We start from the raw sequence: 53,998 nt of genomic DNA on the forward strand, positions 1-53,998 counted from the left end.
CAATTAGAACTGATTCACGTGTTCATAAGACATACTTGACAAAAATAAAAGAAAATGCTCCTTGTAATGTGAAAATAATTGAAAAATTCTTTTCGAAAGAGGAGTTTCTTGAAATAATTGCAGATAGCGATATAGTTATTTTACCTTATTTAGATGTATCTCAAAGTGGCTCTGGAATTCTCCATTTATCATTAGGTCTTGGAAAGCCGATTATTGCCTCAAAAATTGGAGAATTCGTAGAATTATTAAGAGGAAACGCTTTATTGGTCGATCCTTACGATAAAATTGCATTAAGAAACGCTATTCTTAAAATGAAGAATAGCAAATTGAAGAAGTTTTATGAATCTCGTACAAAAGAATTAGCCTCTAAAACATCATGGAGCAACATTGCTAATGAACATCTCAAAATATATCGTAATCTGCTAAAAACATATCATCCTTCACACATAGCGATAGTTAGTACCTTTGGGGAACGTTGTGGCATAGGCGAATATGCATCATTCTTGGCAAACTCGTTAGAAAATCAACAACTGAAAGTTCTGCGGATTAAACTTAAGAAGAACTGGAGTTTTAGCATCGCTTTGGTGAAAATTATTGATCGGTACCATCCCCAACTTGTGCATATACAATTTGAATATGGTTTATTCAAATGTTTTCCATTTCTCCAGATAGGCACTTCTATTTTACTCTTCTATTTCCTCTCAAAATTATTTAACGTTAAAACAATAACAACAATGCACACTGTTTATAACCCTCATTATCTCTGGAACAAAAAATGGAAGAATATATTATCAAGGGTTGCAGGAACGTTTTTGCGAGTATTCCTTGTGAAATTAATAACCGTAATGTCAAATCGAATTATAGTACATACAAATGAATCTAAAAAGGCGCTTTCAAACGACAAGAAAACGTTTGTAGTGCGTCACGGCACATTGATTAAAAGGCGCAAATAAGGTAGAGCGAGAAATGGATGCTTCTATAGTTATTTCAACTTATGGGAGAGGACAAGACGTTGTAGATTGTATTAACAGCCTCCTTAATCTCAACAAACATAATTTTGAGATTATTGTTATTGAGTCATCCCCCAACGTGTTAACAGCGCTTGATTTAAAAAAAAGATATAAGGATAATTTATTAGTAAGAATAACTCATTCTAAAATTCCCATAGGTCTGTCCAGAGCCAGAAATCTCGGCGTTCTCCTTGCAAAGAATGATATTGTGGTTTTTATCGATGACGATTGTATAGCCTGTCCTAATTGGCTTCAAAATCTTTTAAATGTATTTAATACTAAAAAAACAGGCATTGTTGGGGGTCGATCAATCCCGCTTTTCTTAACTGAACGCGTTCCTCGATGGTTAGATGATCGATTGACTCCAGCAATAGGAATTTCACATTTTTCAAATAAAAGGCAAAAAGTTGAATATGTACTTGGCTGCAATTTTGCAGTCCGAAAGGAATTATTCAATGAAATGAATTTGTTTAGAGAAGATTTAGGTCGTAGAGGAAAACTTCTTCTATCAAATGAAGAGGTCGAGTTTTGTAAGAGAGTTAAGGAAGCAGGTTATCTTGTTATTTACACGCCCAAAGCTGTGGTGAGACATAAGGTATACCCTACAAGGTTGGACAGAAGTTACTTTTTCAAACGATTCTTCTATGGAGGTTTGAGTGAGGGGATAATGCATACTTTTGGCATTAGAAAATTGTTTTTCGTAGCGAAAGAATTGCTGAAAAACATAATATATTTCTTTAGAAATGCCAATATGTTTTCCTTGTGTTTAATTTTTGAAAAGTTAGGTCTATTTGTAAGCATTCTCTATATACCTAAAAGCGGAGAATCTTATTCAGTCTAATTTCATAATGAACTACAAAAAAGAAGTCATTGGAGTTCAATTGGGTAATGTCAATAAAAATAGATACAAGTAGAGAACTTGAGGAGATCCATCTTAGTCTAACTCGAATTCTCGACGAAAGGGATAGATTATTCCCAAAACACGATCCCCAAAATACAAAAGATGTGCGAAAGATCCTCAAGGCATATGCAAATGTTCTTAAAAGTATAGAAGTGCCAAACTGGGAGCCCGATAATAAACTTATAGACTCAGCGAAGAATTTGACCCAAAAATGTGTTTTCATCTGTGGTTTCATGAAAAGTGGAACAACATTACTTTTAGAACTCTTGGATAACCATCCTGAACTTATTGTCATGCCTGGTGACTCAAATCTGATAAATTGGATAAATAATACGCTGAATACACCTTTAGAGGAGCGTCTAACAAATTGGGATGTGCACTGGATCTCTCGCCTTATCAATCCCACAGGTCAAAAACCATTCTGGATAATGGGTGAAAAAGTTCATCCATATTTGGAATTTCTTTACTATCTAAATTATTGGCTTGAAGATTTACCTTCTTCTGACACTAGCCCTTTTATTGCAGTTGTCTTAGCTTTTTATTGTGCAAATCCACAGCGTGCAACCGATCCTAAGTTTTGGGTTGAAAAAAACCCTAGGAATGAATTGAAAGTTGATCAGATCTTAAACTATTTTCCTTCTGCACGTTTCATTCACATTATACGTGATCCTCGCTCGAATATGGCTTCCTTGAAGCGACGTTGCAAACTCCATAAATTGAATTGGGATGTAGAAGGTTATTCTTATGCAATCCAGAAATCAAATAAACTCGGATTTTTTTACCAAAAAAGACTTGGAAAAAGCAGGTATCATATTTTACGATATGAAGATTTAATAAAGAATCCAGAAATTGAGATGAAAACTATCGCTAATTTCTTAGGAATCAAAATTGACAACAATCTGCTTTACCCTACAGTGAATGGTCTTCCCGCCAAATCAAATACAATGTTCAAAGATAGACAGATCCAAGGCAAAATTTTTGCCAACTTAAGCGAGAAATGGCGAACTGAATTAGACCTTTCTGAGCAAAAGGAAATATATGCTATTTTATATCCTATAGCAAAACGTCTAGGTTATGATTGGAAACTTGGATCTATTAGTTGGGCTAATTATCTTTACTATTGCCAAGCTAGGATTAGATATCTTGCATCTCGAATGCTTAAATGATTTAGAAACTAAAAATAACGACTTTGGAAATATCTTGAATCACGATTGCTTTAGTTATCGCAAAAAAGCCAAACCAGATTTATAATTAACTTCATAGCCCTTTCCATGTTTCCTGATAAAAGCTTTTTTGGTCTATTAAGAAAATCATAACGGTCTTAATTTCAAAGCGATAGACATAAATTCATAACTTAATTGAATTTACCCCAAATATCAAAGTTCTTGTGGGCTGATTTTGGGCGAAAAAAAGATCGCAATATATGAACCCGATCGTACAGTAAAACAAGGTTATATTACACTCTGGAAAGAAAATTTCCAGGATTTAAAAGAAAACTTATGGCTAATCCGTCAATTTTTTTTCAGAGAATTTAAAGGGCAGTATAGTCAATCTCTATTGGGTATTATATGGGCTTTTATACTGCCTCTTGTAACACTAGCAATTTTTATTCTTCTAAGAAGTTCAGGGTTATTTAATGTTGGAGTTATAGAGGTGCCTTATGTAATCTATGCGCTCCTAGGATTATCTTTCTGGCAGTTATTTGTCACAGGGATTGTACAGAGTACAAATTCTTTGGTTAGTGCGGGATCTATGATTAAAAAGGTTAATTTTCCTCGGGAAACCTTGGTCTTTGCATCATTAGGAAATGCACTATTCTCATTTGCTCTTCAGATGGGCATTGTTTTTATCTTGTTTGGTATTTATGGATTTTTTCCTCACTGGAAATTTTTGCTGTTTCCATTAATGATAATCCCGATATTATTATTAACTTGTGGATTAGGCTTCATTTTTTCGTTAATAAATGGCATAATACGAGATTTAGGAAGAATTCTTGGCCTTGGATTAACTTTTTTGCTGTTTATCACTCCTATCGCGTATGAACTTCCTGAAATGGGATTTTTGGCAACATTGGCCCGCATCAATCCCTTGTATTATCTTTCCATAGCACCTAGGGATCTTGCACTAACAGGAACATTAAGCCATCCGCTGGGCTACTTTATTTCTTGTGGTCTTTCTATTTTCGTCTTTTTCTATTGCTGGATGACGTTTCATTTGACAGAAACCAGAATTCCAGAGAGGCTCTAGTAATATGTCTTTAAAAAATACAGATGTTAGGTCGTTAAACGATAACGAAGTCGTTATCAAAGTCGAAAACGTATCAAAAAAATTTTCTAAGTCACTTAGGCGATCTATGGTTTATGGCTTGAAAGATATCCTTAGAAATACTTTTAAAATGCACTCAAAATCTGACAGACTTAGAAAAAGTGAATTTTGGGCAGTAAAGGACATCTCATTTGAATTAAAAAAAAGCGAATGTCTTGGAATAGTTGGCCCTAATGGTTCTGGAAAGACAACACTATTGTCTATGTTAAATGGCATTTACATGCCAGATCAAGGTAAGATTACAGTAAAAGGAAAAGTAGGTGCATTAATAGCAGTTGGAGCTGGTTTTCATCCTATGTTATCAGGGCGGGAGAACATCTATATTAACGGTGCAGTATTAGGAATGGGCAAAGAAGAAATTAACAAGAAATTTGATTCTATAGTTGAATTTGCTGATATTGGTGATTTTCTCGATATGCCTGTGAAGCATTATAGTTCTGGCATGTATGTGAGACTTGGATTTGCGGTGGCAATTCATTGTGAGCCAGATATACTTCTAGTTGACGAAATCTTGTCAGTAGGAGATATCAAATTTAGAGATAAGTCACAACGAAAATTCATGGAATTGGTTGAAAATGGTACTTCAGTCGTTCTTGTTTCTCATAATCTTAATACCGTGAGACGAGTTTGTGATAAGGCACTTATGTTAAACAAAGGAGAAGTTATTGATTATGGAGAGGTTGAAGATGTTATCAATAATTATAGTCTGCTAATGAACAGAGAGGAACTAAAAACTCTCAAAGAAAAAAGTGATCTCATTCCCCTGCAAAGGAAAGGGGAAACAGGAAGGATAGAACTTTTTAATTGCAAAGTTTATGAAGAAGGAGGAAATCCGGAATTTAATGAGATCGAATTTGGAAAAAATATTATAATTGAGTTTGAGTATAAATGTTATGAGGAACTAAAAAATCCAGAATTTCGTGTAATTATCTCTTCTGCTTTTAATAGAAAATCGATTGCAAAGATAAGTTCTTATTCTACGTCCAATTTACCATCTTTCTTCAGTGATACCGGGAAAATTAGATTTACAATTACAAATAATAGACTGCATCACGGAGTTTATCTTATTAGTCTGGCAGTAGTGAGAGGCTCCTTTGGCCATTTATTTACTTTTAACAATTGTCAACAATTTCTCATTAAGAATCCGGATCCTAGAGTATATCGTGTAGAATATTCGAATTTATTATTTGTTCTTGATTTTACCGTGGATCATATTAGCGAATGAATCAATTTGATAGACATTAACACACTTGAAATCGTATCCGCAAATGTTCGATAGTGATTAGTATAAGCACATCTAAAATATCAAGTATTGGATAAAATTTATCTTCTGTTAATCTGTGAGCTTAGGACATTATTGGGGTAAATTAGATGTCAAATATGAAGGATCTCTTACCTAATGTAGTTGTATTAGGTGCCCAGAAATGTGGGACAACTTGGTTATCCAAAAATTTACAAAATCATCCAGACATTTTAATACCACGAAAAGAGATCCATTACTTCACTAGACATCATTTAAAAGGGATTGAGTGGTATTCGAATTATTACAAAGACGCCTATAATGGGCAGAAAATTCTAATGGACATAGCAACAAACTATCTTTATGATCATGATTATTTTAGACGATATATGCTTACTTATCACAGAAATATTGCAAAAGAGATTTACAATACACTAAATGAACCAAAATTGATATTAATGGTCAGAGATCCAATAGATCGAGCATTTTCGCAATATATCAACTTATTACAAGAATCAATTACTTATGGTGCGATATATAGTGGTAAAATTAAACCAATTGATTCTCCAAAAGCTAGAAAAATGGGGTTTAAATATCCTAAACACTGGCCGTTAGGTTTTAAATTACAAGACCGTGATGCTTTTTTTTATGTGCCAGATACGTTTGAGAAAGCAATAATTACTCATCCTTATCTAATTACGCGTGGCTTTTTTGCTACTTATGTGAAAAAATATTTAGAGTATTTTACGAAAGATCAATTTTTATTTTTAGAATTTGATATGCTAAAAAAGAATCCAAAAGGGCTTCTAAATTCTGTCTACGATTTTTTGGGAATAGATAGGTATTATAATGAGGAATTTCTATACAAGAGAATCAATCCAGCAAGTAAAAGAAAAATTGTTAGAAATTGGAGTTTAGAATCATATATAGTACGGATTCTGAGAGAAGAAACTATTCCAAGCACATTTAAAATCCCTTTAAAAATTCTATCGAAATTGAATTTGGCTTTAAGTAAGAAAGAAAAACCTAAACCAAAAAAAGAAACGATAAAAATACTGTCTAGATGGTTTAAGCCACATAATCTAGAATTGGAAAGAATTACTGGCCTAAATTTAAGTCATTGGAAATGAAAAGACCCAATTATTGTTTACTTCATCAGAAAGAAAAGTGAAGAAATGTTCAGTAGCATTCTGGTTATATAGGGCAAATCTTACAGATACTCGATCGAAAAGGAAAGATAATGAATGTTGCCAAATTTCTTAATCATAGGTGCACAGAGATCTGCTACCACTTTCGTACATAAATGTTTAGAAGATCATCCCGATATTTTTATGCCTCCAAAAGAAAAGGCCTTTTTCGAGAATCCATATTTCTTTCAAAAAGATTTTAATGAATTTGAAAAATTATTTGAAAACTTATCTCAAAAAGCAATTGGAATCAAACGTCCTAACTATTTAGGTAAAATAGAATGCCCAGAAAGAATCTATCGATATATTCCAAATGCTAAACTTATAGTGATACTTCGAAATCCTGTAGAGAGAGCGATATCCGCTTATTTTCACCAGATGAAATCAGGTTTTATTCCAATAAAGCCTCTGGAAAAAGGATTACTCAATGTAATTAACCGAAAATACTACAAATTGTATCCTAGATCCAAAGAAATTATTGAGTTCGGTTTTTATTATAAGCATTTGATGCATTACTTACATTATTTTAAAAAAGATCAATTATTAGTAATTATCTATCGTGATCTCAAGGCGAATCCACTTAAGACAATTCAACATATTTTCAGGTTTCTTAAAGTTGATGAGAATTTCATTCCAAAAACATTACAAAGCAAACAAAATCCAGGTGTGTACTCGCTCACAAGGCTCAGACTACTCAATATCCGTCATCGATTTGTTTCAATTTATAATGAAGACAAAACCGCAAGATATGGTAAGAAACAAAAAACAGTCTTAGATAGACTAATTGATAAACTAATTCTTTTAATTGATAGAAAATTACTCTTTCAAATTTGCAAAAACTCGAGGTTAGAGTTAAGTGCAAAACTTTCTAGAAGCCTATTCAAGATATATGAAGAAGATATCAATGGGCTGGAAGTTTTTTTAGGTAGAAAATTAACATATTGGAAGTCGTACTCGTTAATGCAAGATGTCAACAAGTGACACCTGTATTTTAACAGAATGAAGCAAAGGATTTTATTACATCTTTCAATTGTTATACCGAAGATATTTATGGTGATATAAGGGAACAACTTAGATGTTTAAAGGATTTCTATTTGTTATTTGCGAAATCTAAGTTATTGGAAGAGGAAAATGGAGATCAATAGATTTCTTTGTCAGATTAACAAGCATATTGTTAGAACACAAGTTAAGAACAAGAAGTCTAAAAAAATTACAATTGTATTAGACCGACTCACTTCATTTCCTTGGAAAGGCTTATACACTAAATTGAATCCGGAAAGAAAATTTATTATTAGAGTGGATGATTACCCTCGCTTAGATCACAAATTCGACAATTTTAAAAGATTTCATTTACTTACAAAGAAATATAAAATAGATTACTTGCTGTGTGTTACTCCATTTGAGAAGTTTTATGGTAGAGAAATTGACTTTCTCAATTCTGAATATTTTGATTTTTTATTAAAAGAACACATAGAATTCGGGTTACATGGGTTCACGCATCAGAGAAGAAAAGATAAGAGCGAATTATTACTAATGGGAATTCAGAAACTGAGAAAAAGAGTTTTAAAAATATTGAACATGTTTTCTGAATATTCTAATTTCAGAAAAGTATTCATTCCGCCCTTTAACCAGATAGATTATGATACATTTATTGAATTATCAAGACATTTTGAAATAGTGACTGGTGGTCCTGAGTCATTATATTTATTTGGCGCTTATCCACCAATGATACTAAATGGTTGCGCTTATATGCCCTCTTATTACGGTTTTTATGGTCGTTCAGAGCGAATCAATGAATTTCTAAAAAATAGGACATATTTCAATAATCTCATGCCCATCACGTTACATTGGGCATGGGAATGCAAAGATAATTACGAAAACTTGAATAATCTCCTAAAAAACTTTAGTAGGAAAACGAGAACTTGGAAAAACTTCATAGAAACTCTAACAGACCATAAACATCTTAAGAGGGCGTAGTCAAAAAATAGCGAAGATAATGCTATATATGAATACATCATTCTTGTCGTCGATTGAGATCATTATTAACAGCTAACTGCCGTTTATATTTATGACTAAGATTTACTTGAATCAAGACTAATTAGGTTAGAATGATGAAAGGGGAATATCTTATTGGACAAGATCTCTATTAAATCTCTATGCTGGCTGTATCAAATATACTATGGTGGTGTCGAGAATAGAGCTTACAATATGGCAGCCTTTCTATCACGATTTGCGAATGTAGAATTCCTTTTTGCAAGACCATTTATTTCCGATAATACTTTTCAGAGATTTTTTCCAAAAAAAGTTAAAATTAGAGTACATAAGATAGCTCCGTTTCTATTAAAATTTGCTGATATAGAATTTTTGTTTGCAAGACCAATTTATTCCAATACAAGTTATCAGAATAAAGCCAATCTCAGATACAGACCTATACAAATCTATTTTAATCCCTATAAGGTTTATAGAAAAGATTTCTGGGAAGACTTCTTTATAAAAAAGGCGACAATGTATCTAAATAGAGAAAAACAAAATATAGATCTAGTAATAGGACATGGTTTAAATGCAATCCCTGGCATTAACGTGGGGCTACCTACTGTAACTACAATGCATGGAGTAGATCGCTGGATATCAAATCCGCCAAAACTGAGAAAAATTCTTTTAAGAAAGTCGAATAAGATAATAGCGATAACAAAAAGGGTACAATCACAGTTGATAGAAAAAGGGGTGGATGAAAAAAAAATATCAGTCATTTATAATGGCGTTGACTTTAATGATATCGATAATACAAAACTTAAATCAAAAGATTTCTTGGAAAAATATGGTATAAATCCTGATAAAAGAATAATTCTTTCAGTCCATAATTTCAATAAAGTAAAAAACACGATGAGAATCATACAGTCTTTCATTAATATAAAAAGAGGTTATGATGACTATCAACTGGTATTTATTGGTGACGGCCCTGAAAAGCGGTATTACGTTAACTATATCAAGAGAAAAAAGATTAAAGATGTTTACTTCATAGGAAAACTTTTCAAAACAGATCTCTACCCCTTTTATAAGGTTGCCGATGTGTTCCTTATGCCGAGTTTAAGAGAAAGCTGGGGTATCGTTTTTTTTGAAGCAATGGCAGCAAAATGTGCAGTAATTCTTAGTAAAAATTGTGGTGTTACAGAAATCATAGAAAATAACAAAGATGGGATAATTGTCGATCCAAATAGCCAGCCAGAGATTGATAATGCATTAAAAACTCTGATAGATGATGATGAGTTTAAAAAACAGTTAGGAGAAAATGGATACAAACTTGCTCGGACATTGGACTGGGAGAATCAAGGAAAAATATTATGGAAGGAATTGCAAGAGTTTTTTAACTAATTCGAGAAAGTTCACAAACAAATCAATACTTAAATATTTGAAGGAATTGGAGATAGATTGAAGGCTTGTTTACAAAATGTAGAAGGTAATGGTGATATCCTATTCTCTCAATTATTGTCCCAACATTTAATCGAGCAAAGTATCTGAAGGCCACTCTTGAATCTTTACTTCAGCAAAAATATAAAGATTTCGAAGTTTTTATCGTCGACAACGGACCTTCAACAGACAAAACGAAGGAAATTGTAGAATACTCTGCTAAGAACGATAATCGTATTCACTATCTTTCAATAACTCAGAAAGGGTGTATTTTTGCACGAAATATGGGCATTGAAAATGCAAAAGGAGAAATATTTTTAACTCTTGACGATGACGTTGAATTCTTAGAGCCAGATACTCTACAAAAACTCGTAAATACTTTTAAGTCAGATAATAAGATCGGAATTGTGGGATCTATTGAACTCAGGGAACCCAACCAAAGAGTTCCAAAAGGTCCAGATCCGCTTCCTGCTGAGACCGGTCGGATTTCTCAAAATGGTGAGTTCAATACGGCCTTTGGATGGATTGAAGGTCATGGAATTACTGAAGTAGATCACGTAAGGAGTGCATTCATGGCTATTCGAATGGATCTATTTAAATTAGTTGGCAGCTTTGATGAAATATATGATGCAATGGGGCTGGGATTTCGTTACGAAACTGACATTTGCATGAAAATTAAGAAAATTGGGTTCAAAGTCGTCGTGAATCCTGAAATTAAGATATGGCACAAAGTAGCAAAGCGTTCTCACGGATTTGAGAGAGGAAAAGGCTTTAAATACTTTTATTACGCGAATAGAAATCATATTTTTTTCATGAGACGGTTTTTTTGGAAGAAAAACTCTTTTGAAAAACTTATAATGGATATTCTTAGAGGCACAAGGAGATGTCCAGGCATAAAACAAGGAATCATCAGAATGAGAAATGATTTCAATTTTATGTGGCCTATTTACATCCTTGCATCAATATCAGGGAAAATTCTAGGTTATTTGAGGTACTCAAAATATGGCTCTTAGAAAAATCTTGATTACTTGCGATAATTATTACCCCGTCCCAGGCGGAATTCAGCAATATGTCCGAGGACTCGGATTAGAATTAAGTAAACAGGGGTACAAAATTAATATCTTGACAAGTTCGGTTGAAGGTCAACGCAAAAGAGAAAAAATGCCAGAAGGACATGTCATTAGAACATCACTAATGAACAATGCGATATGGCATCCAGAAATTGTTTTATCAAAATGGAAACAACTTGCATCGCTAATTAGTTCAATTAAACCAGATATAGTACTTGCTAACAATCATGCATCAGTAGCAATTATCAAAGCGGCGAAATCTTTAGGAATTCCAGTTATCCATTGCTGTCGGGGGTGGGGGTTACTTTGTCCTTTAAAGGTTAGGTTGATTAAACCAGAAACTGATGAACTTTGTTTCAATGAACGATCATTTGAAAATTGTTCAGTATGTGCTAAGAGAAAAGGGAAGCTTTTTGAGTATAGTGATAAACTAGAACATTCAAAACAGGAGCTTTTCTATGGAAATCAGATTTCTTTGAAACGAAAATTGAAATTGTTATTAAATTGCGTTTCTCCTATTCCCATTCCTAAACTAAAAGCGATGCTTTCTTTAAAGGCGCTCAAATCCTTGATAGATCGCTATGACCAGTATCAATTAATTCTAGAATCTGCAGACAGAGTTATATCTCTTTCAAAAATGTATTGTTCCTTTTTTGATTCTAAAAAAGCAGAAGCAATACCTACAGGCATAGATGAAGAATTTTATCATCCAGTTGATGAAACTTCATTTCTAAATAAACTCAATATAATAGAACCATATGTTCTTGTTACGAGCCGTATTCATCATAATAAAGGTCAAAAATGGGCTGTTGAGGCGCTGAAATATCTATCTACTGATATAAAACTAGTCCTAGCTGGCAAACTTAAAAACAATATACACACCAGAGAGATTGTTGAAACAATAAAGCAGTTAGATCTTGAGGACCGGGTTGTTTTTACCGATTTTCTAATGCCGAAAGAGTTGAAACAATTATATTCAGGGGCTATCGCAACAATCGTTCCTTCAATATGGGCTGAGCCTTACGGACAAGTTACTATTGAAGCAATGGCTTGTGCTTGCCCAGTGATTATTACAGAGAATTCTGGTTCTGCTGAAGCCGTGGATGACGGAGTTGATGGTTATATAGTTCCACGAAAAGATTCAAAGGCAATTGCTTGTGCAATAAAGATGATACAGAAGAAACGTGATGAGTTCGGACAGAAAGCACGTGAAAAAATCCTGAAAAAATATGCTTGGCCAATTTTATCAAAAAAAATAATCGGGATTTTTCGCGAAGTATATTGAAAAGTGATCATGATAGCGAAGTATTTTCGTTTAAAAATTTTGAAGAGAAGGAAAGTAAGAATGAGCAAAATCATTAGGGTTTTTCTAAAAAGAATAGATCGGATTGTACAGACTTTTTGTTTAAAAAGACGCGAACTACATACGATCCTTTTCATAATTACTGTTAATTTCTTGTATTTCCTCATTGTGTTTTTAAGTTATTTCTTAATATTAGATGGGAGGTGGGCATTTTACGGAAACCCGCTTGCATGGCTTGCTGAATGGATTGATTATAATACAATTTTAAGAAAAGCAGTTTCAAATCAGTTTACTTCATTGAGGTTTCCTATCTTAGGTTCATTATATCTATATTTGGTTGGACGCGCTGCTCTTATCAGCAGCACCTTGGTTTCTTCAGTTCTTTTACGTCCAATTTTCTATTTATATATGGGTCTATTTAATGTACTTTTTGAGATTATTACCGTTATTTTAACAATGAGGCTTGTTTCTCGCTATTTTGGACAGATTTATGCCTCTAATATCACATTCATCTTCATTTTATTACCAATAGTATGGTGGACAACGATTTGTCGATGGGATCTGCTTCCCTTAGCTCTTACAGTTTGTACTATATATTTTGCAGTGGAAAATAAGGCTTGGTATGCGTGGTCCTCGCTTACTATTGCCGTTTTGGCGAAATTATATCCAATAATTTTCGCAATTCCCTTATTGTTTTATTACTTCGAAAAAAACGGTGCTAAAAAAACGTTAATTTATGTATCGAGCATGATCATCGTGACAGTGCTTATTTATATTCCATTTTACTTAATTTACGGATGGAATATTTTTAATGGAGTTTCTCAGAATATAATTGTAAATGCTTCTCGATCTTCAATTTGGTATTGGATTTCTATCTTATGCGGAGAAAAAGAAAAAGCTTTATTATTTTCAGTCTCAGGTTATATTCAAGCAGCGGTTATTTTCTCATATGTTCTTTTGGATTATTTTCATGAAAGAAATCAAGAGAACCCACTAACTGTAGATAAGGCCCTACTAAAAAGGTGCTCAATTGTTATTTTACTTTTTTTGGTGACCTTTAAGTTTAGTAAACCACAAGGCATAATGTATGGATTGCCATTAGTAATATTTTTCAGTAATAGCTTTAAAAAGTTCTTTTATTTTCTTATATGGCTTATAACTTTGCATGTAGTTGCGTATCCGAGAATTATGATTTACGCATATTTGAGGGTTAAACCTTCGCTTACAATATATATTCTTATTGGGATCGCATTCCTTACTCTTTATACAGCAGTTGTTGCTCTAATTCTTTTTAACAAAAATCTATTTGAAAATGACATTCAAATTTTGAGTGAAAGAGATTTCATAATAGAGTTACACAATTATGTAAAAAAGATTAAGAAATTTCTAATGAAATGAAGAAGAACCTAAAGGATGTTTATAATGAAGTTAGAGAAATACGATAGAAATATGCTTTTGGTCGTTATAATTAGCACGTTTATCAATTTTTTAGCCCATGTTTATGATTATGTCTTCTACAAAGGCAATTTCGTCGTTAATGGTTTTAGTGCTTATTATGATGTTCCCGAACATTTGCTTTATACGATGGAACTTCTAAGAAGTGAACATCCCTTTCCAAATCCAATGGCTGCTGGCTTCGCGATAAATTACCCGATAGGTCTTCCCCTTCTGATTGCAATTTTTGTAACAATAACTGGGGCTCCTGTTCTCCAGGTATTTAGAGTTTTTTCCATCATTTTAAATATTTTTATTGGATTAACAAGCTACATAATGGTCTCTTCACTTTTTAAAAACAAAAGAATAGGTTGCTATACTACATTTTTCATTCTCTTTTCAGGTGGATTTTTTTGGACCACCTATTTATTCCCGATCTTGAATTTAGGCCAAAGTGGATTTTTATACGAATTCCTGAGAGTGGAGTACAACTATTATACTTCTTTGATCAGTGTCAACCTTTTTAGACCTTTGTCAAGAACTTTCGGATTCGGACTATTTTGTTTTTATTTTTATTTTCTAAACATGTTTTTAAAATCAAAGAAAATTAAGTATATGCTTCTTAATGGGCTCCTATTAGGCATACTGCTTAATACATCGCCTGGCATGATAATTGAACTCTTTATTTTATCAATAATGGCTTTATTGTATTTTAAACCGCCTCTAAATAATAGCTTAAGATATTTTTTAACATTACTAATTTCATTATTCCTGTTTTCTATCCCATTATCTTTTGAACTTGTCGCCGGGGCTTTGACAGGTAAAACAATAGTAGGTGTTGGTAGGTATCTATCTCCCCTGTTCTATTTGCCATTTTTTGGGATCGCTTTTTTTTTAATGATCATTGGTGTGCTATTCTATCCAATGAAGGAAAAAAAGATCAGAGATTTTTTTCTTTTATGGCTAGCTATTGCGTTAATTCTCGCTAATATTCCCCTCATTGGGACAACATATCAGGCAGCCATAATTGCTTTATTACTAGCGAATACACATGTTTTTACATTATTACTAAATATTCCCGTCTATATATTTTCTAGTTTAGGTTTAGTCAAAATTCTTGATTTAAAACCAGTTAGATGGCCAATGAGATGGTTCAGCTTTAAACGTTACGGAATTCTTCTTGTAGTACTAACTTGTTGCTTTTCCACATTACTATTAATTTACATTAGAGGCTACAAAATACGCGCAGGAAGTATGGCAACCGAAGAAGAATATAATGCGCTAATGTGGGTGCGTAAGAATACCAAAAAAGATGACTTATTCTTGACATTCCATTATATAAATATGGAACAAACAGAAATTCGAGGAAAACTTGTCAGAGCTGGTAGAGGTCATTCATGGGTTACAATCATTGGCGAAAGGAGAGTTCTTTTGAATTTGAAGTCAGTATTTCTTTCAAGAGGAATTAATCGTAGTGAACTTGTTGTGATTGCATCTGACATTGATTTCATATATACCTCAACTAATGAACAAAAAACCATTCAATTGCTAGAATCATATTCTGTTTCATATATCTATGTAGGACCAGATGAACAGGAACAATATGAAGTTGCTATGAACAAGTTTGGAAATCAGAAATATTTTGATAATGTTTATCTGAATGATTTAGTTACGATTTACAAATTAAAAACCACTTGATTTAATGTAAAGACCCAAAACTGTGATATAGGCCTTTAAAATCTTGTTCTAGCAATAGAAGTCGTGATGAAGACAGCAGTTCATAAAGGAATCATGAAAATAGCCTTAAGTTTTGCTATACAGAATATAGAAATCTAATGATTTTTTTTACTACTATAAAAGTGTTCATTTTCTCACCAACTTGAAAATGACATCGCAATTTAAATGAATAGATTTCATGGCGTAATTATATAATTTTGTAAAGAGGATTAAATTCTTCATATTAAATAAGGAACTTGCTTCTTAACGTACCAATGTACCCATCCAAAGTGATTTAGTCGGTATTTTGGCATACAACAACCATCGCTGGAGCATAATTGCGCAAAAGTTTGGTTGGCAGGTGAAGGTAGTAACCACCAGGAAATAAAAACCTATAAATGCCACGCCACTTTTTAATCAAAAAATATTTTTCTGCCCAGTATAGCCAAAAGTTTCGTGATTTTTTGTGGACATGAGTTGGATCCTTGTCCATGATTTTAATCAATAGTCCTGTGGGACCGTCATAAACAGGAACTGAGAATATAAAGTGTCCAGAAGGACTCAAATTTGACTTCACAGCATTAATGACTTTGCTTAAATCCTCAATATGTTCAATTACATCAAATGCGGTAATTATATCAAAGGAATGATTAAACGGAATTTTTTCAATGTCAGATTGAACCAGATTGGAGGAGATTTCTGGATTTTTCTGCTTCGCCTGAGAAATTGCATAATTACTTGTATCAATGCCAAAGCATTTATAGTGTGGGTGTAGTTTGGAAAGAAAGTTACCTAATCCACACCCCACATCTAACACAAATTGATTTCGCGTAGTAACTTCTTCTACTAGTTTGCAATAAAAAGCCATTTTGGTGGGGGGATTTTGTAAATCATAATTTTTATATACACAATGAAAGTATTCGGCATCAAACCTATGGTTTTTCATATTCCCAACCTTCTTTTGATAAGCAAAACCATAGTGTTTTTGATAGTGGCAGGTATATTCATCTTGCTTTTGCCTTTCTTACTGTCATACCGTAAAATGAGTGGAACCTCTCCAAATGTAATATTGGTTTTCCTAAACTTTAAGAGGATGTCCACCATGCATTGAAATCCATCCTGATCAATGAAACTTTTCCCGTATCTGTTAATAGCGTTTTTAATGACTTTTGAACTATAAGCCCGATACCCGCATGTATAATCCCTGACACCATTGATAGGCATTATTAAGCGAAATAACCAAGACGCCCCAAAACTAAGAATCTTTCTGATTAGGGGAACTCCTATGGTTTTTGATCCGGGTTGAAAACGTGATGCAATCACTACGCAATATCCCTCTGAAATCATTCTAACCATTCTTATAATAACTTTTGGAGTGTGGGTATCATCGGCATCCATTGTGATAAGGATGTCCCTGTCAGAAGCCAATTTTGAGGCAGTATAAAGCCCATCACGAATTGTAGCGCCTAGTCCCATGTTTTTATCATGTTTTTCAAAGATTATCGGCATTTTTTTTGATCGAGAACTAACAATTTTCTCAGTAGAATCATTGCTTCCATCGTCTATCAAAATAATTTCATATGGGGTAAGAGAAAACTTATTCATTGTTTCTTCAATTCTGTCCAATAACCGTCCGATGTTTCCTTCTTCATTATAAGTAGGAAGTACTAAGAATACTTTTCTCTTCATTTACATAGCCCCAATTCAAGAGCATTATTGATTTTCTAGATTTGTTTAACTATATCATTTATTGAACCCTTCTCATAAACTCCTGGGACACCTCACCTTTTTACTGAACAATTATTGAAAGAAATACTTTTTGGCTATTGAGATAGGTCAACTTAATAATTCTCCATTTAGGTTTTTACGTCTCGATTTTATAGCAGTCTGTAAGCCTATTTAATTAGATCAGATTTTTCCATAAATTATTTATCTCCTCTTTGAAAAAATGGAGCCTTAATTAGAGAAGACAGATATGGACTATACAAAATATTCTTCGAAGTTTGTGGAACAATTTAAAACTTTTAAAACAATGGAAATCAATATACGTATTCAAGGATATTCTATCAAAATTCAAAAAAGAAAGTTGCTGCTCTTACAGACAAAAACGCTCCCTATCTTGTCTAGAATCGATCCTAATTTAAATTATCATTATACAAGTTTCTTGTTAGAGGAAATCAGATGAAATTAGAAAATGTTTATTTAAATGATTTAGTGAAAAGCTAAAGAATAAAATCTACATGATTTCATGTGAATACTCAAAACTATTGAAAAGACGTTATGAGATTTATTCGAAAAAAAAGATGTAAAGTTATAGACAGTGCAGATAGACACATTAAATGTAGCCAAAAATCCTATTAATCCAAACAGCAAAATCAGAGGATATTAGATATGCCTACTCGGAAAGTGTTTATTTTTTCGCCAATTCCTATCTTTCCGGCAATTGCGGCTAACCAAAAAGATATTTTGGGCCATGTCTTGTTATTCAAAGAACTAGGTTACGATATTACTCTTTTTTGCTACAATAGGGAACGATATCCGACTGATTTTGATCTGAATCGACAAAACGCTCTTAAATATGGCATAAAAATTGAATTCTTGAAAAGAAAGAGAGAACAAGACAATATTTATACCTATTGGTATCAGGTAGGACCTCTTGTTAATGTTCATGCAATTCGAACAATACAGTCTCACATTGAGAGCGAAAAACCTGATATACTTCTTTTTGAATATACTCGTTTTGCTTATTTATGTTCGTTATTGAAAAAAGGCGATGCTAAAATAATATTTAGAGTTCATAACTTCGAACTCTTTCATAATTATGATAAAGCGAAAATAAATATGGGAGATGGGTTATATAATTGGTTAAAAATGATAAAAAGGGACTGGCGCGTATGGCTAAGCATTTTATTCGGTGAAAGGCTTATGTTAAAGCTGTCTGACGAAATTCTTTGCATTTCTTGGGGGGATTTTGAACTTTATAAAAGAATATTCCTTACAAATAAGCCAATTTACTTCCCTCTATATCTCGGAGAGTTCACAAAAGTTGATGTGAAAGACAAGGAAACTCTTGATGTGATTTACATGGGGGGCAATTTCTCTAACAATGTGAATCGTAGTGGTGGCGACTATCTTGTAAAAAAAATAATTCCATTAGTCAATAAGAAACATCCAAAAAAGTTTAGATTCCATATAACAGGAAGAGGAGCAAGAGAAGTCTATGATATGAAACAAACAGAAAATCTTATTGTCCACGATTTTGTTGAAGACATAGAATCTTTGTACAATAAAATGGATATTGCTTGTATTCCCATAAAAGCAGGGAGGGGTTGCAAGATAAAAATGTTAGAGGCACTTAAGAAAGGTGTTCCTACAATTGGTTTCAGGAGAACTTTCTCAGGAATTCCATATATAGCAAATTCTTTCATATTTGCTGAAAATGCAAAAGATTACGTAAAAGCATTTGAAAAACTTCTTTCGGTATCTATTCGTCAAGAGCTATCTCGAAATTCACAAAGAGAAGTTGATATTCTCACGAACAAAGAACGTCTATTGTCTTGTTTACGAGATTTAGGATTTTGATTTATCCACAATATAAACTCCAAAGGAAATATTTAGTCTTATAAAGCATTCGACAAATGCAGAGTGACTAACAAATTAAGCCACATAATAGAATCATTAATATGAAGATCAACGTTACAGAAACAACAATTTCAGTTATCTGTAGAGATGCATATCCTTTTGTAAATTCAGGATCTCCAAAATTGTAATCTTTTCATTCAGATTGAAAAAACTAAAACTACAAAATGCTTTAATTAGTTAGCATATCCTGATGTGTTAGAAAACTTGAAAATCTATATATAATATGATTTTAGGAAATTTCTTGAGATATCTAAGATGCTGGACATATTAAACGAACTGAAAGAAAAACTTCTCTTTTTTTTGAATAAGATGAAGGGGAAAAACGGATTTTACAAATATTCGCTCTCTGGAGATTTATACGATGAAAACGTACATTGGGGGCTTGGAAACTCCGTTTTTGCTTTAAAGATATATTATATGATTGATGCACTCAAACAAATCGACATAGATGCGATTTATGACTTCATTGTTTCATTTCAAAAATCAAATGGTTACTTTTACGATGATTATCTACATAGAAGAACACTTTCATGGGGAAGGATTTTTCGCTCATTAAAAAAACTTCGCTTACGAAATTTACTCAGAGGAAATGAAAAAAGGGCTGAAACTAGACAATCCTTTTCCACACTTTTTATGATTAATAAAAAACCACCTATTCCTTTTCGGAATTTTCCAAAATCAAAGAAATCTATAGATAAATATCTCTCTTCCTTAAATTGGAATATGCCATGGAACGCAGGCAGTCATTTTAGTCATTTAGTTTTCTTTTTATTTAATATGAAGAAATTTTACCCGAACCTTTTTGATTATGATGTTGACAAACTGACCAATCATGTCCTAGAATGGTTAAATAGGCGGCTTCAAAGGAATGATGGAAGTTGGTATATAGGAAATACGACATTGAGCCAAAAGATTAATGGTGCTATGAAAATAATTACAGGATTAAATATAATGGGCGAGCCAATTAATAATCCAGAGAAACTCATAGATTTGGCTTTAAATGCGATAAACAATAGACAAGCATGCGATAATTTTAACATCGTCTATGTTCTGTATAACTGCGCAAAAACGCTCAATTTCTCCTATAGACAGCATGAAATTGAAGAATTTTTCAAGGAAAGGTTAGAAATCTACCGCCAGTATTATTATGAAGATATTGGTGGATTTTCTTTTTATCCAAATAGATCAGATAGTAGTTATTACGGAGTAAAAATAACAAAAGGATTTAATGAACCTGATATTCATGGAACTGTAATGTTTACATGGGGGATAGGTTTCATCTTAGAAGCTTTAGGCATAAATAAAGAAATAGGTCTGAAATCATTCGAACCATAAGATTTTTGTTTAAAAATAAGGAATGAATTCTTACTCGAATTAAAACTTTACAAATGAACCTGCTGGTTAAAGAAAGCATCCTGACCTGTAAGATATGAGCAATAGTTAACATGAGTGAAAGATATGTATAAAGTGTTTTTAACAGGCGGCGAACCAATTAATTGGGCAACTGATGATGACCTCAATCTCTTACGCAAATGTTTATCACCGTTCTGTGAATTTACCAATCTTCAAAATTGTGATGTTATTCATTCAGTGAACTGGTATTGGCTAAGAGATATTGATCCTAAATATCTTGCGGAGAAATATGTAATCGCACACATCCCGCATGACGTTAGACATATGCTAATGCGTTCAGAATATCATAGGATACTGCCGTTTGTGGACAAATGGATTGTGATGTCCAAAAGGGCTAAGAAAATGCTTAAAGGTATAGGTTGTGAGGCGAATTATGTACCATATACTGTTGACTTGGAGATATTTCACAAAATAAATGGACGAGACGAAAATTTAGATGAATTTCGAAGGAAATATAGTATACCTAATGATAAATATCTCATAGGGAGTTTCCAAAGGGATACTAAAGCTAAAGATCTTAAAACACCTAAATATATGAAAGGACCTGATGTTTTTTTTGAGATAATCAAAAAACTCTATCAACAGAAAACAGATATTTGTGTAATATTAGCTGGACCGCGAAGGTTTTGGCTTATCAATCAATTTTTAAAATATTCAATTCCTTTTGTCTATATCGGAGAGAGGCTAAAGGAACTGAAAGATGATATCTTTATTAATAATCTTCCACAAGAAACCATCAATTATCTCTATAATATAATTGATCTTTATCTGGTAACCAGTCGCATAGAAGGTGGACCAAAAGCCCTGACAGAATGCGCTGCAACTAAATGCAAGATACTTAGTACAAATGTTGGTCACGCTGCTGATATTTTGGAAACAGAAACTATCTACTTTGATCCAATAGAAGGAATCGACCTAATAGTCAACGATATTGAAAATAATAGTTTGTTAAAGTTCATTGAACCTAATTATAGAAAAATATTAGAAGAACACACCCTGGAGAAAGTGAAGGGATATTGGGAGCGCATTTATCGTGAATTGACTAGCAGAAATGTACGAACAAAAACTGTTGGTAGACAGAAAGTTGAAGAAACAACTGAAATACCCTTTTTCGATCGTTTACATAATAAGTTTAGAAAACTTGGATTCATCACAATTTTACATACTTTTCATAAGCCACCTTGGGGTGGTGGCAATCAATTTCTAATTGCTTTGAAGAAAGCAATGCAAGCTAAGGGATGGAAAATCTCCACCAAACTGAGAAGCAATAATAAGATTTGTCTATTTAATTCTTTTTTATTTGATATGAACATCTTAAAGGATTCTGGAGTAAATTATAACCGTATCTGCATGATAAATAGAGTGGATGGACCCACATTTTTAGTGAGGGGTAAGGATAAAGACATAGATGATGCGATATTTAAACTTAATGAGATGGTAGCTGATTTTACTGTATTCCAATCTTATTGGAGTTATCAAAAAACTATTGAAATGGGGTATACTCCAAAAAGACCCATAGTCATTCCAAATGCAGTAGATCCAACAATTTTTCACAGTAAAGGACGAATTCCATTTTCTTCAGACAGAAAGATCCGCTTAATCTCTACAAGCTGGTCACGTAATCCACGCAAAGGATTCGAGGTATATAAATGGATTGAAGAAAACCTAGATTGGAGTAGATTCGAATATACTTTTGCTGGTAATACTCCCTTTGAATTTGAAAATATTTGTCATATTCGTCCTCAGCCTTCAAAAGCACTGGGAAGCATATTGCGTAATCATGACATCTACATTACTGCTAGTAAGAATGATCCTTGTTCAAATGCCCTTATTGAAGCTTTAGCATGTGGCTTACCCTCACTTTATCTGAATGAAGGAGGTCATCCTGAGATAGTAGGATATGGAGGACTTGGATTTAACAAAAAGGAAGAGATTCTGCCGTTATTAAATCGCTTAGTGAAGAATTATGAGTTATATCAAAACCTAATTTCAATTCCTACTCTGGATGAAATAACAGAGAAATATCTATCACTTTATAAAGTGTGGAAGACCTTGAAGAACGTCAATTAACTTTAATGCTAGCTGCAATAAAAGATAATAGCTTTCAGTATTGTTTATTAAAGGCTTTTAAAACTCTTGAGTGAGACTGAAAAGATCAAGTCCAAAAAGGGAGCAGACAAATGAAGTTATTGATGATTGGATTTGATGGACTGGAGCCTTCCATGATCACCAAATTTCCAACATTTAGAAAATTTCGAAAGAAAATCCACCTGTTACGTACTGTGCCAAGTACAATGACTGAGGAGGCGTGGGGCGCGATGTATACAGGCAGATCTCCTTCAGAGATCAACGTTATCGCCCTGTCTCGCGATCCAGATAGAGTTTCAACGTTAAAAGGGATCGGTGCACAGACAATATTTGAGGCTTTAGGAGAAGCAGGATTACAAATTGGATGTATTGGGATGCCAATGACGTTCCCTGTTAAAAATATCGATGCTTTCATGGTTGCCGGTTTTCCGATTACGGCTCCTCAATATCGGGATGATGATGAGTATTTCTACCCGCCTTCTATCAAAGAAATCGTCTTATCAACCTATTGTGCGTACTTATGGGCTAATGAGAAAATACCTCCGCGTAAAGAAGCTGTAACATTTGAAGCGATTGAGCATTCAATTGAAAGAGAATTGGAAAAAATAACTTGTATTCGCCAAATATTGAAGGAACTTGATTATTCCGATTTGGATTTCTTAGCAATTGGTTTTTCTTTTACCGATATTGCGGCTCATTGCCGCAGAATTTTTCCCATTGATCAAACTTATAAAGCAGCAGACAAGGCGCTAAAAGAGATTTTTAAGTTCTTTGAATTCGATAATTTGCTAATCGTCAGTGATCACGGATTAGCTATGGTGCCTTGGAGAGGAGAACCATTTAGAGAAAACCCTGAAACTACACATCGCCGGTATGGGACATTGATTTGTGTAGGAAAGGATATTGAACTCGCACTAAAACGAATCAAAAACAGAAGATATCTACAGTTTATCAGGAAAATGCGAAGCCGTCCAATTTCGTTCATATTAAAACTTATCCGAAAACTAAAGCGTGCATGGAAATTTAGAGAATATGGGATATTGTTTTATCTACTTAATTCTTTCGATATCACTGATGTGTATAGTCTTATAACCCACGTCTACGGACTCCCACAGGAATCAAAACTTGTGAAGCAAGAAGGTGAATACACTGAGGATGAACTCCGGTCAATCAAGAATCAGCTGGAACTCTTGGGATATATGTGAACTTTGAACAAGCGCACTAGTGATCAATTTTTATTAAAATATCCTCTAATTAAAAGAACGAGCAAATTAAATTCTTGAAATGTTATTTAAGTGAGGCTAGATTGATCTGAGTGGTTTGATTATGATCAATGAACCGATTATTAGTGTAGTAACGGCAGTTTATAACAGCGAAAAATATGTTCGTGAAGCTGTAGACAGCATTCTCAATCAGACTTTTAGAAATTTCGAGTTTATTATCATAAATGATGGATCTACCGATAAAACACAAGAAATTCTTGAGTCTTACAATGACCCACGCATTGTTCTGACTCATCAAAAACATATGGGGCTTACAAAATCATTAAACAAAGGAATCGCTCTAGCAAAGGGAAAATACATTGCACGACAAGATGCTGATGATATATCACTGCTGGATAGGCTCGAAAAGCAAATCGAATTTTTGGAACTTCACAAGGATATTGCACTCCTTGGTACTGCAGCTAAAATCATAGATATCAGAGGCTTTTATCTAAAAACAATCAAATACCCAATAGACCACTCTTCTCTAAGGATCGCTATTAAACATTCTAATCACTTTTGGCATGGTTCGGTGATGTTCAGAAGGCAAAGCTTTTTTGAATTAGGAGGATATCGAGAAATACTCTTTACAGCACAAGATTACGACCTATGGTTGAGGTTTGTGGAGAAATTCAAGGTTGCAAATCTATCAGATCCTCTCTACAAATATCGTCTTAACTATCTTTCACTTTCCTTCAAAAAAATTGTTTATCAAAGGAGAATGGCAATATTTGCAAGAGAATTGGCTCGTGCAAGAAAAGAAGGGATTGAAGAGAAGTTGATCATCAATGTATTGGAGAATTTCTTGAAACTACCCTTGAGCGTAGCTGAAAAGAGAGAACTCATTCAAATTTACAACCCATGGGGTCGATTGTTATTGAGACATAAAAAGAAAAACCAAGCCTTTTTATTGATGAATGAGATTTTTGAATATCATCCTTCTAGTCTATTTAAATTACTTTTTAAAATCACAAAAACGTTCAAGTCAGCATTCTTTCTTGAGGTGCTTATAAGAATGTGGTTCTTCCTTGAGAAACTTAGAGGATTAAGAAAAACGTCACAATATTTTGAATACACTACTGTCCCTCTACTCCCGCTAGATTTTTCTTATTAGCATCTGTCAGTTTTAATCTACTTTCCAAATTATCTGAACCATTGCTTTAGTCTTACTATCGCTCTAAACGAGAGATATGCAGCAGCATTCAATAGAAGAAAGATCGCTGCAAGCGCTATTCCGAAAAAGAGACCTGGAATTGCACTATTTATAAGCGTATAGGGATTCATCTCACCAAGGCGCATTAATCCTCTTGCTAACACTGGAATCATAATTATATACACAGGCGTGCGTAACCTTCTTGAGAGTTTCCTGGTTATCGTTAATGGAACCACAGAAGCGAAGAAGAGCATTATGCCACGTGAGTAATTCCCTAATTCTAAGAACTCAGAGAATGTAAGAAGAAACAGTGATATGTCTGCAGCCAATATTCGAGGGGCTCCGGTTACGGGGCCAATGCCCGATGTAACAAAAACCACTGCCAATCCTATAATGAATGGACCAAAATAGGGGGATACCGTAAGTACACCTATCCCTCCTAATAGGCAAACAAAAAGTGTGAAATCGAGTTTTATGATATTGTTGTTGTGATTAATTAGGATTATTGTAACTATTCCTAAGGCGCTGAATGCAGCACGCAAAAGATTGCCTCCTCCAAAAGAAGGAAACGGTGGAGGAAGGCTTGGAAGGTATCCAACCAAAGTCATTGGATATCCGTCAACAACTCCTGATGCACCATGAACTGCAGGAAGGACTGTTAATAACTTGCCTACAGAAAAGAGAGAAATCATACTAAAAGAAAATACCGCGAAAGTTGATAAAATCGCTTGTAAAAACACTTCAGTCATTGATTTTGTAGATGGAGGTGTCGCGGCTGCAGTTACTACCATTCCAGCAGCATAGAAATGTAACAGGGATAGAAATGCAATAATGGAGCAGGTTTCTATAAATAGTTCAGAAGATGGTTCATATAACCGATGAAGTTTTTGTCTCTGTTTGTATATACTTCCAACATGTCCATTTACACTGTTCAATGGAATTATCCTTAAATTATCGCCCCTTCCAGCATTGAATTCTTTAAGTATCGCTGATGCAAGTGGAGTGCCTTGCTGTTCCTCTAATATTATTAATCTTACACCTGATTCAGAAGATACAATGATATCATCTACGATATATTGCGCTGGATTTGGATGATATCCTACGATGAAGATATCAATTTGTTTCACATCTCGTAATTGATTTAATCGTTTTTGAACTGACCAATAGTGAAATATCTTCGCATGTGGATATTTAACGTGAATATTATCGGATATTTCGTTAAAATTGTCTGCGATGACAACAATTGTTGCATCTGGATTGGGTCCTACTGATATTGATAATGAAACCATTAGCATAGTTGTAAATATATAGAACGCAATAGCAAAGCGCATAGGCTGAATCTGACGAATCATGTAATTGCATTTTTTATAAATGCCTGATCGGGTGATTTTCCTTATACTTCGTTGGAAATATCTTTGTGTAGTTGATATATACATAAATGGGATGATCAGGAAGGCTGGAATTGAGAGAAGCGTCGAATAAATCTTCAATCTCTTGGGTTGATAGGCAATATGTAGATAAAGCCCACTGTTCACTCTCACGGTAAGTTCGCGTTCAGTATATCTGATAGTAGAATCTTCCCTTACTCCCCAGGGAAATCCATACAAAAATTCGGCATCAATTGGCAGTATAAACGACATGTAGTATTGGACATCATAGGAAAGATTGTTAATTCTAATAAATCCAATCGTTGATTCCGCATAGTAGATTTTCATATAATTCCGATACATTATCGAAAGTAAGTTTTGTTCTTCGTATTCTACAGAGATTTTGGCATAGCCTGTCGTTCTCGGGATATTAAATTCTATCACGTTATGACCCCAAACGTCTTGGCCATACTTATACGAAATGAATGATGGATTTCGAATTGCTTTTACTTCTCCAAAGTAGGGAACTGAGAGAACAGGGTTTGTTTCAGGATGTTTTATGATGAATATTTCTGCATCAATGACGGTAGAGGACGTTGGTTCGCCATATACTGCAAACTGATCGCTTAGATAAAACGTCTGAGTTATAAATGCAGTATTTTTCGTAATATCTGGCACTTGGTTTTTTGAATCTGCGGGGACAAGTGTTGTATTATTAACGTGAGAAATAGAAGTCGCGCTGCTATATGACGATAAAACGAATAATGTAGAAATTATAATGACCAATAATATGAAAATTCGCCGTTGTTTCATTCTAACGCCTATTAACTTACTTTCATTTTTTTTTAAGTCTTCTGATTATTACTTTAATTCCAAATAAATCTTTTCAAGTTGTGCTGCTAATTCTTCGTATGTATATTGTCTTGCTTTTTTTCTTCCTGCGTTTCCAAGTGCTTTACTTAATTCTGGGGTAAGAAGAATTTGTTTTATTTTAGAGGCTAATTCCCCATAATCTCCATATTTTACTAAAAATCCTTCTTTTTTGTCAGTCACTACATTTGGAATGCTTCCAGCATTTGTAGCAACAATAGGCTTTCCTTGAGCCATCGCTTCAACTAAAACTTGACCAAATCCTTCGTATCCACTAGGTAAAACAAAAACATCACACGAAGCATAAGCCTGCATTTTTTCTTTAATATTGTAGATCGGATCAAAGATATGTACATAATCTTCTACATGAAGTTTTTTACTTAGATTTTCAAGAATTTTTTTGTAGTTAACTTGGTCTGGTCCTATAATAACAAATTTTGCATCTGGTATATCCTTAATAATATTTGGAACTGCTTTTATTAGGACTTGTGGACCTTTCATCGGATGAAGCCTGCCTAAGTATAATATAATAGGTCCATCAATTCCATATCTCTTCTTGAAAATATCGCCATTATATTCTTCAAGACTTTCTGATCGTATCCCTGAGGGTGTAATCCTTATTTGGTCCTTTTTGGCACCCATTTTTAGAATCGGATCTATTAAAAGACTGGTTCGAATTAAAAGCCTGTCATAACGCCTTAAAACCATTCGCGAAAAATACTTATCAAAAAGCGCTAATGGAATATACTTAACTGGGCGTCGTGGTACAAGATGATGAATATCATAAATCATTAGGACTGTTCTTATATCTTTTAATAGGTTTAATAAGGGTACAAGCATCGCATGCGTCGTTATATAGTCGTATACATGGATTACATCGAATTTCTCTCTCAAAATTCGAAATAGAAGTGTTGGCCAAAACTTTAGCCGATAACTAATATCAAGTAGGATTGGCAGCCGATGAATGTGTATTCCTTCGAAGATTTCTTCCGAAGGCCCTAATGATTTCCCATCTTTAGCATTTACTGTAAAAATGTGAACCTCATGACCTCTTTTGACTAACTCTTTCGAAATATTACGTATATACCACTCTATGCCGCCTATCATTGCAGGATAAAAATATACGCTCACTTGCGCGATTTTCATTTTCTATGAGATCCCTCATTAAATAAATTATATAGATTTAGTGGTATTGATGATGAACTATTTATCTTCTTAAGTGAAATTGATTACTCAATATTGATTATAATTATGTCTCGTAGTGGGATGATCCATTGAATATCACGACATCTGATTCTAGTAATTCGCCTGTAAATGTTTCTGTGATATTATCATTCTATAATGATGAAAATTATGTTAAGGATTGTCTACAATCTCTAGTGATGCAAGACCTGAGTTCATTTGAAATCATTTGTTTATTTGACAAGGGAAGCACTGATCGAACTTATAAAGAGTTAAAGAAATTTGAATATGAACCTAGAATAATCATCTGTGAAATTGATCATGTTGATAGATCCACAGCAAGAAACATTGGGCTTTCGAGATCCAATGGCAGTATAGTAGTATTTTGTGAAACAGACGCGTTATATCGACCTGATTTTCTTTCAACGATATACAAAACAATTAGCAAAGGTTATGATATGGTTCATCCGATTGGAGATGGTCTCAATGTAGCTAATAACCTTACTAGTTTGCTAGAGGCAGAGATATGGGCAAGAAATAGAAAAATGAAAGAAGGCACAAATACGCCTCAATCTGCGTGGGCCTTTAAAAGGCATATACTTGAGGAAACTGGTGGGTTCAAACAAAGTGTAGAAATAGCTGAAGATAGAGAATTATGGGCTCGTGCATCTAAACTTGGTTATACAACTGCTATAACACCTCACGAAGTATGGAGTCATCGTCTTACAGATTCTTGGATACAGTTTTTAAAACGCTCATTCAGACATGGCAGAGGGCGACAGGCATTCATAGACACTTACGGTTTATCAAAAAGAGACAAGATTCGGTTCTTTTTTACACTTTTTGGCACACTTTTTATTCCCTGCTTGATCTGGCTGCTTCAACGCTTTTTTGTATCATTAATCATTGGATTTACGTTAGCATTTGTACTATTCTATTTTCTAATGACAATAAGAGCAAGATATCTTTTCAAAAACAAATTAGACTTGAGAGTTCTTGTTTTGTATCCCCTTTTAATGTTAATTCGCAACCTTTTTTTTAGTTATGGCTTATTAATTTCCGTTGTATCATTATACTTAACTCGTTTTTGGAGAACTATCAGAAAGATTAATTAGTAAATTTACTATCCTCCAACAATTTGAGGGATCTTTCTTGCGAGGTAATGATAAAATAGTTTGTCGACTGGTCAGATCCTTTCCACAAAAAGGTCGAATGACTTTTGGGTTAGAACCGGTATTCTATTTTATTTCCAAAGAGCAGGTCAAACTAGGGGCTGAAGTTCACGTAATTGCTGCAATAGATAAACACACTCCTCAATTAGAATCTCCTGATGGCATTATTGTACATAGAGTAAGAAATCCGTATAATTTCTATGCAATTAAAAAACTAAAGGAATTAGATAAATCAAGAGGCATTGATATAGTTCACACACATGCCACAGCGAGTCTTCTATACAGCCTAACAAGACGTTTTACTACTGTAAAGAAACCATTATTTAATCATATTCACACTACCACACTTGGGGGTATGGCACAGGATATTGCCTCACCTGTACAATATTCATTTTCTGCTGCAATAAGGACAAATTTTTGGAATAAGTTTTCTCTTTTAAGACAAAAAGCTATGTGGAAGAGAGCTGATATTTTAATTGCAGTTAGTAATGCAATAAAAGAGGAATTAGTGCAATATTATGGAATTCCAAGCCAAAAAATCCGTGTTATACATAATGGAGTAGATATTGATTTATTTCATAAAGTAAAAGAAGGTTTAAAACTAAAGGAACAACTTGGTTTAAGTGAAAAAAGAGTAGTGCTTTTTGTTGGACATTTTGGTCTAAGAAAAGGTCTTCCTTACTTATTAAAAGCGATACCAAAGGTTTCCAAACGTATTCCGAATGTATTTTTTCTGGCAGTTGGAGGGACACCGAAATGGCTACGAACAGATGTATACTGGAATATACTCAGAGAAAATATCAAAAATCTTAAGATTACTCCTTTTGTAGGATTGATGGATAAGATCCCAAATCAAGAATTACCGAAATATTATTCGATGGCAGATGTTTTTGTACTTCCAACTCTCTATGATCCATGTCCAAAAGTCATTCTTGAGGCAATGGCATGTGAAACTCCTATAATTGCATCGAAGGTTTCAGGAATTCCTGAATTAATCAACGATGAACATGAGGGAATTCTTATTCCCTCAAAAAGCTCAAATCTACTTGCAGATAAGATAATAGATCTCTTAGAGCATCAAGATGATGCCAAACTGATGGGAGAAAATGCAAGGTCACGAGTTGAAAACGATTTCACATGGAATTTATGTGCAAAAAAAATATTACAACTATACAATGATGAATTAGAAGGTGCTTAATTGAGCAGAAACGTATCATCATTGATTTCTGTCATCATTATCACATATAACCGTTGTAGAGAATTAGAGCGTTGTTTGGATTCGTTAATGGCTCAAAAAAATACAAATTTCGAAATTGTTGTAGTTGATGGTGGTTCAACAGATTGTACTATCGATCTAATTAAGCAGTATCCTATTAAGTTCGTTAGGGAATCAAAGAGATCTGGAATTTCAGCAGCACGTAATCTAGGTATTTCTAACAGTAAGGGTGGTATAGTTGTTTTTCTTGATGATGATGCAATAGCTGAAAAGGACTGGTTAAAAAGCCTTGTTAAACCCTTTGAAGACGAAAGAATTGCTGGAGTAAGCGGAAAGGTAATTCCTATTACAAATACTTTGTTCAATCGCGAATTTGCTCCTGATTATGATCAAGGTCCAGATATTAAAGAAACAAAATATTTTGTTGGATGTAACATGGCTTTCAGAAAATCTGCTTTAATTGAGGCTGGTTATTTCGATACGAAAATAAAATATGGTCACGATGAAAATGAACTTTGTTCGAGACTTTTGAGTGCAGGTTATCTTTTAGTCTATACGCCTTATGCAGTAGCGCATCACGACTACGTTCCATCGTTTTCTGCGCTTCTTAGAAAGAAATTTAAGTTGGGAAAAAGTCGGGCATATTTGGAAAAAAAGTTGGGACATCATTCAGACAGTAAAAAAAGAATAATCTATATCATTCTAATTCCTGTTGCAATAGTTGTTCTCTCGCTGGGTGCTGTTTCGTTTTATTTAAGTATGTTTAAGCCATATTTTTGGTGTTCAGTATTTTTAACAATCTGTTACGTTGTCTTACTTACAGCCGTGATTAAATATAGATCAAAAAAATCAATAATAGGCGCTTTTTTAACAATATTTACAGAATTTGTGAGAGAACTCGGGAAGATTTATGGCAGGTTATTCCCTCTAACAGATTAAATTAAAGAAGGCACTATTATGAGCTTCGTATCAATTGTAATTCCTACAAGAAACGAGGAAAAGAATATTGAGACGTGCCTACGAAGTATCCTTAACTTAGATTTTCCCCAAGAAAGGTATGAAATTCTCGTCATTGATGGAAAGTCCACTGATAGAACAGTTGAAATCGCATCGAAATATCCTGTCCGCATTATCGAAAATCCAAAATATAAGATAGGACCTGCACATAATATAGGCGTTAAGGAAGCTAAAGGCGATATTATCGCTTTTACTGATGCGGATGTAAGGGTAGATGTTCATTGGCTTACGTTTTTAGTTGAGCATTTCACTAATCCAGATGTTGGATGCGTAATTGGTGGACAAGCCTGCGTTTTTGGAGACAAATTCATCTCACAGATAAGAGCAGCATTTCATGACTATTATAACGCAAAGGTGTCCAATGCACTTAATAGAGAGCCACACAAAGTAACTTGGAGAAGTATGTCTACCTATGGGACTGCAATTAGAAAGGATGCTCTTATCAAAATAGGGGGATTTGATGAAAGTATTGACTACCCAGACAAGGATATCGGCTATAGACTCTCACAAGATTATCAAATAATTAAGGACAGGAGAGCAGTAATTCGTCATTACCTTAACAAACCTTTCAAAAAGTATTGCAAACAAATTTATCGGACAAGTATCACAGAAGGGACACTATATAGACGATATGGAGTTTTTCTTAATAAAAAATCAATTATCATTTCATTACTGGTCTTAACTTTACTCTTTGGCTATCTATTCTCCCCAATCCTCTTATTTGCATCCGTAATATCCTCTATAAGAGCTTTTGGACTGTTATTTCTACCTATTATTGGATTGATAGGTTATTACTTTATCAAGGGGCTCAAAATTAAAATAAAGCAGAGAATTGGTATAAAAGGACTTTTAGTCCTACCATTTGTTTCACTACTATTTATTATACTGAAAAGCTTTGGAATGATAAGAGGTCTAATACGACTTGATGTAAAGGGAATATATCCGCCAAGAGGCATAAAAATAGAAAGTTAAATTCTCTAACCATGGTTTATTTGATAAAGTAGGTAACTCCAGCCTTCCAGACTATTGGAAATATTCAGTACTAACTCAAAGTGATAGAATTCAATCAAATAGTCCATTAACCTAGGAGTAGATTTTGGTTCATCTATCAGTAAAAACACATTTCTATCATGCTCTAAAAACCAATTGAGTATTTGTTTTAGTTCTTCTTCCTTTCCTTCTATACTTTGATACCATTGAGGGTGATATGTAATATATATTGTGTACCTTTCAGCATAAATTCGTAGTGGAGTTGTCAGTGCACCACAAAGGATTACTGAGTCTTCTTGCGTTGTATTTTTTATTTGACAGACTGCGTCAAGTTTACTCTTTGTGAGCCCCGAACTGCTGGTATTGAGCCATTCTCGATTCGGTAGTAATGGATGGTATCGTACTGTGATCGATAGCACACATAGTATCAAAATCATTGTCGTTAACCCCTTAGTTAAGTTTTTTTCATATGGAATCCCTTTTATGAATCGATAAATTTCCTGTAAGCCTTTTCCTGAGAATATTGCTAAAATAGGAAAAGCTGGGAGCATGAATCGTCCCACAGAGTATATATAGAAGGCATAAGGGGCAAAGGTTGCGATAATGCATCCTAGAAGAAATAGCGCTCTCTTCTGATTTTTTTTGAAAAACACGTAGAACCCAATAAAAGCTATTGGTATAAACACTCCAAAATTCCATACGATCTCTTGTGCATATATGATAATCTGTTGGACTAATCTCTGTAGAGCAAACTCATAATATATCGAAAGAATCCAACTTTGACTTTTTAGAGGAGTACCGAAAAGTAAATTGTTGTATATAAGTGCAGGGCTTGCTACAGTGACTATAGTTCCAAAATAAATATACAGTCTAGCATCAGTAATGATTTGCGGTTTTTCTACAACTATTAATAATATTACGGGAATAACTATAAGGATGTTTGTTGGACGCGTTAGAATAGCATATCCAAAACTAGCGCCAGAAAAAAGGAAAAAACGTATACCATTATTCTTCTTTTGTTTTAGAAGACAAAAAATTGACAAGATTATACAAAATTCAGAAATTATATCGCTTAAAGTAAAGCCACAAAGAATTAGATGTATAGGATTAAAGGCGAGAGCCGAGACAGAGATTGCTGCTATCTGATTTCGCTTTATATCATTTTTAAAGATTTCTTTTGCACAAAAGTATGTTACAAGATTAGTCAAAAATCCAAAAACCACATTCACATAAAGTGCTGCGTTTTTTCCAAATAATATAATACTTAATGCAAAAACTAGCGGTGCTCCAATGGATTTGTCAGCATATACCTTTCCTGTTGTTCGATCATATACATAAGTATTCGGGATTGTTAAGAAGTTTAGATCGGACTTTCCATTCAATAATTCATTCATCAAAGGTATGAGCGGATCCTCATAGTAAAATGACGAGAGTGTGGGATTTTCTGAAAATCGTACTGCCATAAAATAGAACGTTGCGGCGTCTGCCCCGCTTACACCAGCTGGAACTATCAAAATATACTCCAAAGCACTTGTTAACAGGATTATTATAACAAAAAGCATGGGTAGCTTTGATTCTATTTTCTCTTTTTTACAAAATAAGCCACTAAGTTGAATACTGCAAAATAGCGTCCATAAGGAAATCAAGAAGAGAATAGATAATGTTGTACGAATGAAATTGCCTAAAAGTAGATAGAAGATTATTGAAAGTGGTAGCAATACAACAGGTAAAGATGCAAAGATGAATATCCGAAATCTGTGCGTAACTATTTGTATCCTACTTTTTTGAGCAATAATCCATGTTACAAAAGCGAAGCCAAAAGAAATCATTATTGGGATCAATGATAGAAGTCCAAATATGTTAACAAGGTGAATCTCTGCTACAAAGAGATAAAAAAACAGATAGGTTAATAATATGATACTAATTTCTAATACGGCGATTTTTGCAAACTCACCTGGTTTTTCTTCTGTTAATGAGTCATATGATTTCTTATCAAGCAAGAAAACGCCAATTATGGTGTCTATTAGACCCATTCGTCTTACACCGTTAATTCGCTGCAATAATAATACTGTAATTTGTGTTAATCTTCTTCTAAAAACTACATGATTTGGGAATACACTTTTTCATAAGCGCTGGCTATTACTTCCCAATCGTATTCTTTCTCAATTCTATGTCTTGCATTGAATCCTAATTCTTCGGCCAAATTATGATCGGTGAGTAACGCTATCATTCGTGCCGCTAATTGCCTAATGTCCCCAGGTTGAACTAAATATCCTGTTCTTTCATCAATTATTAAGTCCTTTGGCCCACCTATATTTGTAGCTATTGCTGGTTTTCCACATGCCAAGGCTTCTACCAACGCCCGACCAAAAGGTTCTCTCAGACTCGGAAGGACGAAAATATCGCAACTGCTATAAACGGTGATCATTTTATTATTTGGAATTGGGTCAGTATGAAATTTTATGGAATCTTCTATCCCCAAATGACTTGCTAAGTTTTTTAAAGGCAGATGTAGCGATCCTTTTCCCAAAATTACCAGTTTTGCTGAGGGTACCTTCTTTGTTACATACTTCATTGCCTTTATCAAATTTGGTAATCCTTTATTTGGGTGAAGCCGAGCAACTGTCAAAATAAGTGGTGAATTTTCATACCCTAAAGTTTGCTTGAATGTGGTATCATCTTTTGGATAAAACTCTTTAATATCAACACCCGCTGGTATAACTTTAATTTTTTCAGCCAGCGCTTTATTTGTTACTAAGAATTCTTTGGCAGCTGTAGATCTAGCAACTATAGCATCAGCACTCCTCTGAACTATTTTGCATATACTTTTTTCGTAAAGTTGATAAACTTGTTTCCAAGGAGATCTCGGGTAGTAGTAGCGTTCCTGTGTATACATAAATGGGATTCCTTTAACTTTACAACTTAGCATTGCAAACAATGTGACCGGTTGAAAGTCTTCATGAGCATGCACTAAATCATAATCAGATTCAAGGATCTCGGGAATAATGGTTGGAACAAAGGGCTGTTCTGGGAAATCAGATAGTGTAGGTAAATAGATTACTTTAAAACCATCAACGGTTTGTTCCTTTCTTGTTCCAAGCCCAAAATACTTCTCTTTGCTAAAGAACTTCCTCATTCGTCTATTAGAAGTCAAAATGGTAACTTGGTGTCTTTTTGAGAGGGTTTCGGCTAAACCGTACTCATGTTGCTTAAAAAAGGTCGTGAAGTAAGGACTAATTACGGCAATTTTCAATATAGTATCACTCAATTGAGTTTCTAAGATTTTATGATTGGTTGAATATGGTTTTCTTTTTAAAAATATTATTTCCTAAAATGAGTTATATAATCAAAGCGCTTCTTAATATCAGTTCGATCTTTTTTGTAACGCCTTTCCATGTATATTTCTTTTCAACTTCTTTTCTGGCATTAATTCCTATTTTTTTAGATAGTTTACGGTTTTCCAAAAGGAAAAGTATTGCATTGGCTAAATCTTCTATGTTTCCTGGCTCAAATAAACATCCAGTTGCTTTATCCCTAATAATTGTAGGGATACTTCCACACGAAGATGTGACTATGGGTTTCCCACATGCCATATATTCGAAGAGCTTGATTGGTGAATAGAAAAAGCCAAATTTTCGTGTTTCTGCATAAGCTGATGGATTGTACGGAGCAGCCAGTATATCACATGCATTTAAATAACTAGGAACCTCGTTATATGGAATTAAGTCAGTAAAAATAAAGTAGTTCTCTAAATTCATTTTATGTACCATAGGTAAAACTCTTTCAGATGAATTAGGTCCTATCATCAAAAATCTAACTTGATCAGTTTTTGAAATTACCTTTTTGCTTGCTTTTACTAAGTCCAGGACACCATGCCATTCCGCAAAGCAGCCTGCATAACCTACTATTGAAAGGTTCTCAAGGCCATATTTTCTTCGAATTCTTGTTCCATCTATTTCTGGAGTGAACATCTCAATATTTGCAGCAGCGGTGACAAGTTCTGTCTTATTAAGATATTTCTTTGGAAGGATATCATAAGAGTACGCAATAATTTTCCTTGCTATTTTTAAGGAAATTTCTTTAAAATTTGTCCCTATTATTTCTGATACCATTGCGCGGCTGCTAAAAACACTTGCGATCGTTCCTGCACCTAAGGAAGACCCACGTTCAAGAATAACATCAATTTTATATTTTTTAGCAATTTTAGCAATGATAATTGCAAAGTAAAGAGGAAACACATACTTTAAATATAGCATATAGAGTTTTATGAGGATTGAGCGGAATACTGATTGTTTTTGAACGATTTTCTCTACCATCATATCTTCAAAATCTGAACGTGGCTTAATGGGGAACACAATGCCTCTGTAATATCTATGAACGAATAGATTACCTATTTTTGCAAATTTTCTCTCTGTCTTTGAGAGCCGTCGGCATATTACATGAACTTCATTTCCCAAATTGACTAAATTTTTGGCTATTTCTATCGTATGTGTGCTAGATCCTCTAAAAAGCTGAGGCGCAACATCAAGAGCAACATACGCTATTTTCATAGATTTCTTCTTTTCTATAGCCACTGAAGACACCCAAGATTGGAATCATATGATGCAATCGTGGTTATGATTTTAAAGGTTCATGCGATACTATGCTGGACAAAGTTAGAAAGTATAAAATTTATTTCAATTTGATAAGTATCTTTTTATGGATGCGAGTAAACGTTGAGAAATGAGTTTTCAGTAGCAAAATCCCTTATTATGAAAGCGTGGGATACTGAAAGATACCTTTTTTTGGCGGTAATTCTTACTAATCTCTTCATTCTTTTTCCAGATTTTGTTCGCATTCCTTCTTACTTATTCTTGTTTAACATTGTACCGGGTTGGATATTTCTCAAATTTTACTTACGTATTAAAATTGACAATATTCGAATGGCAATTCTTTCCTTTTCATTAAGTATTATAATTGGCTCACTTCTTTTTCTTATCCAAGCTATAATACTCGGCTACCTCTCTCCTCTCTTTAGTTTATTCTTCTTTGATATATTTCTTCTATTAGGAATATTTTTATCACAATATCGAGAAAATTATGCCTACAAAGGACTTCCTATTTCTAAGCATTCTTTATTGTTTTTACTCGCCCTAAGTGCTTTTAATTTGATCGCACACAGCGTATATTTGCTCACGATCATAGTTTTCTTTCCAGATAGTATCATTTTCGTTAGTAATCCCAGCGATTATTTCATGTATATTAGTTTCATCGAAGAATCACGAAAAGCTATGCCTCCCCAATGGCCAGAGTATTCTGGTACTCCACTCACCTATCCATGGCTTTTCATCATATTTTATTCTGGTATTTGCGAGTTAACAACATTAAATTCGTTTTTTCTCGCGATTATAATGAATGGGATCTTGAGTACAGCACTAGGTTTGTTGATTTTTATCTTCTGCAATGATAATTTCAAAAATGAGCTTATCGGTGTGATTTCAGCATTTTTCTTTTCTTTTGGTACAGAAGCTACGTGGCTTCTTCAGTTGATGCGGGGCACTCCTCCACTTTGGAACTATTTACCTCCACAAATTCCAAGTCCAGGAATTGCTTTTTGTTCGTCATTAGGAATAGATCAGTTTATGAAGGGGTTCATGCACACACCAGCTTATATAATTGCGATACTTTCGTTGTTTTTCTTAAACAAGTTTGTTGAGGAACGAAAGAGGAGGTTTCTCGGCACTTCAATTCTTCTATTTGTGATGTTCCCCTTCTATCATACGCTCATCTATGCTGTTATCCTCATTGTACTCTTAATGTTCGGAATTTTTCTTCTTTTATGGCGTGATTGGAGAAACGCAGTTCTGGTATTTTCAATTAGTATAGTGTCCGCCCTCCCACTTTATCTTTATTGGCAGTTCTTCGCACCTTATTTAATTGAAATTGGCACTTCAAAGCCCGGAAGATTCATAGGACTTAAATTTCTTTATGGAGCCTTCGTCCCTGTGCAATCACTCGCTGCTCTCCTTTCGTATATCGGTTTTGCGATTATTCTCACTATCATTGGCTTTGTGTTTTCAATAAAGAGTACTCGCTTCTTGGATCGTTTTCTAGGGTTATGGCTAATTGTAATTACTTTCCTAATTTTTTTCACCGACTTCAGGGTCGGCAATTTCTATTACTACTGGACGTTTTCAATTCCTGCCATTTTTTATGCCGGAAAGGGTTTAACGAAGATATTTTCGTATAAACTATTTACAGATAAATGGAAGAAGTATGGGATTCTTCTATTTTTCTTCATGGTTTGCATAATCCCAACAATCCAATTGTTCAGCGCAGCTGTTAATTCTCCCGTATACATGACACTCCAACAAGATGAACTTGAGGCATATAGCTGGATTAGAGAGAACACACCAGAAGAATCAGTATTTCTTGTCGCTCCCTCTAACGGAAGTTATCCTCCCAGTCCTATAACCTCTTTTAGTGGACGAAGGATTGTTTTAGGGAATGAGTTTCATGTTGAACCGTATAAATTAAATTATGAACGGCGATACCAAGATGTTCGTGTTATGTACACTTCCCCAGATATTAGTGAAGCAATAAATCTAATGAATGACTTTGATGTGGATTATATCTTCGTTTCAATAAGGGAATATGAAAGTTTTGGAAAAGAGAATTTAATAAAATTCGCAGAGTATCCCCAATATTTTACACCAGTCTTTAATAATGGTTATTGCGACATATATTCATTATCTTAGCTCTTTTAATGCAGAAGTTTTGGTATGGAGATAAAAAAATTAAAATGTCAACTTTTCAGCTTTTTGCACGATTTCGACGAATTTGATACTTAAAACAGCTAAATCATTCTCAGACTATAAACTGTAAATCTATCATTTTTATACCCAAGACTAAGCATTGGATCTGCTTCAAGTCTTGCTTCACACCCAGAGTATAATCCTCTTTCATAAGGACCTACGACAACATAACTTCCCTTTCCTTTCTGAAGCAATTCAAGTCGTAAAGTTGTGTTCTGCGTATTGTAAATTGCTCTTGCATCTTGATTCTTTAATATTGCATGTGCTCTTCCTGAGACTAATGATATTCGTAGATAGACATAGTAATCTTGATCAAGAAGCCAAGTTCCACTAACGGTAGTTAACTCTGTATAAAAGACAAATCGGCTCGTTATTGGCGTGTTTTCGCGAAACCAATTACCAACCGCTGCTTCTTCTGGGCTTAGATATGTCCATTGGGTATGTCCTACAGTAGGCCAAAAACCGTCATGTGCCCATAAAAACCTTGGATACCAGTGTTGTGAGAGATGTTTCTCATAACTATCAAACCGTGTTCTAACATTAGGTACAAATGGATTTGGCATTATAATGAATAAAATGAAAAGAAAAATAGCTACATGCATTTTTTTAATGTTGAATCTGGACAAATAGCTGAAAATGGGCTGAAAGATGTTTATATCATCCAACCTTCTATAGACTTCAAGAATGAATTCAGCAGATAGAAAGCAGAGAAATACAGGTAAAAAATATTCATAGGATTTTGCAATTAGGTTTCGATATAGTGGAGGCAATAGCGCATCCCAATCAGCATGTAAACGTAGTGCAGTAAAGATTAGGGATTGCGGAATAATTACTGGTAGCATCTGTGTTATAAAAACCACAGGCAAGATCGTTAGAACTAATATGCGATAAAAATTCATTTTTTCAGAAAAAAAGGACACGATTATTATGACGAAGGCAAAAGCCTCCAAAAAAACGTATGTATTTAGTACATACAGAAGATCTCCGGTGTAAAATGGTTCAATAAATGGTGTTGCCAGTATTCTTAAGATAATAATTATGAGATAGATCCCAATCAGTATACTCGCAGGATATCTATACTTCTTCAGTTGATCAAGCGGTTTTTTAATTTCAGCAAGATGTCCGATGAGCACTAAACCTAAGAAAATTAGAACAGTTAAAAAAACTACTGCGATGGGTAACACTAAACTTCCTTTGTGAGTACTGGTTCCTAGGATAAACATCCAAATAAGATAAGGAAGCGCAAATATCCACCCAATGACTAGGCACCATGATGTTATCTTCATATAACGGTAACTTTTCGTGATAAATGCAAATATGTAAACCCCAAGTAGAAGGATTAATGATAGAATACCAGTTGTTAAATGAGTAATAATGATTGCACCAAGCGATATGCCGCCTAAAACTAGAAACATCTTATTATTATTTTTATTTCGCTCATAAGCAACGATTGCAATTAATAAACTCATTACAAAGATATAAACAAAGCAAGTAGATCGTGCATCCATTATTCTATTATTTACTTGTGTGAAGAGAAAAAACGCGGATGCTATCATTCCGGTTTTTGTATTCCTAAGCTTCCTGCCAGCGGTAAAAACCGTTAATGGGATAAAAAATGATAATATTATACCAGATACACCTGCAACCTCAACACAAAGTACGTTTGTAAAGAATGTCGCTACAATTATCGTTACCATAGCAAGAACAGCAACTCCTAAAGGGAAGACAGATGTATTATTCAAAAACCCTGATGGAGCCGCGTCAAGTGGAGAGTAAAAGCCACTTACAACTAATCTTTCAGCAGGTTCGATAAGAAATAAGAAATGATCATCATTCATTGCCCAAGGATTTGTCAAATGTAATATTAGACTAGGGATCAAATTCAAGATTAGAATAACGACTAAGAGACCATAGACTAACTGATTACTCCAGATTTCTGACATGAATGCTTTCCATTCTCTAATTAAAATAGAATATCGCTTCTTAACGAATAGTACTATAGTCCAGAATAATGCAAATGCCCAGATTAAAGGAGCAATTATGATACTAAACGGACCAAGGGCTACCATTAGATATGTTAAGAGCATTGATCCAATCAGAACAGCATATATCAGTCTCTCTAAAAAGAATTTAGCCTCTCTAATAATGAAAGTAGAAATTACAAAACCTGGAATAATGAGTAACAGTAGATATGCCACAAATGATAATACTAACAGGCCAATTTGACGTGGTGCCCAAATTAGCAAGTTATTAAAGATTACAATACTAACTTCAGCATAGTTTTCAATTTTCACTCTTGCGAAAGAGAGTATAAAGAGAATTAAAAGTGAAATGCTTGTCCACATAAAGATATTTCGAAAAAAACTAACTCTTTCTTTTGTAAAGAACTCTATCACATCCTTGCAACTCTTCAACATGTATATTATACTCTGATTAATATGTGAAAACATATTTTCTGCAAGGTAATGTGACTTCAACACTGCATTAACTTTATATTTTTTCCGTCGTTGCTGTGATGATATTGATAACCAATGAGTGAGATTGTTTCTTGAAAGTTAGTGAGAGTATGATCTACAACAAAATTATCTCTAGGCTTATCAGTCCTGAAAAACTAATTCTTTACGTCATCCTAATTCTTGCTGTGATTCTTAGGATCAGCCAAGTCGGGTGGTATGACAAAGACGCTGTAATATATGCGCTAATATCCCGTCGAATCGTAATTGAAGGATTTAGCAGTTTTTTCGAGAGAAATGGCTATTGGACATCAATTGATTATAGATTCGGTGATCATCCACCGCTCTTTTTTCTGCTTGTATCATTCTCATTTTTGGTTCTTGGAATGGATTATATTAATGGATGCATCGTTTCATTAATAGCAGGAATCTTTGCTGTTTTACTTGTTTATGTTCTAGCAGTAGAATTATATGATAAAAAAGTAGGTCTTCTTAGTTCCTTTCTTACTGCAATTTTGCCTTGGCATATATTCTTCAGTTCAATTATTCTTGTTGATATGTTAGGATCAACATTGATTCTTCTGACTATGCTGCTTTTCTTCTACGCCTACAAAAGAGGAAGTTTATCAGTATATATTCTTATGGGTGTTTCTCTTGGAATAAGCCTTCTTACAAAATATTATGCTATAATGGTTCCTCTAATTATCGTATCTTTTCTGTTTTTATCAAATAGAGAGTTATTATTGAATAAACATTTATGGTTGGCTTTTGGCATCGCGGGAGTTATTTTTGCTCCTTGGTTATTCTTTGTTGGATTATATCCACTTCGGCATTATGCTTTTACGATAACTCTTAGAGAAAAGGTACCTAATCCTAACCCATTCTTTGTACTAACGTTTCTATTTGCAGAGTTGACCTTTCCTCTATTCATGTTCTTTGTAATGGGGTTTCTTATGGCACTTTTTAGATCATACAGATTAAAAGGAAAACTTAAAGCAGATCTTCTCTTGCTAATATGGATTATTGTACCTGCCCTCGTATATACTTATGGAGCAATAGTTAATGATCTGTTGCATCCCTATTGGAATATTTCTGGATATTTATTGCTTACAGTTCCTGCAATTGCAATATTAGCAAGCAATAGTTTTTTTGATGTGTATTCTCATTTGAGAACTTCAATTTCAAAAATGAAAGCTAAAATTGTAACAATTAATTTTATCCTGCTTATTACAATATCTCTATCGATTTTAATGTGGGGGCGTACAACTGTGGGTGCATTTCGTTTTAACGGATTTTTTCCTTTTTATGATTATCACGATACAATAGGCGAGGTGACTGTATATATCGAAGAAAACATTTCTGAAGGTGTAACTCTTACTTCCCCTCTCTCGTCAGATTTGTTTCTAATAAGATTCTACTTAGGTTCAAGCTACAACATTATAAAGTCTGAAGATATATCTCAAAATGAGAGTTATTACTTAATCGCCCGTTTTACGACAGATGGGCATCTCCTCAAAGTATTTGAAAGCAAAACACATCCCAACTTTGCTTTCTATTTGTATTATATCTCTTAAATGGAGGATTACTCTCTTTGGATTCAATTGAAAGAGTCAAAAGTTGGAAATTTATTTTTCAAGACGATAGTAAATTTTTATCCTTAATATCGTTTCTAATATTTGTCCCAATTACTGTATTTGCATTGTTTGTAATGACTTACTACTCTGCAAGGTTTGTAGTGGTGAATCAACTCATATTGATTATCATCGCCTTGATTATTTCTCTTTTCTTCCTTCTTTTAATTGTTCAAAAACCAAGAATAGGTTCTCATGCCTTAATTCTTGTCTCTCTTATATATACAATCATGCTGTTCTCCTCTCCAGTTTTTTTTAATAACCAATGGCTTCCTTATGATGATTCAAGGTACATACTTTCAGTTATCCATTCATATCTCGATCCTTCTGCTTTTGAAAGAGATCCTAGTATTGTTTATCTAAAAGAAATTCATCCACCTGGACTTCCCTTTTTAGTTATTTGCCTCTCACTAATTTCTGGGTTGGATCTCATTTTTATCTTGAAAATAATTATTTTATCTCTTGGTTATCTCACGCCTCTACTTTACTACAAAATATCAATAAATTTAACAAAAAACAAGCAATTAGGTCTTGCAACAGCATTTTTGTCCATAACCGTACCTGCATCAATAAATATTTTTGCAATCGGTAGCTATTCTTCAATAGGGGCTTTTTTATTCTTACTAATCCTTTATTTTATGACCTTACCTTTAAAGAACTTAAAATGGCTTATTCTCATTGGAATTTCTGTAGGTATAAGTATCATATTTCATCCCTTTTCTGCACTTGCAACTGCTGTAGGAATATTTGGTCTAAGTATCCTGACCGCGATTAGGAAGCGTTCTTTTCGCCCTATAGTAGACCTCTTTGTAATAGGGATTGTAATGGTTCTTTCGAGTGCACTTTATTTAATTCAAGCACTTGGTCGAGATGCAGGTTCTTTGGTAACTCCTACATTCTTAGTGACAACAGGTGTTGGTTTAACTGGAGGAAGGGCTGAAGGATCATTAATTCAACCAGTTACCTATCTAGTTTATCTAGCGACTGGAGGTCTATTAGATCTAAGGAACCCATTTTCTGTAGGTTTGGAAGAATTTGTCTGGATGTACCATTTTACGGTCATCCATATGATAGGTTTAATTGGTTCTGTTTTATTTGTCATAGGTTTTATTTGTGCCTTGAAAAGTAGAAGAGATTTGTTTTGGAAACCTTTTCCTCTCATGCTATCGATCCTACTTCTTATTGTGTTGCTTCTCTTTTCGACACAAATTTTTGGTGTTCTTGTAACGTTAAGACCTCCAAGATATCTTCCATTCATCATTGCAGTAACTCCAATTTATTCGGGCATCGGATTCGTAAAGATACTTGATAAAGTCCAAAGAATCGAACTAAAAATATCCGCTAACTATATTAAAGCTGCATTTATCGCGTTTATATCGATCTTTGGAATACTTGAGGCGACCCTGTATCCTCCTAATTTCTATACCCCTTCAGAGCTTTACGATGCCTGTCTTTGGTTAAGAACTTATACAGAATCCGATAATGTTGTTTCAGCTTTGCCTAGATATGCTGATTCGGTCAGAATGTATGCTAAAAGACCAACTATTTCAAGTCACGAATTAGGAGGCTTCTCTTGGATTTACCAAAATGCCTATTTCATTTGGAAAGAAACTGCAATAGACACATACAAAGCACACTTTACTCAAGAGGAAGCACAACTCATTGAATATATTCAAAAATACTCCATCAATTTCTTTTTCATTGATAGTGAATCTTATGGAAAAAATCAAGTGGAAAGGAATCTCTATTATGATTTAAGCCCTGAAATACTTCCATATTTGAAAAACGACAATCCTTTGTTAAATGAAATTGGTTCAAATGATATGGAGTTACATTTCTTAGAGGTCGTCTACATGAATGGAAATCTCATTATAATACATGTTTTAAACCATCGAATCGCTACATATTTCTGAAATGATTTCTTCCTTCATTAAGTTAAATGCGGTATAAGATAACTTAAAAAGGCACACAATTTAACAAACGAAACCCTCCATTAATTATTTCACAAATAAACGATTTGGTTACAATTTGGATGGACAAGTAATGAGCGAATCAAAAACTCAGAGCACCACAAAGAAAGTAATGACAGGAATCTACTGGAACTTAATTGGAAAAGTTCTGACGATGATAGTTACCTTACTCGTTTCAGTTGTGATTGTGAGAAGTTTAGGTGTAAGGAATTATGGTACCTATGCTTTTGTCTTTACTTTATTTTACCTGGTTGCGCCAATCTGGAAATTGGGAATTGAAGACACACTAAACAAATTTGTTCCCGAGTTTTTAGCGCTAGGCGACTCTAGTTTGGCAAAAGCCATCATAAAATATGGTGTTCTCATTCAATTAACTGTAGCGGGACTCTTTAGTATAACAGTTTACTTTTGGATTGAGAGTCTAACAGCGACGCTAGGTTCTATAGGGTTATTTCCAAACGATCCGGAGTTAATACCCTATTTGCGATTGATTAGTCTTTGGATCGTTCCTAATTCATTTTCTGCCTTAACAGGTGTTATTTTAGTAAGCATATTTGATCAAAAATTTCTGAATATAGTTGTAGCACTGAAAAATCTCTCGACTTCTTGTTTTGTAATAGCTGTTCTATTAACTGGATTTGGAATATCTGAGATTATCATAGTAACGATTTTAGTCGAAACTTTTTTTGCGTTAGTAAAGTTCATTCGCACAGTCTTTAAATTTAGAATTCCTTCAGAATCTGCTAATACAGCTGTAGTAAGTAAAAATGTTAGAAAACGTCTAATCAGATACGCTGCAATAATGATTGCCATTCCTCTAGTCAATTTTATCATTTGGAAACGATCTGAAAATTATCTGATCGGTTTGTTTAGATCTTTGGAAGAAGTAGGTTTTTACAATTTGGCATATTCTTCATCTCAAAACATGCTTGAGAAAACAAATCAATTAATTGGAGAAATGGGCATTGCAGCGTACGCTGAAGTACAAGTACAAGGATTCTCAGGATTAAATAAGTCGTGTAAAATGCACGCCAAATTTCTCTACCTCTATGCAGTGCCAGTTGCCCTTGGCGCTTTAACTTTAGCTGAACAATTCATCATAATTTTTTACACCGAGGCGATGCGTCCTTCAATATTTCCATTTCAAATACTCCTTATCGCTTTTTGTGTAGGCTTACTGGGGGCACCTATGCATACTGCCCTCAATGTGCTTGAGAAGAATGACCTCATATTAAAAATAAATGCAGTATCAGCAGTTGCATTAGTTGCTACTCAAATATTCCTTATTACACAATTTGGCATACTGGGGGCCGTATTTGGTGTTTTAATATTTCAAATAGCAAACAATGGCTTTTTCTTATACATTACTCGCAAATATGTTGGTGGTAACTTTTTACCAATTAAGAATCTAGCAAAGTATATTCTTTCAGGAGCATTAATGGTCTTGATTCTATTAGTTGGGAAGTTCTTTGTTATAACCGAATTATTTACTTTCATAGCTTTCGTTTTAATAGGTGCGGGAGTTTATCTGCTTGGATTGAAATTAGTAAAGGCGTTCGATTCGGAAGATCTGCATATTATTCGCCAATCTGATTTTCCGCTAAAAAAATTTATTCTCAAGTTCTATGGCTAGTTGAATAATAATGTGGTCAATCAATAAAAATAAGATGATTCTCATCGGAATTTTGATCCTAGCTTTCCTTTTAAGGTTTCATAACCTTGGTTACGCCGAATTTACCGGTGATGAAGCCATTGTAGTGGCTAAATCCTTAGGAATTGTAAGAGCCGGAAGTTATTTCCGTAAGACTCCATTTCTTGATAAGGAAGTTAATTTTTGGACGCTTAATATCATTTTAAAGCATCATCATCCGCCAATGGAAATTACAGCACATATTCCGCTTCTAGTGTTTTTTGGAGTGACAGAATTTGTGGCGAGAATTCCTTATCTTTTTTCAGGTGTAATTTCAGTACTGCTTTTCTATAAAATTGCCGAGGAATTGTATGGAACAACAACCGCTCATCTTGCCGCTACCTTTGCTTCAATCAATGGATATTTTATCGCATTTTCTCGCCATGTTCAGTTCATGAGTTTGTTTTTACTTTTTAGTTTATTAACAGCGTATTATTCAGTTAAATATTATAAAAGCAATGATCTAAAAGATTCTGGCCTTGCCGCATTTTTTTTGGGCTTAACTCTCTTATCACATCATTTCGGTATATTTATGGTGATTCCTTTACTTTATATAATAGTAAAAAAATGGTATGAGAACTCATTAGAAACCAAAAATCTAGTTGTCTCATTGACCATTCTAGCAATTCTTATTCTACCCTTTTTTATTCCTTGGATGTTTGCTTCATATTTTTTCCCCGAATTAATTCCTCCTGGTACTGGCTATGCTTCTACATCGCGAAGAGCCTCACCATCTCTCTATTTCAACTTCTTTATATTTCGAATATGGTTAAGATATAATCCTCTTTTTTTCTCTGTGATTTTAATCTGCGGCACTCTGATATCTCTTTGGTTCAGAAATTGGAAACTTTATTTCTTTGTAACGTGGTTCTTAGCGTATTTTATTCCTTTAATATTCTTATTACTTCCATCGCCCACTTACACATATGTTCTTCTTGCTCCTTTGATACTTTTAGCGAGTTTCGGAATTCATAAATCATATTTTATGGTAACTGATAGAATTAGGAAAGTAAGAATAAAAACTGTGAATGTTTTTGTAATTCTTGCTGGGTTATGTTTTCTCTCTTTGTCTGTATGGAATAGTTACATCACTTTTCTTCAATATGACATTTATCCCGCCAGCGCACCATTATTTTATAATTCTAGAAGTTATAAAACTGAACAGGATGCTCCATATGGCGCAAATTACGGAAGAAAAATCGGTTATAAAGCAGCAGGATGGTTTATAAGGCATAATTCCAATGAAAATGATATTATTTTAGGTGATGACCCAGCTAAGGCTGCATATTATTGTGATCGTTTAATTAAAGGAGATATTAAACATCCTGAGGATTTTGAAACAATTAAAAGAGAATTACCTAAGAACCTTTTTATACTATTTCCAGCCCATCTAATAGATCAATATACTGAAATATGGACTTTTACAGGAGAGAACTATAATTTAGTGGCAGTTGTTTCATATGACGGCCAATCAACGATGTTTATATTCGCCCCTTCACCTTCAAGTGAGGTAACTGAACTTAGTATAGAAAAGTATGAAAAATTATTCGATGAAGAGTTTGGTAGTGTTGAAAATAGCTTGTATAAGTATTTTGGCGGCTCTTATCCAATTACAATGGTCTGAACATGTTTTAAATCAACTAAAAACTAAAACTGCTGTTTCTTATTTAATATGAAGAGAAAACCTGCTTATAAATGTCCTCTGTTCTTTCTGCGACCGTTTTAATATCGTATTCTGTCCGCACTACATTACGTCCATGCATACCCATTTTTTTAGCCATTTTCTTATCTGATAAAAGTAGATTCAATTTTTCAGAAAGTCTGGTGATATCTGAAAAATTATATCCGAATCCACACTTTTTTTGTTCTAATTCGAATGTGCCGCCAGTATATGCCCCAACAAATGGTGTTTCGCATGCCATTGCTTCAAGAAGCACCAATCCAAAATTTTCCCATCGACTTGGCATTGCAAGAACATTTGCACCTCTATAGCCACTTAATAGGAGGTCACGGTCGGTAAAACTGATCGGACCTGTAAATATGATGTTCTCATCAACCTGTAATTTTTTGGCCAAGTCATGACAGAGTTGCATATATCCCTTTTTTCCTTCCCAGCCAACGAACACAAACTTTGTATCGGGATTCTCACTTAACACACTGGGGATTGCTTTTATGAGATAATCTGGTGCTTTATTGCCAAAAAAATTTCCAACGAATAATACCATGTTTTCACTATTGATTTCAAATCTCTCTTTAAATAACTCTGGAGAGGGTAACTGTTCATATTTTCCGAAATCTATGCCTGGAGGAATATGGGAGACCTTTTCCTTTTCTATATTATATAGCTTCAAAATTGTAATTTGTTCATATTTCGTCCAGGCAATAACTGTGTCAGCTGCTTTCAGCATCAAAGGAATACAAAATCTATAATAAAGCCTATTAACCCACCAACCCGATTTGTGAAGATGAGAAAAGCCAATAGGGGAGAAAATAACTGGCGTTTGGAGTAGTTTCAGCTTTTTAAATGGCAATGCAGAATCTGTAGTCCAGACATATTGCATCTGAAAGTTAATCAGATCAAATTCTTTAGCATGTCGAAGAACTGCAAGAGGATAATAGGGCTGCACACGATGATGTGGAATGCCATAAGGCTTCCATGGGATGACACCAAATCTTCTTACATTAACTCCTTCGATTATTTCTCTTTTTGGAGTTCCTGGGAGTTTATGTGTAAAAACGGTGACAGTATGGCCTTTTTCAATCAAGATTTTTGACAAATTGTGCACATAGATTTGTGCACCACCAACTTGAGGCCAATAGGTATGGATAGTCTGAAGAATGCGCACTAGTTATACCTCATTTGTAGAGAATATTTGAAAAGATAGAAGTCGGTTGATCAAAAGAGTTCATATTTGTTTCTAAGATAATGGAATTTGTTCATAAATATCCTTCAGTTTGCAGTTTGTTCTTTAGAAAGAAGTATGAATAGAGGTTTAGTGAAAAGAAACTTTACAAGACACTTAAATATGCCTCTTCTGTCTTGTCAAAGACGTTTGACCAATCATAATTTGCTAAAACAGAATTTCTATAATCTCTTGCATTTTCTGAAAAACGGTCATCTTTTATAACTCTAATAATTTTTTTTGCTAAATCATCTGGATCGCTATGATTGCAAAAGAAACCTGTATCATCTTCTTTTATTATGTCAAAAGCGACTCCAACTGGTGTTGACACAATTGGCTTTCCACAGGCGGCAGCTTCTACCAGAGTAATCCCAAATGATTCGTGTAATGATGGAAGAACGAATACATCAGCAAGAGCATATGCTTCAAGTAATGTTTTAGAATCTACACGACCCATGAAAATTACAGTATCTTGCATCCCTAAACGTTTTGCTAAGTTTTTATATTCGAAAATACGCTCGCCACCGCCAATTAACAAACATTTGACATCCGTTTTAAATTGATGGCGTAACTTACTTATAGCCTTAATTAGAGTATCTGTTCCTTTGTGGCCAGCCAGTTTTCCGACTGACAAGATTACTTTTTCATTCTGTAAATCAAACTTTTCTTTCAAATTGTGTTCAGGTAAATTTTGAAATCGCGATGAATCAATTCCCGTAGGAATTTTTTGTATCTTAGATTCTTTTATATAGCGTGATAAGGTTTTAAACTCGCTTTCACATTGTGCAATAATTTTATTTGCGGATTTGATGACTTTAATTCCAGCAGTGTTCGCGTAGATTGTTCCCCATGGATGATATTGAGGTGTAAGAAGGCATGGAGTGTTTCGTAATTTTCCACTTGTAACTGCTAAAAGTGATTGAAATGTGCAATAACCAAAACCGTGAATTATGTCAACATCTTGCACATCGGATGAAAGCAGATATGGAAACATTTGGGGCGTTATATATCTTGGATGTTTTAGAAATCGTGACAAAAAGTGTGGTTTAAGTTTGAATCTTCTTATAATAGTACCTTCTCTAACTTCAAAATCAGGCTGATTTGGATATGCAGAAGTATAAACCGTTACGAAATGTCCTTTTTTTCTAAATCCTTGTACAATATTGTAGGCAAGGATTTGAGTACCACCAATTGATGGTGGATATCTATGAACCATAAATAAAATCTTCATTGAATCCTCACCTAACCAGTAATAAAGGACGTTCTTAAGTAACTAAGGACTTTCTTTGCAATTTAAATTTCGCAATAAACGATATGGACATGTTAAAAAGGCTAGTAAAGCACCTTCTATCAACCCTACCAAATAATAAATAGAAGCTAAAAAGGAGAGTCTTTCTCGTGCACGACTCAGAATCATATTTCCATTGTTTTTTAGAAATCCAATGAAATGTAGAATCCGAGATGCAAATATGTTTTTGAAATAGAAGTACGAATGGTTTCTTGCCCTCCAATAATCTAATTTGATATTTCTTCTAATAGCATGAGATGTTTTTGGACCAATGCGTTTATGGAACACTTTTGCTTTAGGGGCATATATAATAAGGTAATTTCTCTTTTTAAGCCTCATACATACGTCTGTTTCCTCTCGATATGCTCTACCCCCATATAAATTATCAAATCCATCCATTTCAATCAAATGTTTTTTTAAAAAACTCATATTCGTTCCTTTGATATGATCAACTTCGATTCGTTCTTCTCCTAGATCAAAATTACTAATCAATTCTCCTGATTTATCTATTTTTCCGATTATAACTTGCTTTTTCTTTTTTATTCTAACAGGTCGGTCCTCAATGATTTTTCCTCCAACTCCTCCGATTTTTGGTTTATTATAGTTCTTCAGGATTTGTTTTATCCAGTTTTCATCAGCTATCGCATCATCGTCAAGAAACGCGACGATTTCACCCCTTGATTTACAAATCCCGATATTTCTCGCTAGAGTCATGCCTTTATATTTTGTATGGATGTATTTAACAGGGTAGTTTTGTACAAGCATCGTGGTTTCATTTTTATGAGTAGTAGAACTGTCAACAACCAGCACTTCATAAGAGTTTCTGGGGAGATTCTGGCTTTTTAAGGATTCAAGGCACTCTTTTAAATCCTCTGGGCGGTTATACGTCACAACGACCACTGATATAAATAAATCACGAGATTGTGACAACTGTGTTTCATTTCCATTTATTTTTCAAGATTAAGTGATATTGTATTGAGCCTTAAGTTCAGACTTAATTGGGTGAGCTTTTGGAGCGGATCTTTCCAATAGCCTCTAGAATAACTGTTCCAATATGTTTGACTAAGACTAACAGCGTTAACAACAGCAATGCGATTATTGCTAATTCTTCGTTCCACTTAGCATGTGGTATCAACGAAACATGTCCAACTTCAAAGAAAATGAAAAGCGGAATCATGGCTACACTAATGGCGAAACTCATAGCCAAAATCTCTAGTTTGTTCTTGTTCTCATAAAAGGAGAGTTGTGTGATTGCATATCCTGGGATAAAAAAAAGCAGCGGAAACGTAACGATTATCTGTATGTCATCACTTGTATTCTTAATATTCAAGAAATTTATGGCTATGCTTCCATAAACCAGTAACCCTATATTAAAAAGAGCTTCAGCAGTAAGAAGGTCGTTTTGCCTCAAGAAAGTGATGAAAGGCAGCATTTTGTCCTTTATTATTGTAAATTTTTTTCGTATTTCAACCATATAGGGTCCTTCTATAAACTACGTTAGGCGGCTCCTGACTAAATGAAACAATGAAATATCATTAGAATAGAAGACCAACTCTAAATAGACCACGTAGAAGTATTCATCATATTCGTCAATGGTTAATGGTCTATAAAGCTGATGGTCAAATAAAAGTCCATAATCTAACATCGTTGAATCGATAAGAATGTACAACTCATGCCATTCTCCATCGAAATGTAACTGTCGAACAAAATCCTTTGCGATTTTCTGAGATGTTATGTTATAATAGAGGTGTAATTCATCACTTTCAATCGTTATATGTGAGTTTTCAGGAAGCCTAGATGTCAATGCAAAATCATAGCGTTTGTCTGCTAATACAACTGAGTAGTTGTTAATATTTTCCCCCATCCATTCCAATGCAGCATAATCACGTGCATCGAGCCAATTTTGTGTAAGTGCTCCTTGTTCTGGAGTCATAAATGCACTTGACGCTCCTATTGGTATCATAAAACCAATAATTACGATATATACAACTGCAACAGCCTTTTGGAACGATAAATTACTCAATTTGAAGCTATAATAAATTCCAATTGCTGCACAAATACAAAGTGGAAAATACATATACGCCATGAATCGAAAGATATCATAACCTGCGCCTCCTAATGGTAGAAATAAAAGAACTCCAAATGCTATCAGAAAAATTATTATCCAAACTACCAAGAAAACTGATTGCCACGTACGGAAATATTTGAAAAGAAATAAGATCCCAAGAAAAGAACAAAGGAATATAAAGACTTTTGGAATGAGTTTAAAAATCAGCTGAGTTTGATTAACGGTGCCAAAATAG

Annotated in this window: 39 protein-coding genes and 1 pseudogene; 27 read left to right on the forward strand and 13 right to left on the reverse strand. The window is 34.1% G+C overall.

Annotation, left to right across the window (positions count from 1 at the left end; genetic code table 11):
• The 13 genes and pseudogenes from QVB70_RS06140 to QVB70_RS06200 form a co-directional block, all read left to right on the forward strand.
• A pseudogene (locus QVB70_RS06140) lies at positions 1-953 on the forward strand (hypothetical protein); the annotation flags it as partial.
• Between the two features lie 13 nt (positions 954-966).
• Complete coding sequence (locus QVB70_RS06145) at positions 967-1,851, forward strand: glycosyltransferase family 2 protein (RefSeq protein WP_287584467.1); 885 nt, start codon at positions 967-969, stop codon at positions 1,849-1,851.
• Positions 1,852-1,898: 47 nt separating this feature from the next.
• The gene (locus tag QVB70_RS06150) at positions 1,899-3,077 is read left to right on the forward strand and encodes a sulfotransferase (RefSeq protein ID WP_287584469.1); all 1,179 of its coding nucleotides are present in this window, start codon (positions 1,899-1,901) and stop codon (positions 3,075-3,077) included.
• Positions 3,078-3,309: 232 nt separating this feature from the next.
• Complete coding sequence (locus QVB70_RS06155) at positions 3,310-4,158, forward strand: ABC transporter permease (protein ID WP_287584472.1); 849 nt, start codon at positions 3,310-3,312, stop codon at positions 4,156-4,158.
• 4 nt (positions 4,159-4,162) lie between these two features.
• The gene (locus tag QVB70_RS06160) at positions 4,163-5,461 is read left to right on the forward strand and encodes an ABC transporter ATP-binding protein (protein ID WP_287584474.1); all 1,299 of its coding nucleotides are present in this window, start codon (positions 4,163-4,165) and stop codon (positions 5,459-5,461) included.
• 146 nt (positions 5,462-5,607) lie between these two features.
• Complete coding sequence (locus QVB70_RS06165; RefSeq protein ID WP_287584475.1) at positions 5,608-6,606, forward strand: sulfotransferase domain-containing protein; 999 nt, start codon at positions 5,608-5,610, stop codon at positions 6,604-6,606.
• A 114-nt stretch (positions 6,607-6,720) separates the two neighbouring features.
• Positions 6,721-7,644 (forward strand): sulfotransferase, encoded by a 924-nt coding sequence (locus QVB70_RS06170; protein WP_287584477.1) that lies wholly within the window; start codon positions 6,721-6,723, stop codon positions 7,642-7,644.
• A gap of 150 nt (positions 7,645-7,794) precedes the next feature.
• Positions 7,795-8,640 carry a DUF2334 domain-containing protein gene (locus tag QVB70_RS06175; RefSeq protein WP_287584478.1) on the forward strand — a complete coding sequence of 282 codons (846 nt, stop codon included), beginning with the start codon at positions 7,795-7,797 and terminating at the stop codon, positions 8,638-8,640.
• Positions 8,641-8,793: 153 nt separating this feature from the next.
• Entirely contained in the window at positions 8,794-10,035 is a 1,242-nt protein-coding gene (locus QVB70_RS06180; RefSeq protein WP_287584480.1) for a glycosyltransferase family 4 protein, read from the forward strand.
• Positions 10,036-10,148: 113 nt separating this feature from the next.
• Positions 10,149-11,084, forward strand: a complete 936-nt coding sequence (locus QVB70_RS06185) for a glycosyltransferase family 2 protein (protein ID WP_287584540.1) — start codon at positions 10,149-10,151, stop codon at positions 11,082-11,084.
• The gene (locus QVB70_RS06190) at positions 11,074-12,426 is read left to right on the forward strand and encodes a glycosyltransferase family 4 protein (RefSeq protein ID WP_287584482.1); all 1,353 of its coding nucleotides are present in this window, start codon (positions 11,074-11,076) and stop codon (positions 12,424-12,426) included. Before QVB70_RS06185 ends, QVB70_RS06190 begins: the two co-directional genes overlap by 11 nt.
• Before the next feature lie 60 nt (positions 12,427-12,486).
• Positions 12,487-13,842 carry a hypothetical protein gene (locus QVB70_RS06195; RefSeq protein ID WP_287584484.1) on the forward strand — a complete coding sequence of 452 codons (1,356 nt, stop codon included), beginning with the start codon at positions 12,487-12,489 and terminating at the stop codon, positions 13,840-13,842.
• Positions 13,843-13,866: 24 nt separating this feature from the next.
• A complete protein-coding gene (locus QVB70_RS06200) occupies positions 13,867-15,576 on the forward strand; it encodes a hypothetical protein (RefSeq protein ID WP_287584486.1) in 1,710 nt (569 codons plus the stop codon).
• A gap of 313 nt (positions 15,577-15,889) precedes the next feature.
• Here the strand turns inward: QVB70_RS06200 and QVB70_RS06205 are convergent, their stop codons facing one another.
• Positions 15,890-16,540, reverse strand: a complete 651-nt coding sequence (locus QVB70_RS06205; protein WP_287584488.1) for a class I SAM-dependent methyltransferase — start codon at positions 16,538-16,540, stop codon at positions 15,890-15,892.
• A complete protein-coding gene (locus QVB70_RS06210; RefSeq protein ID WP_287584490.1) occupies positions 16,537-17,283 on the reverse strand; it encodes a glycosyltransferase in 747 nt (248 codons plus the stop codon). The genes QVB70_RS06205 and QVB70_RS06210 overlap by 4 nt, the downstream gene beginning before the upstream one ends.
• A gap of 702 nt (positions 17,284-17,985) precedes the next feature.
• Here QVB70_RS06210 and QVB70_RS06215 point away from each other — a divergent pair.
• The 5 genes from QVB70_RS06215 (at position 17,986) to QVB70_RS06235 (ending at position 25,113) form a co-directional block, all read left to right on the forward strand.
• Positions 17,986-19,176 carry a glycosyltransferase gene (locus tag QVB70_RS06215; RefSeq protein ID WP_287584492.1) on the forward strand — a complete coding sequence of 397 codons (1,191 nt, stop codon included), beginning with the start codon at positions 17,986-17,988 and terminating at the stop codon, positions 19,174-19,176.
• Between the two features lie 315 nt (positions 19,177-19,491).
• Positions 19,492-20,571 (forward strand): hypothetical protein, encoded by a 1,080-nt coding sequence (locus tag QVB70_RS06220; RefSeq protein ID WP_287584493.1) that lies wholly within the window; start codon positions 19,492-19,494, stop codon positions 20,569-20,571.
• A gap of 123 nt (positions 20,572-20,694) precedes the next feature.
• The gene (locus QVB70_RS06225; protein ID WP_287584494.1) at positions 20,695-22,719 is read left to right on the forward strand and encodes a glycosyltransferase; all 2,025 of its coding nucleotides are present in this window, start codon (positions 20,695-20,697) and stop codon (positions 22,717-22,719) included.
• A 110-nt stretch (positions 22,720-22,829) separates the two neighbouring features.
• The gene (locus QVB70_RS06230; protein WP_287584496.1) at positions 22,830-23,942 is read left to right on the forward strand and encodes an alkaline phosphatase family protein; all 1,113 of its coding nucleotides are present in this window, start codon (positions 22,830-22,832) and stop codon (positions 23,940-23,942) included.
• A 121-nt stretch (positions 23,943-24,063) separates the two neighbouring features.
• The gene (locus tag QVB70_RS06235; RefSeq protein ID WP_287584498.1) at positions 24,064-25,113 is read left to right on the forward strand and encodes a glycosyltransferase; all 1,050 of its coding nucleotides are present in this window, start codon (positions 24,064-24,066) and stop codon (positions 25,111-25,113) included.
• 29 nt (positions 25,114-25,142) lie between these two features.
• On the opposite strand, the gene QVB70_RS06240 is transcribed toward QVB70_RS06235, so the two are convergent.
• Both QVB70_RS06240 and QVB70_RS06245 read right to left on the reverse strand, forming a co-directional pair.
• Positions 25,143-27,332 carry a hypothetical protein gene (locus QVB70_RS06240; RefSeq protein WP_287584500.1) on the reverse strand — a complete coding sequence of 730 codons (2,190 nt, stop codon included), beginning with the start codon at positions 27,330-27,332 and terminating at the stop codon, positions 25,143-25,145.
• 48 nt (positions 27,333-27,380) lie between these two features.
• Positions 27,381-28,535, reverse strand: a complete 1,155-nt coding sequence (locus tag QVB70_RS06245; RefSeq protein WP_287584502.1) for a glycosyltransferase family 4 protein — start codon at positions 28,533-28,535, stop codon at positions 27,381-27,383.
• 128 nt (positions 28,536-28,663) lie between these two features.
• Here QVB70_RS06245 and QVB70_RS06250 point away from each other — a divergent pair, with 128 nt between their 5' ends.
• Genes QVB70_RS06250 through QVB70_RS06265 form a run of 4 tightly spaced genes read left to right on the forward strand, consistent with a single transcriptional unit; the run spans position 28,664 to position 32,948 of the window.
• The gene (locus tag QVB70_RS06250) at positions 28,664-29,686 is read left to right on the forward strand and encodes a glycosyltransferase family 2 protein (protein ID WP_287584504.1); all 1,023 of its coding nucleotides are present in this window, start codon (positions 28,664-28,666) and stop codon (positions 29,684-29,686) included.
• Positions 29,687-29,723: 37 nt separating this feature from the next.
• Positions 29,724-30,941: a glycosyltransferase family 4 protein gene (locus QVB70_RS06255; protein ID WP_287584507.1), complete on the forward strand. Its 1,218-nt coding sequence runs from the start codon at positions 29,724-29,726 to the stop codon at positions 30,939-30,941.
• Positions 30,942-31,898, forward strand: a complete 957-nt coding sequence (locus QVB70_RS06260) for a glycosyltransferase family 2 protein (RefSeq protein WP_287584510.1) — start codon at positions 30,942-30,944, stop codon at positions 31,896-31,898. It abuts the gene before it with no gap.
• Between the two features lie 18 nt (positions 31,899-31,916).
• Entirely contained in the window at positions 31,917-32,948 is a 1,032-nt protein-coding gene (locus QVB70_RS06265; RefSeq protein ID WP_287584512.1) for a glycosyltransferase, read from the forward strand.
• 5 nt (positions 32,949-32,953) lie between these two features.
• Here the strand turns inward: QVB70_RS06265 and QVB70_RS06270 are convergent, their stop codons facing one another.
• The 3 genes from QVB70_RS06270 to QVB70_RS06280 all read right to left on the reverse strand — a co-directional run bounded on the left by QVB70_RS06270 (position 32,954) and on the right by QVB70_RS06280 (position 37,540).
• Positions 32,954-34,999, reverse strand: a complete 2,046-nt coding sequence (locus QVB70_RS06270) for a glycosyltransferase family 39 protein (protein WP_287584514.1) — start codon at positions 34,997-34,999, stop codon at positions 32,954-32,956.
• Positions 35,000-35,064: 65 nt separating this feature from the next.
• Positions 35,065-36,219: a glycosyltransferase family 4 protein gene (locus QVB70_RS06275; RefSeq protein ID WP_287584516.1), complete on the reverse strand. Its 1,155-nt coding sequence runs from the start codon at positions 36,217-36,219 to the stop codon at positions 35,065-35,067.
• An 85-nt stretch (positions 36,220-36,304) separates the two neighbouring features.
• Entirely contained in the window at positions 36,305-37,540 is a 1,236-nt protein-coding gene (locus QVB70_RS06280; RefSeq protein ID WP_287584518.1) for a glycosyltransferase family 4 protein, read from the reverse strand.
• 141 nt (positions 37,541-37,681) lie between these two features.
• Between QVB70_RS06280 and QVB70_RS06285 the strand changes: the two genes are divergently transcribed.
• Positions 37,682-39,703: a hypothetical protein gene (locus tag QVB70_RS06285; RefSeq protein ID WP_287584521.1), complete on the forward strand. Its 2,022-nt coding sequence runs from the start codon at positions 37,682-37,684 to the stop codon at positions 39,701-39,703.
• 98 nt (positions 39,704-39,801) lie between these two features.
• Here QVB70_RS06285 and QVB70_RS06290 read toward each other — a convergent pair whose 3' ends face one another.
• Positions 39,802-42,177, reverse strand: coding sequence for a hypothetical protein (locus QVB70_RS06290; RefSeq protein ID WP_287584523.1), 2,376 nt, complete (start codon positions 42,175-42,177; stop codon positions 39,802-39,804).
• A gap of 131 nt (positions 42,178-42,308) precedes the next feature.
• Here QVB70_RS06290 and QVB70_RS06295 point away from each other — a divergent pair, with 131 nt between their 5' ends.
• From QVB70_RS06295 to QVB70_RS06310, 4 genes are all read left to right on the forward strand, one after another.
• Positions 42,309-43,787 (forward strand): glycosyltransferase family 39 protein, encoded by a 1,479-nt coding sequence (locus tag QVB70_RS06295; protein WP_287584525.1) that lies wholly within the window; start codon positions 42,309-42,311, stop codon positions 43,785-43,787.
• 17 nt (positions 43,788-43,804) lie between these two features.
• A complete protein-coding gene (locus QVB70_RS06300) occupies positions 43,805-45,757 on the forward strand; it encodes a hypothetical protein (RefSeq protein WP_287584527.1) in 1,953 nt (650 codons plus the stop codon).
• A 130-nt stretch (positions 45,758-45,887) separates the two neighbouring features.
• A complete protein-coding gene (locus tag QVB70_RS06305) occupies positions 45,888-47,447 on the forward strand; it encodes an oligosaccharide flippase family protein (protein ID WP_287584529.1) in 1,560 nt (519 codons plus the stop codon).
• A gap of 10 nt (positions 47,448-47,457) precedes the next feature.
• Positions 47,458-49,128, forward strand: coding sequence for a glycosyltransferase family 39 protein (locus QVB70_RS06310; RefSeq protein ID WP_287584531.1), 1,671 nt, complete (start codon positions 47,458-47,460; stop codon positions 49,126-49,128).
• A gap of 43 nt (positions 49,129-49,171) precedes the next feature.
• Here the strand turns inward: QVB70_RS06310 and QVB70_RS06315 are convergent, their stop codons facing one another.
• The 5 genes from QVB70_RS06315 to QVB70_RS06335 form a co-directional block, all read right to left on the reverse strand.
• A complete protein-coding gene (locus QVB70_RS06315; RefSeq protein WP_287584532.1) occupies positions 49,172-50,350 on the reverse strand; it encodes a glycosyltransferase family 4 protein in 1,179 nt (392 codons plus the stop codon).
• A 163-nt stretch (positions 50,351-50,513) separates the two neighbouring features.
• On the reverse strand, positions 50,514-51,638 hold the full coding sequence (locus tag QVB70_RS06320) for a glycosyltransferase family 4 protein (RefSeq protein ID WP_287584534.1): 1,125 nt from the start codon (positions 51,636-51,638) through the stop codon (positions 50,514-50,516).
• Positions 51,639-51,680: 42 nt separating this feature from the next.
• Positions 51,681-52,595 carry a glycosyltransferase family 2 protein gene (locus QVB70_RS06325; RefSeq protein WP_287584542.1) on the reverse strand — a complete coding sequence of 305 codons (915 nt, stop codon included), beginning with the start codon at positions 52,593-52,595 and terminating at the stop codon, positions 51,681-51,683.
• A 94-nt stretch (positions 52,596-52,689) separates the two neighbouring features.
• Positions 52,690-53,169, reverse strand: coding sequence for a hypothetical protein (locus tag QVB70_RS06330; RefSeq protein WP_287584536.1), 480 nt, complete (start codon positions 53,167-53,169; stop codon positions 52,690-52,692).
• An 18-nt stretch (positions 53,170-53,187) separates the two neighbouring features.
• Positions 53,188-53,998: hypothetical protein (locus tag QVB70_RS06335; protein ID WP_287584539.1), on the reverse strand; the 811-nt coding region annotated here is incomplete at its 5' end.

Source organism: Candidatus Borrarchaeum sp. (genome assembly GCF_019058535.1).
Lineage (GTDB): Archaea > Asgardarchaeota > Sifarchaeia > Borrarchaeales > Borrarchaeaceae > Borrarchaeum > Borrarchaeum weybense.

Coding starts and splice junctions, on each gene's coding strand:
- QVB70_RS06145 (WP_287584467.1), top strand. CDS start 967: ATGGATGCTTCTATAGTTATTTCAACTTATGGGAGAGGACAAGACGTT.
- QVB70_RS06150 (WP_287584469.1), top strand. CDS start 1,899: ATGTCAATAAAAATAGATACAAGTAGAGAACTTGAGGAGATCCATCTT.
- QVB70_RS06160 (WP_287584474.1), top strand. CDS start 4,163: ATGTCTTTAAAAAATACAGATGTTAGGTCGTTAAACGATAACGAAGTC.
- QVB70_RS06165 (WP_287584475.1), top strand. CDS start 5,608: ATGTCAAATATGAAGGATCTCTTACCTAATGTAGTTGTATTAGGTGCC.
- QVB70_RS06170 (WP_287584477.1), top strand. CDS start 6,721: ATGTTGCCAAATTTCTTAATCATAGGTGCACAGAGATCTGCTACCACT.
- QVB70_RS06175 (WP_287584478.1), top strand. CDS start 7,795: ATGGAGATCAATAGATTTCTTTGTCAGATTAACAAGCATATTGTTAGA.
- QVB70_RS06190 (WP_287584482.1), top strand. CDS start 11,074: ATGGCTCTTAGAAAAATCTTGATTACTTGCGATAATTATTACCCCGTC.
- QVB70_RS06195 (WP_287584484.1), top strand. CDS start 12,487: ATGAGCAAAATCATTAGGGTTTTTCTAAAAAGAATAGATCGGATTGTA.
- QVB70_RS06200 (WP_287584486.1), top strand. CDS start 13,867: ATGAAGTTAGAGAAATACGATAGAAATATGCTTTTGGTCGTTATAATT.
- QVB70_RS06205 (WP_287584488.1), bottom strand. CDS start 16,540: ATGAAAAACCATAGGTTTGATGCCGAATACTTTCATTGTGTATATAAA.
- QVB70_RS06210 (WP_287584490.1), bottom strand. CDS start 17,283: ATGAAGAGAAAAGTATTCTTAGTACTTCCTACTTATAATGAAGAAGGA.
- QVB70_RS06215 (WP_287584492.1), top strand. CDS start 17,986: ATGCCTACTCGGAAAGTGTTTATTTTTTCGCCAATTCCTATCTTTCCG.
- QVB70_RS06220 (WP_287584493.1), top strand. CDS start 19,492: ATGCTGGACATATTAAACGAACTGAAAGAAAAACTTCTCTTTTTTTTG.
- QVB70_RS06225 (WP_287584494.1), top strand. CDS start 20,695: ATGTATAAAGTGTTTTTAACAGGCGGCGAACCAATTAATTGGGCAACT.
- QVB70_RS06230 (WP_287584496.1), top strand. CDS start 22,830: ATGAAGTTATTGATGATTGGATTTGATGGACTGGAGCCTTCCATGATC.
- QVB70_RS06235 (WP_287584498.1), top strand. CDS start 24,064: ATGATCAATGAACCGATTATTAGTGTAGTAACGGCAGTTTATAACAGC.
- QVB70_RS06240 (WP_287584500.1), bottom strand. CDS start 27,332: ATGAAACAACGGCGAATTTTCATATTATTGGTCATTATAATTTCTACA.
- QVB70_RS06245 (WP_287584502.1), bottom strand. CDS start 28,535: ATGAAAATCGCGCAAGTGAGCGTATATTTTTATCCTGCAATGATAGGC.
- QVB70_RS06265 (WP_287584512.1), top strand. CDS start 31,917: ATGAGCTTCGTATCAATTGTAATTCCTACAAGAAACGAGGAAAAGAAT.
- QVB70_RS06270 (WP_287584514.1), bottom strand. CDS start 34,999: ATGGGTCTAATAGACACCATAATTGGCGTTTTCTTGCTTGATAAGAAA.
- QVB70_RS06290 (WP_287584523.1), bottom strand. CDS start 42,177: ATGTTGAAGAGTTGCAAGGATGTGATAGAGTTCTTTACAAAAGAAAGA.
- QVB70_RS06305 (WP_287584529.1), top strand. CDS start 45,888: ATGAGCGAATCAAAAACTCAGAGCACCACAAAGAAAGTAATGACAGGA.
- QVB70_RS06310 (WP_287584531.1), top strand. CDS start 47,458: ATGTGGTCAATCAATAAAAATAAGATGATTCTCATCGGAATTTTGATC.
- QVB70_RS06320 (WP_287584534.1), bottom strand. CDS start 51,638: ATGAAGATTTTATTTATGGTTCATAGATATCCACCATCAATTGGTGGT.
- QVB70_RS06330 (WP_287584536.1), bottom strand. CDS start 53,169: ATGGTTGAAATACGAAAAAAATTTACAATAATAAAGGACAAAATGCTG.